Raw genomic sequence first — 57,671 nt, forward strand, 5'->3', positions numbered from 1 at the left:
CGCCCCTGTCATATCTGTCCCAGCAGCTGAGAAGTCCAACGATACAGGCATGAAAGGAGCCGCCCAATTGGGCGGCTCCTTTCATGCCTGTTTTGCAACCCGGGCGGCAGAATCAGAAATGTTCCTCCCGATGGGTCGTCTGGTTATAAACGATGGTTTCCTTCGTTCCGTCGGCATATTCCAGGTCAATGGTATCGATCCGGATGGCGTCGCAGGCGGGCACATAGCCCATCAGCTTGTAAACAAGGATGCTTCTTCCGGGAGAAACGGGTCCCACGTAGCGCACAGAGGCGGTAGCCTTGTGGGTGATCTCATCGTAGGCGGGGTTGCCGATGGGGTCCAGGAAGGTCACATGGACAGTGTAGTAATTGATGGCCTTTCCGGAGTTGTTCCTTCCGTCAAAGGAGAGGGTAATGCCGTTGACGCTGTTGCGGGTAAAAAAGAAGCCTGTGGGCTTGCCGATGGGGGGAACCTTCTGCACGGTGACCACAGAGGTGGCGGTGAGGGAGCCGCACTTGGCGGTGATGGTGGCGGTGCCGGGAGTGACGCCGGTGACGGTGCCGTCAGAGGCCACGGTGGCCACGTTGGTGTTGGAGGAGGACCAGGTCACCGGCAGCGTGGTGTTGGCAGGGGCTACAGTGGCCTTCAGGCTCTGCTTGGCGCCGGCGTCCACCACGAAATTGGGGGCGCTGAGGGTGAGAGAGGTGGGTTTCACCACCGCCTTCAGGGTGAAGGACTTACGCAGGGAGGGGTCCACCATGCTGGACAGAATGACGGCCACCTCCGCCCGGGTGATCTGGTTGAAGGGGGCAAAGGTACCGGTGGAATTGGTGCCGGAGAGAACACCGGCCCGGTAGAGCAGATAGACCGCATCATGGTAGTTGGCGTCGCTGGGTACGTCGGGAATACCATTTTCCTCCACTGTGTTGATGGCGGTCAGAGCCTCGGGCGGAAGGGCATTGGTCAGGATCATGGCGAAGGAGGCCCGGCTGATGACGGCGGTGTAGTCAGGATAGGCCTGGCAGATGCCGTTTGTCAGGGCGTAATCCACATAGGTCTGATACCAGGGCTCGCTGGCCGTGAAGGTGTATCCATTGCCCTGATAGGTGGCGTGGAGACGGGAGGCGATGGCGACGGTCTCGCCAATGGTCAGCTTGCCGTTCACATTGAAGGTGGTGTCGCTGGAGCCCTGCATCAGGCCGTATTCATAGGCGGCCTGGACAGCAGAGGTGTACCAGGTGGAGGAGGCCACATCGGTGAACTGGCCAGGGGTATAGGTTTTGCTCTTGGTAAAGTTGGAGAGCCCGGCGGCTGCCAGTGCAGGGGTGAGGCACAGAGAAAGACAAAGGGACAGGGTGAGCACAAGGGATAGCAAGCGTTTTTTCATCATAGGTACCTCCGTTAAGAATGGTTTTATACAATCCCATTCTAGGCCCGTTAAACGGGGAAAACAATCTGCCAGCTGCATAGTGTATCAGAAGCACTGGACCGGGGTGGAAACAGCGGGTCATCCTCAAAGACGCTGTCAGGATGGACCTTGCCTTTGAAAAGAATCGGTGTTATCCTGAAAGCACAGACAGGAAAAAGCTGTAACAGGGGGGAGCGGGATGTTTCATCTGGAGATCAATCCCTATGTGCGGGATTACGTTTCAAAGGACTATGCAGGCAGCCTGCCGGAGGGGGACATCAAGCTGGATTGCTCCCTGGGGGTCAATGCCGATCTGCTGGGCAACTGTATCTTCCAGCGCCTCCACGCCTTTGAGCAGCGGACGGAGGCCCACGGCGGCAACTTTGCCGAGATCAAATACTATCCCCACGGCGGCACCCTGAAGGAGGCTCTGGCCAACTGGTACCGGGGCAACGGGGTGGGGGAGGGGTGGCTCACTGCCGACCACATCATCCTAGGCAACGGTTCCTACGACATCCTGTGCAATTTGAATCTGCTGTGCCTCACCAGAGGCAAGAAAGTGCTGGGCCACGCCCCACAGTTCACAGCCTATGTGGACCATGTGAATTGCACCGGCTCGGTGTACGAGTGCTGCTACCTGGACCGCTCCGACGGCTACCGCTTCCATGTGGACGACTATCTGGCCAAGATGTCGGCGGAGTACGGGCTGTTCATCGTGGAGAATCCCATCAACCCCACCGGCCTGCCGGTCAGCCTGGAGGACATCGCTTGTATCGCCCGGCGGGCGGAGGAATGGGGGAAGCTGCTGGTGGTGGACGAGGCCTATGCCGAGTACCTGCCCTTTTCCGCCAGCGCCATCAACCTGATCCCCAGCCATCCCAACCTGATTGTGACCCGCAGCTTCTCCAAGGGGTGGGGTATGGCCGGGGTGCGGCTTGGCTACGGGGTCAGCTCCGCCCAGAGCGGCCTGCTGCCTCAGCTGGAGAAGTTGGTGCTGCCCTTCAACAGCAACGGCATCGCCCGGGTGCTGGCCCAGACCGCGCTGGAGACCAAGTTCGAGCGGCCGGAGGACCCCTTTGGCATTCAGCCGGTGATTGTGAGCAAGAGGGAACTGCTGTCAGCTATAGAGAGGTACAACAAGCGGTATGGACGCAATCTCCGGGCGGCGGCCACCTGCGAGAGTACCCCCATCCTCATGCTCTATGTGGAGACAGAGGACCCCACCTTCCATTTGCAGCGCCACCTGATAGGGGAGGGGCTGCTCACAGTTAGCTGCGAGAGTTATGTGGGCCTGGACTGCCGGGCGGTGCGGCTGATGCTGCCCGAGCGGGAACAGATGCCCCTGCTGCTGGAGCTGTTGGAGAAGGCTGTCCGGACGCTGCCGGAACGGTGACCAAAGAAAAAACGGACCGGGAACTCAGTTCCCGGTCCGTTTTGTATGTTTTTTAGGCTTCCTGCTGGAGCAGCCAGACAAAGCCGTAGGGATAGAGCTCCACATGGCCGATCTCGTCATAGTGGCCGCCGTAGATCAGCTCATCAAAGGCGCCGCCCTCGGGGGCACCGGCGGTGACGAAGTCGCCGCTGAAGTTAAACAGTGCCACCAGCTTGCGGCCCTCATACCAGCGGCCCAGACCCAGCACATGGGGATTGCCGGTGTCGAAGGTCCACACGTTGGCCCGGGCGTCAAAAGCGGGCTCTGCCCCGCGCAGCTGCTCCAGGCGGCGCAGACCCTGGAACTGCTTGCCCTGGCGGGTCTCCTGATTGTCACGCATAGCGGCCAGCTCCCACTGGAAGGGGCCGTGCTGGAGGTTGCGGGCGTCATCGGCCCGGGCGGCGTCCTCGTGGTAGCTGTAGTCGTTGAGCTGGCCCACCTCGTCGCCGCAGGTCAGCAGGGGCATACCGCTCTGGGTGAGCAGGAAGGCGTGGAGCAGCAGGTCGCAGGCCACGGCCTGCTCCAGCTTGACGCTGTCCTGCTCATAGTCGGCGGCTTCCACGCCGCACAGGGAGGCGGTGGTGCCGCACACCTTGCCCTCACGGCACAGCTCGCCCCGACTGTTGCTGCCGGGGAACTTGCCGGTGGCCCAGTCGTTGAGGTACTGGCGATGGGCATTCTCGTCGGTGCCGCAGTGCTCTTTCAGCCAGTCGTAGTCCAGGGCCCAGTCCAGACCGCTATCCCCGTGGAGCCGGTTGAGGAACAGACCGGCGGAGGACAGGGAACCCTCCACCTCGTGGCGGAGGAGGGACACGTCGCCGGTGGCCAGGGTGTTCCACAGCAGGGCGCCGTTGTTCCGGCAGAGCAGATGGCACTCGGGCTTGTCCTCGCTGCCAAAGTAGGGGGCCTCGCCGTGGGCGGGGGCCTTGCCCATCAGCAGCACGCCGGGGCACACCAGCTGGCAGATGAGGCGGGCCATCCGCAGCACGCTGTGGGGGAGGCGGGACAGGTCACCCAGGCGGATGGCGTCTGCACCCAGACCGGCCAGGCAGAGCAGCTGCTCGATCCAGGCGTGGAAGGAGGCGGCGTCCTGGGGAGCGTCGGCCTTCAGAGGCAGGGCCAGCAGGATCTCCTGGGCCCGGCAGGCGTCGGCCAGAGCGGCCAGCTCCTCCTGGCTGCCGTTACCGTTGAGGCGCAGGAAGTTGACGCCGCACTCCTTCAGGTAGGGCAGGCGGTCCGCCACCCCGGCCAGGGAACCGGCAAAGCCGGCGGCGTCCACGGCCATGGCCAGCAGATCCCGGCGGCAGTACCAGCCGGCGTCGGCGGTCCGGCGCTGGTCCTGAGCGCACAGCTCCTCCCGGCGGTTCTCCCAGCTCTGGCGCAGCAGAGTGGTCAGACGGTCCCAGGCGGCCAGGTCGCCGTGGAACTGCTCCCGGTACAGCCGGGCCAGCTCGTCCCCATACTGCTCCATGCGCAGGTCAAAGATGCTGGGCACGGGCTCGGCCGCCACAGGGGCGGCCTGGGGTACGGGAGCGGCAGCAGGCTCTGCGGGAGTCTTGGGAACCAACAGGGACTCAGGCATCACGATGGCGGGACGGCGGCCGGGAACCGCGGGGCGCTTGTAGTACAGGTCCTCTTCCTGGGCACGGATCATGCGCCAGGTATGACAGGGAACAGTGCCCTTGTGAGTATTGCGTTCGTTCATGAGGAAAATCTCCTTTATGGTACGCACCGGCAGGGCCGGTGCGGATAGATTGGGGCGGATGGGTGAACGGCAGACCGCCCAGGGTCTGCCCAACAGGTAATACTATAGCACGGCTTGGGCCATTCTTCAACCGGAGCGCTCCTTTTTTGTATGTTATTACCACCAAAAACCAGAAGCCGGAAGGAGAAAGGGATTGTATTTTTGTTTCGGTCGTGGTAGTTTGTTGGGAGAGAAGAAAGAACCAACTGGAAAGGGGGACGGCGGATATGCCCGTATTGGAGGAATACCACAATGCGCTCCGCCTGGGACAAAAGGAGATCAAGGCGGCGGCAGCCCGGGGGGAGGAAACCGGCCTGCAGGTGCTGCCCGGCGATCCGGAGGAACTTGCCATGCGGCGGGAGAGCCTGGGCGTGGTGGAGGTGCCCAGCGAGCTCATCGTGGGTACCTGCAACAAGCTGCGGCGCAACAGCTTTTCCCCCGGCTTTTATCCCGCCCTGGAGGCTGACAGCGAGTTTGCAGGCAAGTGGGCGTCCCTCTGTCAGGCCCACCTGAATGAAGGAATCCGGGACCCCATCAAAGCGGTGGAATACCTCAACCGCTTCTATGTGGTGGAAGGCCACAAGCGGGTGAGCGTGCTGAAATACTTTGGGGCCATCACCATTCCGGCGGTGGTCACCCGGCTTTTGCCCCGGCCCTCCGACGACCCGGAGGTGACCGCCTACTACGAGTTCCTCAACTTCTACCAGATGACAGGGCTGAATTTCCTGGTGTTCCGGCGACCGGGAGAGTACCGGGAGCTGATGGAGGCCATGGGACGGCCCAGCCGGGAAGCGTGGAGCGCGGAGGAGATCCACGATTTCCGCTCCTTTTACTATATGTTCCGGGATGCCTGTCTGCGGGAGAATGCCGATCAGCAGTACATCTCCCTGGCTTTCCTGGTATATGTGAAGCTGTTTGGCTATCAGGCTTCCCAGGGCAAGCTGTCCACCCAGATTGCCCGGGAACTGCCCATGATCCGGCAGGAGGTACGCAACCGGCTGGAAAACGCCGGGGTGACCCTTATGCTGGAGGACACGGTGAAAAAGCCCCTGTTCCCCTTCCATCCCATCGGCGAGCGTTTGTGCGCCGCCTTCATCCACGCCGGCAGCAGCGATACCTCCCGCTGGGTCTATGAGCATGAGTGCGGCCGCTACCTGCTGGAGGATACCATGAATGACCAGCTCTATACCCTCTCCTATGAAAATGCCGTCACTGAGCAGGCGGCGGAGGCGGCCATCAACGATGCGGTGGCCAAGGGGGCGGACTTGATCTTTACTACCGATCCCTCTCTGCTGCTGCCCAGCGTGAAGCAGGCCGTGCGCCATCCGGAGGTGAAATTTTTCAACTGCTCCCTCAACAACTCCTATCCCTCGGTGCGGACCTACTATCCCCGGATGTATGAGGCCAAGTTTATCAAGGGCGCCATTGCCGGCACCCTGTCCCGCAGCGGATGGATCGGCTATGTGGCTGACTACCCCACCTTCGGCACCATTGCCAGCATCAACGCATTTGCCCAGGGGGCCAGAATGGTCAACGCCAATGCCCGGGTGCTGCTGTCCTGGAACAGCCTGAAGGAGGGCGGGGGCATTGACAGCCTTCGGGCCAAGGGCATCGTGTATATCGACTACCTGGACCGGCTGGCCGCTAACGCCGGGCCCCGGTCGAGAGAGTTGCATAATCTGGCCATGATCCACTGCGACTGGGGGCGGTTTTACCAGAGCTTGGTGCGGCGGGTGCTGGACGGCAGCTGGAAGAAGGAGAGCCGGGGCAGTAGCGCCATCAGCTACTGGTGGGGCCTGAACCAGAAGATAGTGGATGTGCTCTGCTCCCGCCGCCTGCCCGCCGGTACCCGGCGGCTGGCCGGCGTGCTGCGGGACGCCATTCGGGCCGAGCGGCTGGATCCCTTCTACGGGGTGCTGATGAACCAGCAGGGCCATGTGGTGTACGGCGACGACGGACCCCTGCCCGCCCAGCAGATCCTGTCCATGAACTGGCTGTCCACCTATGTGGAGGGGTCCATCCCCAGGCCGGAGGAGCTGACCGACCGGGCCAGGGCGTGGATGCGGGTTCAGGGCTTTGAGGAGGCTGGGCTGAAGTGAAGATTCTGGCTGTAGCCGACTACGAGTCCCCCGCCCTCTGGGACTATTTTACGCCGGATAAGCTGGAGGGGGTGGACCTAATCCTCTCCTGCGGGGACCTGAAATCCCATTACCTGTCCTTTTTGGCTACCTTTGCCCACTGCCCGGTGCTCTATGTCCATGGGAACCACGACGGGCACTATGAAAAGGACCCGCCTCTGGGTTGCACCTGTATCGACGGGCAGTACTATGAGTACCAGGGACTGCGTATCGTAGGCCTGGGGGGCTCCATGCGCTATAAGAAGGGCCCCCACCAGTACACCGACAGGGAGATGAATCTGCGGGCCATACGGCTGGCCCCAAAGCTGTATTTTAAAAAGGGGTTTGATATTCTGCTGACCCATGCGCCGGGCAAGGACATGGTGCCCTGCACCGACCTGGCCCATACCGGCTTCCGGGCTTTTAACCGGATGCTGGACAAGTATCAGCCCGCCCTCCATCTCCATGGACACACCCACCTGAATTACGGCCGGAGCATCCAGCGGGAACAGCGCTACGGCAAGACCAGAGTGATCAACGGGTATGAGCGCTATCTGATTGAACTTTAACCGAAAGCAGGCGGCGGAAGGATTACCTTCCGCCGCCTGCTTTTCTTCCAAGATGGAACCTTTTCAGACGGAAAACGTCTGTAAAAAGGAAACGTATACCAAAGAAAGGAGCGGCGGTTTTCGGCGGAGATTTCCTGCGGAAGGGCATACACTGGTGCTGGCGGATGTCCAACCTAAAGTCGACTGGGAAACTTAAGGATTTGTTAAGAATTTGTCATTGCTTTGTCATTGCTTACCTTACCCGGTATGCTAGAATGGCAGTGAACAAGCAAGTACACAAGGAGGAGTTCAATATGACGGATCAACAGACGCCTGTGCTCGAGCGGCCCGCTCCGGGCCAAACGCCGCCGGCTGGGGCGCCTTCCGGCCCCAGAAAGAAAAAGCGCCGCAGTAAGGTCAAGCTGATCGTGGGCCTGCTCATTACCGCGGCGGTAATTGCCGGAATTGTCTTTGCTCTGTGGTACTTTGTGTTCCGGGAGGATCAGACTGGACTGGGTGAAGCCATGACCGATACCGTCCAGCTGGGGTCCATCCAGGTGAAGGTGGAAGGCAGCGGCATGGCCAAGGCCAACAAATCGGCCACGGTTACCCCGGGTACCGGTACCATTCTGGAGCTCTATGTGAAGGAGGGTGACCAGGTCACCGAGGGCCAGCCCCTCTACCGCATGGACGACACCGCGGCCCGGGAGGCCGTCAAGGCCGCCCAGGAGACGGTGGACGACTGCCAGAAGCAGCTCCAGGCGGTCTACGAGAAGATCGGGGAGCTGACCATCAAGGCCCCTCATGCCGGCAACCTGCGGGAGGTGGCCAACCTGAAGGCGGGAGATACGGTGAACGAGGGCGACACCATCGCCACCATCGTCAACGACACCAAGCTACGCATCTCCCTCTATTACAGCTATGCATATGAGGACAGCATCAAGGTGGGGCAGACTGCCCAGATCACCATCCCCTCCATTATGGGAAGCCGCACCGGTACGGTGGAGAAGATCAACAAGGTCCGCTTTGTCTCCCCGGAAGGGGCCACCCACTTTGAGGTGGTCTTTGTGCTGGACAATCCCGGCACCCTCACCGAGGGGATGGAGGCTTCCGCCTCCCTCACCGCCGCCGACGGCACCCCCATCTACCCCTATCAGAACGGCAAGCTGGAGTTCTATGAGACTACCGTGGTGAAGGCCAAGGCCTCCGGTCCGGTAGAGAGCTTCGGACTGCTCAATTACGCCGACGTGAAGGCGGGCCAGGTACTGGTCCAGCTGGGCGCCAAGGACTCCGACGAAGAGATCAGCGCCAAGGAAGAGGCCCTGAAGGCCGCCCAGGAGAAGCTGAAGGAGGCCAATGACGAGCTGAGCAAGTATAACGGCGTAGCCCCCATCGCCGGTACGGTTCTGTCCTGCAGCCTCATGGAGGGTGAGGAGGTACAGAGCGGCCAGGGCATCAGCATTGCCGATACCTCCCAGATGACGGTGGAGATCAGCGTGGACGAGCGCAATGCCCAGTACGTCAAGGTGGGCATGATGGTGGATCTGGATCAGTACGGTACTCCCTATATGGGCGTGGTGCAGAGCGTTTCCCTCACCGCCTCCGGAGAAAACGGCGTGGCCTCCATCCCGGCGGTGGTTGCGGTGGACAACTTTGACGGCTCCATGATCCCCGGTACTTACGTCAGCTATTCCTTCGTGGCCAGCCAGTCGGACAACTGCCTCACCGTGCCTGTTGCCGCTGTGAAGTACGTCAGCTTCAACAATGTGACGCTGCCCGATAATATGGATGCTCCCCCTGCCGAGAACGGCGGAGAGGATGGTATGGACGGCGAAATGGGCGGCAGCGACCTACCTGATGACGGCAGCGTGATTGACGGTGAGATCCTGCCCGACGACGGCGGGACCGTTGACGGCGGAAATGTGATTATCGACGACGGCGGCATGATCATAGACGGCAATATGTCTGTCAGCGGCGGCGCGGTGGCAGTGCCGCAGCGGTATTCCAACAGCGGTGTCTCCGCCCGTAAGCTGGGTGTGGTCGTCATGCCCGGTCCGGGTATCTCCGCGGGCGGCGGCGCCAGCAGCGGTATGGGCGGCGGTTCCTCCGATGAGGAAACCGGCACCATCGTCTTTGTCAAGTCCAAGGAGGCCCCCGCCAACGCCATCCTGGAGCCCGATCCCGCCTGGGAGTGTCCCGAGGGCTTCTGGGCTGTGCCGGTGGAGATCGGCATCAACGACACCAGCCGGGCGGAGGTCAAGCGGGGCCTCAACGAGGGGGACGAGGTCTTTATCGGCTACGCCACCCAGAGCGCCGACAGTTGGGGTGGCTGATATGCTGATCGATGTAAAAAACCTCTTCAAGATCTACCATGAAGGGGAGGAGAGCGAGGTCCGGGCCCTGGACGGGGTGAGCCTCACGGTGGATCGGGGAGAGTTCGTGGCCATCATCGGCCAGTCCGGCTCCGGCAAGTCCACCCTGATGAACATCCTGGGTTGTCTGGATATCCCCACCTACGGGGACTACCATCTGGACGGGGTGGACGTGACCGGACTGACCGATAAGCAGCTGGCCCACATCCGCAACAAGCAGATCGGCTTTATCTTTCAGGGATTCAACTTGATTCCCGCCCTCAACGCCTGGGAGAACGTGGAACTCCCCCTGATCTATCAGGGGGTGCCCGCCTCCAAGCGTTGGGACCGGGTGGAGGCCGCCCTGGAGCGGGTGGGGCTGGCCGACCGGGCGGAGCACAAGCCCACCGAGATGTCGGGCGGTCAGCAGCAGCGGGTGGCCATTGCACGGGCCATTGCCACCCAGCCTCCCATCATCATGGCCGACGAGCCCACCGGCGCCCTGGATTCCCGCACCGGCAAGCACGTGCTGGAGATTCTCCACGGGCTCCATGAGGAGGGCTCCACCATCATCCTCATCACCCACGACAACGGCATTGCCTCCACCGCCCAGCGGGTGGTGCGGATTTCCGACGGACACATCATTTATGACGGGGACAGAGAGGGGGCCTTCGCATGAATCTGACCCAGGCGTTCAAGATCGCGGTCAAATCCATTGCGGCCAAGAAGGCTCGCTCCGTCCTTACCATGCTGGGCGTCATCATCGGCCTGGCCGCCGTCATTATCCTGGTGTCCTATGCCCAGGGCCAGAACCAGCAGATGCGGGCGTTCTATGAGAGCCTGGGCACCAACATCATCAACATCCAGGCCAGCAGCTGGAACAGCGAGAAGGTATCCGATGAGCTGTACGACTACTGTATGGAGCTGGACGAGTATGTACTGGGCGTCACCCCGGTGGTGCAGATGTACAATCAGACCGTCATCAAGTACGGTGCCAAGACCCTGGATAACTACAATACCCCCTGGGAGGAATCTCCCCAGGTGGTGATGGGCAACCAGCAGTTCTCCCTGTGCAACAACTTTACATTGGCCAAGGGCAGAGACATTGCCTACCTGGATGTGAAGAACTACAACCAGGTGTGTGTGCTGGGCTCCAAGATGGCGGATGCCCTCTTCAACTACATGGACCCGGTGGGCCAGACCATCACCATCAACAACATCCCCTTTGAGGTCATTGGAGTCTATCAGGAAAAAGACCCCAACAACATGACCGGTATGGACCGCTACATCGTGCTGCCCTACTCCATGAACCGGGTGCTTAACGGCCAGACCAGTATGGATACCTTTGTGGCCAAAGCCAAGGACTCCGAGTCCACCACCCGGGCCATCACGCTGCTCAAGGGCTTCCTTCAGGGCCTTATCGACCCCAACAGCGGTTATTACAGCGTCACCACCCCCAACCAGATGCAGGAGGAGGGTAAGGAGCAGGATCAGATGCAGCAGCGCTTCCTGGGCGGTATCGCCGCCATTTCTCTGGCGGTAGGCGGTATCGGCATCATGAACATCATGCTGGTCACTGTCACCGAGCGTACCCGGGAGATCGGCATCCGCAAGGCCATCGGTGCTGAGCGCAAGAGCATCATCGCCCAGTTCCTCATTGAGGCCTGTATGATCTGCGGCATCGGCGGTATCTTTGGCATCATCGTGGGTTATATCGGCACATTGATCGTGGGGAAAATATCCTTCCACACCATATTGATACCCAACGCCGGGATAACGGTGGGCGCCTTCTTTATCTCCGTTGCCCTGGGCGTGGCCTTTGGCCTCTATCCTGCCATCAAGGCCTCCGGCCTCCAGCCGGTGGAGGCCCTGCGGGCAGACTAAAGGAGTGAGATCATGAAAAAGAGAACTTGGCTTTCCGCCCTGCTGGCGGTGGCGCTGCTGGTAAGTATGTTGGTAGTGCCCTCCGCCTCTGCGGCCGGCAATTCGGCCTTTACAGACATCACTGATCCCGACCAGGCCAACGCCGCTGAGATGCTGCGTCTGCTGGGCGTGGTGAACGGTACCGGCGGCGGTGCCTTTCGACCCCAGGGTACTCTGACCCGGGGTGAATTCTGCAAGATGACGGTGGAGATTATGGGCCGGGGCGATGAGGAGCCTGCCCAGCGCAGCCGCACCATCTTTACCGACGTCAGTTCTACCCACTGGGCCAGAGGCTATATCAATCTGGCCGCCTCCATCACGGTGGGCGGCTCCGCCGGCGGCGATGGAGAGAGCTCCACGGCGGGTACCCGCCTCATCATGGGCGTGGGAGACGGTTCCTTCCAGCCTGACCGGGTCATTACCTGCGGCGAGGCGGTCACCATCCTCATGCGGGTGCTGGGCTACGGCGACGGCGATGTGGCCGGCGGCCTCAACTGGTACGACGGCTATATGGGACTGGCCAGCTCCGCCGGACTGCTGGATAAACTGAACCTGACCGGAGCCTCCACCATCTCCCGCGGCCAGGCCGCCATTCTGTTCTACAATCTGCTCTTTGCCAAGACCAAGGGCAGCGACAGCCTCTACCTCACCGGCCTGGGCTGCAAGGTGGAGGACGGCGGTATCCTGCTGGATGTGAACGCCACCCTGGCCGGCTCCAACACTGCGGTCAAGACCACCACCGGAACCTACAAGACCGACCGGGCGGGGCTGGACGAGAACCTGGAAGGAATGCAGGGCGACGTGGTGCTGGACAAGAACGACAAGCTGCTGGCCTTCCAGCCCAAGGAGAACATCATCAGCCGGGCGGTCAACGTGGCTGAGTGGGAGGCTACCTGGATCAGACTGCTGGACGGTGAACAGATTCAGATACAGCCAGATACCAGAACCTTTCAGAGTGGTGAGGAGAAAACCTACAAGGATGTATACCAGGACGGTCGTCCGGGCGATTCCATGACTATCTATTATGATATCAACGGAAAGATTGATTATCTCTTCCTGCCTTCCACTTCCTTTACCGGAAAGGCTATGGTTGCCCGAAATCAGCCTTCTGGTAACCCCTTTACGGAGCTGACCAACGGGGACAGCAACTATAAGATCTATAAAAACGGGATGCCTGCCACCGTGGGAGATATCCGCCAGTATGACGTAGCCACCTATGACAGTGCTTCCAAGATCCTGTATATCTCCGACCTGAAGCTGACGGGTATCTATGAAAATGTTTCCCCCAGCCCTAAGGCACCAGTCTCCATTACCGTGCTGGGTCGGGCCTTTGATGTGTTGCCTGAGGCCACCAATGATCTCCAGAATTTCAAGATTGGAGATATGATGACTCTGCTGCTTACTAATGACGGCAAGGTTGCCGGTGTGGTTACCACTGCTGCAGCCAAGGGCAATGCGGTGGGCTATGTGGAGAGTATCACCGAGGACGGTAAGGCTACCGTGCAGCTGCTGGACAGTGTGCTGGGCAAGGTGGAGGGAAAAACCTCCTACCGGAAGGACAGCGCCACCAAGATGATGGGTGAGCTGGTCACAGTTTCCTCCAATAAGCAGGGCCAACTCACTTTGACCCGGCTCACCGGCGGCTCCTCCAGCGGGGTTACCGGCAAGCTGGATGTGGCTGCCCGTACTCTGGGCGGCACACCCCTGGCTGACAACGTAGCGGTGTACGAGAAGGTGGGCAGCAGCAAGCTCCAGCCCGTTAAGTACAGCCAGATTACCGCCGTCAGCGTACCCGCCTCCAAGATCCTGTATGCCAGCAAGGACTATGCCGGCCGGTACAATGTGCTGGTGCTGGACGATGTAACCGGAGATCTGTACACCTATGGCTTCATGAGCAAGGGTACCATGACTACCCCCTCCAGCATGGGAGAGATTGTGAACTCTACCGTAATTGTGACCACCTCGGACAAGAATGGAGAGACCAAGCTGGAACTGGTGGGCGGAGTGGAAGTGCCCCGCAACGCGATAGGCGGTGTGGTCGCCTCTCTGAATACCCTTCAGGATAAAAACAAGATTGCCGGTTATGTGTTCCTGAAGGAACTGGACGGCGTGCACCGCAGCGCCTTTGACATGAAGGCCAAGACGGTGACCACCACCGACATGGTGCTGCCCATTTCGGACAACGTGGTGTGCTACAACAAGACCACCAAGCAGTGGTTTACGGCGGAGGACCCCATGGATGCCCTCAATCAGGCCCGGGCCTTCTCCGACAACATCACCATCTACTACGACCGCACGCCGGAGGACGGCGGCAAGGTCCGTATGGTAGTGGTGCAGTAACCATCAAAAAAGCCGCCCCCGCTTCAAGCGGGGGCGGCTTTTTGCATTTCAAATCAGCCCTTCAGGCGCTCGGCCCAGGCAGCATACTTGGCTACCTTCTCATCGGCCTCCGCCTTGGTGGCGCCGTTGGCCAGGATATACACCTTGACCTTGGGCTCGGTGCCGGAGGGACGGACGATGAGGCTGGTGCCGTCGGCCATCTCGTAGCGCAGCACGTTGGAGCCGGAGAGCTCCATGGTGCTCTTGCTGCCGTCGGCCACGGTGACCACGGAGCCGTCCTTGTAGTCCTTCTGCTGGGTCACCGCCACGCCGGCGATCTCCACCGGGGGGCGCTCCCGCAGGCCGGCCATCAGGTCGGCCATCTTCTTCAGGCCGTCCAGACCGGGCATCACCAGGTTCAGGGTCTTTTCGCCGTAGAAGCCGTACTTCTCATAGCACTTCTGGAGGGCGTCGTACAGGGTCATGCCCTGACCGGCGTACCAGGCGGCCATCTCGGTGAGGGCCAGGGCGGCAGTGACGGCGTCCTTGTCCCGGACGTAGTCGCCCAGCATATAGCCGTAGCTCTCCTCATAGGCGAAGATCACCTTGCCCTCGCCGGCGTTCTCCAGCTTGTCCTTCTTCTCGGCCAGGAACTTGAAGCCGGTAAAGGTGTCATAGCAGGCCAGACCGTTGGTTTCAGCCACCTTGCGGGCCATCTCGGTGGTGACGATGGTCTTGAGGGCCACCGGCTTGTCCGGCATCTTGCCGGTGCGCTGCTTGGCGCCGATCAGGTAGTCCAGCAGGAGCACGCCGGTCTGGTTGCCGGAGATGGTGATATACTCGCCCTGGTCGTTGCGGACCATGATACCCACGCGGTCGGCGTCGGGGTCGGAGCCCAGGATGAAGTCGGCCCCTTCCTTCTTGGCCAGGTCCACAGCCAGATAGAAGCCCTCGGGATTCTCCGGGTTGGGGGAGACCACGGTGGGGAAGTTGCCGTCAATAACCATTTGCTCGGGGACACAGATGACGTGCTTCATACCCAGACGCTTCAGAGCCTCGGGGATCAGCTTATAGCCGGTGCCGTGGAAGGGGGTGTACACCATCTTGAAGGTGTCGGCAACCTTCTCCACAGCAGCCTTGTCGTTGACCTGACCCATCACGTTGGCCAGGAACTTTTCGTCGGTCTCCTCGCCCATGAGGGTGATGAGTCCGGCCTTTACTGCCTCGTCATAGTCCATGCGCTGGATGGAGTCGAACAGGTCCAGCTCCTCCATCTTGGCGGCAATGGCGGAGGCGTGATGGGGGGGCAGCTGAGCGCCGTCCTGCCAGTAAACCTTATAGCCGTTGTACTCCTTGGGGTTGTGGCTGGCGGTCACGTTGACACCGGCGATGCAGTGGTATTCCCGCACGGCAAAGGACACCTCGGGAGTGGGACGCATGGCGTCAAAGAGCCGGACCTTGATGCCGTTGCCCGCCATGACGCAGGCGGTCTCCCGGGCAAACAGCTCGGAATTGTTGCGGCAGTCATAGCACACGGCCACACCCCGCTCCACCGCCTCGGGGCCCTCAGCCTTGATGACCTCGGCAAAGGCCTGGGTGGCGTGGCGGATCACATGAATATTCATCTGGTGCAGGCCCACGCACATGGTGCCCCGCAGACCGGCGGTACCAAACTCCAGAGGAGCAAAAAAGCGGCTCTCGATCTCCTTCTCGTCGCCGGAGATGGAACGCAGTTCCTCCTTCTCCGCCTCGCTGAGAGCGGGACTGTTCAGCCACTTTTCATATACATCACGATAAGCCATGGGAATTACCTCCAATACCTCAATTTCAGCAAAAGCACATCTCTGCGCTTGTGATTATAGCACAAACTGACCGGTATATCTACCCTGTTTTTTGGGAGTTTACGCCGTAAGCTGCAAAAAATTTCCTGCTCTTTACTTGTGGTACCCGGAGCCCTCCACGATCTTGAAGCAGCGGTAGATCTGCTCCAGCAGCATGACCCGGGCCAGGTGGTGAGGGAAGGTCATGGGGGACATGGACAGCCGCAGATCGGCCTTTTCTTTCAGGGAAGGATGCATCCCGTAGGAGGAGCCGATGAGGAAGGTCAGGGTGTTTTTGCCCTGGCCCGTCCACCCCTCCAGACGGGCGGCCAGTTTCTCGCTGGAGAGAAGCTGGCCCTCCACGCACAGGGCCACCAGTGCCCCGCCCTTGGGCAGCTTGGCGGTCACCGCTGCCGCTTCCTTTTCCAGGGCGGCGTCGATCTGGGCCCGGGAGGGGTTCTGGGGCAGCCGCTCCTCGGGCAGTTCGGTGAGCTGGAGCTTGCAGTAGCCCCCCAGCCGCTTGACGTATTCCGCCGCCCCGTCTATGTAGAACTTTTCCTTTAGCTTGCCCACGCAGATGATATGGATGGAACTTCCTTTCATACGGTGTACCTCCGTCCCGGCTCGCTGCGGGGGGCCACCTCCAGCAGCACGTCCTGGCCGGGCACCGCCCCCATGCGGGTGAGGGAAGCTCCCACCACCTGCCGGGCCCGCTCCGGGGTGTTGTTCTCGTGGGACAGGTGGGCCAGCACCACGGTGGAGGTTCCTGCTGATACGGCAGAGCACACCAGGGCCGCCCCAGCCTCGTTGGACAGGTGGCCCCGGTCGCCCAGGATGCGGTCCTTGAGAAAGTAGGGGTAGGGGCCGGAGCGGAGCCATTCCACGTCATGGTTGGCCTCGGCTACCAGCAGATTGGCGCCCCGGATGCCAGCCTCCACCGCCTCTGTTACATGGCCCAGGTCGGTGACCACCGCCGCCTTCCGCCCGCCGGCGGAGAGGGCGTAGCCGGTGCTCTCGGCGGCGTCGTGAGGGGTGGGGAAGGTCTCGATGTCGATGGAGCCGATGGAGAAGCACGCCCCCGGCGTGAAGGGGTGGAGTACCTCTTCCAGAAAGGCGATGCGGTAGCACAGCTGCCGACCGGTGCCCCGGCTGGCGTACACCGGCACTTTCCGCTGTTTGGTCAGGGTGGTGAGACCAGAGATATGGTCGGTGTGCTCATGGGTGATGAGCACGGCGGACAGGCTGGCGGGGTCGACGCCCAGCCCCTTCAGGGCGGTGGTGATCCGGCGGCAGGAGATGCCGGCGTCCACCAGAATATGGGTGGCGCCGTCACTGACCAGCAGACTGTTGCCGCTGGAGCCGCTGGCCAGGGTACACAGTTGAAGCACAAAATCGCTCCTTTCCAGAAAAAACAGGCGGGGGAGTTCCCCCGCCTGCATAAGATTTATGTTGATTATCCAACCTGGGCCTGTTTGTCCTCGTCGGGGGTGACCACCACACGGATGTCGGCGCCCACGCCGGACAGCTTGCGGACGATGTCCTCATAGCCGCGCTCGATGTGGTGGATGTGGCCGATCTCTGTGGTGCCCTGGGCAGCCAGTCCGGCAATGACCATGGCCGCACCTGCCCGCAGGTCACAGGCCTGGATGCGGGCGCCGGTAAACTTCTCCACGCCCTCAATGACGGCAATCTTGCCGTCCACCTGGATCTGAGCTCCCATGCGGCGGAACTCGTCCACATAACGGAACCGGTTGTCCCACACGCCCTCGGTGATGACGCTGGTGCCCTCAGCCAGACAGAGGACAGCGGCGATCTGGGGCTGCATATCGGTGGGGAAGCCGGGGTAAGGCAGGGTCTTGACGTTGGTACGGGTCAGCTTGCCGGTGCGGCGCACCAGCACGGCGTCGTCCCGCTCCTCCACGTCCACGCCCATCTCCAGCAGCTTGGCGGTGATGCACTCCAGGTGCTTGGGGATTACGTTCTTGATGAGCACTTCGCCGCCGGTGGCAGCCACGGCGGTCATATAGGTGCCCGCCTCGATCTGGTCGGGAATGATGGAGTAGGTGCCGCCGGTCAACCGCTCCACGCCCCGGATCTTGATGACGTCGGTGCCGGCGCCCATGATCTCGGCGCCCATGGAGTTGAGGAAGTTGGCCAGGTCCACAATGTGGGGCTCCTTGGCGGCATTTTCAATGATGGTCATGCCGTCAGCCAGCACGGCGGCCAGCATGATATTCATGGTGGCGCCCACGGAGACGATGTCCAGATAGATCTGGGTGCCGTTCATCCGGCCGTTGGAAGCCTTGGCATGGATGTAGCCGCCCCGGACGTCCACGTTGGCCCCCATAGCCACAAAACCCTTGATGTGCTGGTCGATGGGCCGGCCGCCGAAATCGCAGCCGCCCGGAGGGGGAACCTCCGCGGAGCCAAAGCGGCCCAGCAGAGCGCCGATCAGGTAGTAGGAGGCCCGGATCTTGCGGGCCAGCTCCTCAGGTACCCGGGCGTTGCGGATGTGGGAGCAGTCCACGTCCACCGTGGTACGATTGACCGTACGCACGTCGGCGCCCAGTTCCTGCAAAATGTTGAGCAGCAGCGTTACATCGCTGATCTGAGGCAGATTTTCAATGCGGCATACCCCGTCCACCAACAGGGCGGCGGGGATGATGGCAACAGCGGCGTTTTTTGCGCCGCTGATGTCGATCTCTCCAAAAAGCGGTTTCCCGCCGTGAATCACATACTTTGTCAAAATGCAACCCTCTATTCCTTCCGCCGGGGAACACACCCACGCCGGCGGCATCCAAGGCCGGATCAGACCGGCACCATAAAGCATCTGCAAACGCCTGCCTGCGGCAGAGCGCTCCAATACGTATACATTATAACATAACCTGCCATAAAATCAAAGACATTTCTTTAATGCCTCTGTGACAGGGATGTTTTGATCATAATTTACCCTGCTATGCGGGAAATATACCAACGAGTCAGACAAAACGGACATAGAATCCGGGAAAAAGATCCATACTGCCCGGCGCATTGGGTCCGGAATATTATACCCTATGGGACTGCTTCTGTCTTTCTGAAAAATGCACAAAAAAAGCCACGGGAAGCTATGAATTTCGCAGCCTCCCGTGGAAGAATATGGATGACATTCTTTATTTGCTCTGTTTATCCCGTACCAGGATGTGGGTCACGTTGGGCTGGCTGGTGGGACGCACATCCACCTCAAAGCGGGAGAGGGATTTGACCAGCTTGGACAGCTTGGAAAAACCGAAGTTCCGGGGGTCGAAGTCGGGCTGCTTTTTCACCAGCAGATTGCCCAGCTCGCCCAGAGCGGCATAGCCGTCCTCATCGGCAATGGTGTCCACCGACTCGGCAATGAGCTTGACCACCGCCTGGGGGACCTTGTGCTCCGCTTCCGGAGGCTGTGCGGGAGCTTCCTTCTTTTTCTGGGGCTTCTGGGCCTTGGGTTTTTCTTCCTCCGCCCTGGCCTGCTCCGCTGCCGCCCGGATGACCTCAATGTAAACAAATTTATCGCAGGCCACAATAAAGGGATTGGGGGTTTTCCGCTCTCCCATACCGTAGACCTTTTTGCCAGCCTCCCGCAGCCGGACAGCCAGACGGGTGAAATCGCTGTCGCTGCTCACCAGCACGAAGCCGTCCACCTGGCCGGTGTAGAGGATGTCCATGGCATCGATGATCATAGCCGAGTCGGTGGCATTCTTGCCGGTGGTATAGCTGTACTGCTGGATGGGGGTGATGGCGTTCTCCAGCAGAGGGCCCTTCCAGGAGGCCAGGTTGGGGGTGGTCCAGTCTCCGTAGATCCGCTTGATGGTGGGAGTGCCGTATACCGCCACCTCCGCCATGATGTCGCCCAAGGCCGAGCGGGGCGCGTTGTCTGCGTCGATCAGCACTGCCAGGCGCAGGTCGGTCTGTTCTGACATGGCGGTCCTCCTTAAGCCAGTACGAAGTGATAAAAGCGCAGCATCTCGTACCAGTCCTTTGCCGCAAAGGAGACGGTACGGCTGTCTTTCAGGCAAGCGCCGGGGTAGAAGCTGCGGCGGTAGGCCAGTTTGTGGTCGTGGAAGGTAACGGCAGTCTCAAAGTGTTTCGGCATAGGCACCGTACAGTCCTCCGCCCGGCCCACGGCCTCCTCCGCCCCTTTCCGAATGGCTTCCACTGCGGCGCTGGGGTGCATGGAAAGTACACCGCCCCCCACACCCTCATTCACCGGGACGGTGACAATGGCGGGGATGAGCTGCCGGGCGCTGTCGCACAGGTCCTTGTCCCCGGACAGAAAACAGACGGGTACGCCGAAGTAACCTGCAATATAGGCATTGATGAGAAACTCGCTGGCCGGAGTTCCATTGAGCAGCACCTGAGCGCAGTCGGTGGTCATGGTATGGGATAATGGATTACCGCCGCAGGAGCTCCAGGCATGATAGCCGGTAAAAAGTACGCCGCCAAACGTTTCCCGGTTCAGGCCGGCCATCATACACAGGGGATCGCCGGTCCAGCCCCGGAAGATGCGGACCTGACGGGGAAGGGCGGCGGCGTCCAGATTGCGGGCAGAGTCGTGGGCGTCCTTTACCAGCAGACCCTCCGCTCCACCGGTCAGGGCGCCCTGGCAGGCGGCGGCCACCTCGGCGGTCATCTGTTTGCGGAAGGGTTCATAATCAGAAGCGGAGCCCCGCTCGGTCTCTTTCCAATCGGCAATGCCGCAGGTGCCCTCAATGTCGGCGCTGAGATAAAATTGCATAAGACAGGCCTCCCAAGTGTTTTTTTCAGTATATCATAGTTTTTTGCCTTCAGGCAACTTGGCGGAGCTACTATTTTGTGCAACCATTGCAGCAATTTGCCGTCTAAAAGCGTATATAGGGTGAAAGGGGGAGAGAGAATGGACCCCAACCGGTTGGAATCGCTGATTCAGATCCATCAAAATACCCTGTACCGGGCTGCCTTGGCCATTCTTGGGGATGCCCATGAGGCGGAGGACGCGGTGCAGGACGCCTTCCTGCGCCTGCTGGAGAAGGGGCCGGAGTTTGAAAGCCCCGCCCATGAGAAGGCCTGGCTGCTGCGGGTCACCGTCAACGGCTGCAAAAGCCGCCTGCGCTCGCCCTGGCGGCGGCGCACCGCCCCGCTGCTGGACACCTATCCCGCCGCCGCTCCGGAGGAGCAGAATCTGATGGAGACCATCATGACGCTGCCGGCCCGGGATCGGACGGTGCTCCACCTCTACTACTATGAGGGGTACCAGACCGCCGAGATCGCCGAAATGACCGGCTGGCGGGAGGGTACCGTCCGCTCCCGGCTCACCCGGGCCAGGGCAAAGCTGGGAGCGCTGCTGAAAGGAGAAATGCAATGAACCGATATCGTAGTTATATGGACCGCATCTCCGCTCCGGAATCCCTGGCGGACCGGGTGTTGGAGGGAAAGCGATCCCGGCGGGCCCGTCCCGCTTTGGCGGCGGGCGTTCTGGCGGCCTGCTGTCTGGTGGCGGCGGCAGGCGGCTGGCAGCTGTGGCAGGGGAGAAGTCTGGCCGGGCCGGACCCCACGGCGGGGGTGGCGGCCACGCCTGCCGTGACACAGACCATCCCGGAGCGGGGCTATGCCCTGGTGGTGGAGGATGCCTTCGGAGGACAGCCCCACAGCTTCCCCAATGTACCCGGGTATGATTACCATTACCCCGACTGTACCGGCTCGGACGTCGTGATAGGCGACTACGCCTATCCGGAGGGGTGGTTCATGGAGCTGTTGTCCGCCCAGGAGATCATCAACGTCCTGGGGGGTACAGACGCGGTGCCCTGGACGTTGGACTGGACCGGCTTCGGCCTGGATGGCACGGTGATCTACGATGGGGAGGGGAACCCCTGGCGGATTGAGATCATCGGTCAGCGGGGAGAGGATACCCTGCATCTGGAGCTGTGGCCCGGCCGGGAGCCCTTCCGCGACCTGATTTATGACGAGGCCGCTGTTACGGAGGTGGATGGGGTGGACGTTACCAGCTATTCCCTCTATTATGACCGGGACGGGGACGGCACCAAGGAATACACCTACCATGCGGATTATTTTGACGGTGCCATAGGGGTGGATTTCACCTGTACCAGCAAGGACCAGAGCGCCGCCGCCAGGCTGGCCAGTCTGGTGGTGGGCCACAAGGGATTTACCGCCGACGGCCTGACTACCCCCGCCGGCGGGCAGCATATGGACCTGGGTACCGCCCGACTCTACGGCAGCGGGGAGCTGACCCTGGCCCAGGCCTATCAGCAGGAGCTGGCCGCTTATCTGCCCGACCGGTCGGCCCTGCCCGAGGGCTTTGTCTTTGAGAGCGCCCACTGGCATTTCGACGAGGTGGAGGACAGTTTGAGCATCCTGTGGTACCGGGGGTATGACACTGTGAGCGTGAAGGCAGCCCTGCTGCTGGACTCCAACACCGGTGAGCAGCTGGACACGGACGTGCTGCCGGACGAGATCACGCCCCAGGCAATGGAGCAGCGGTTCGGCCGCTATGTGGACGATGACCTGGGGGATACCCCGGGCTGGCGATACGAATCCTTCACTGTTCACTATTTCCGCAACGGGGAGCCCACGGTGGCCGTCACTTATTCCATCAAGGGCCTTACCCCGGAGGAGGCCGCCGCCTTTGTGAACAGCTGCCAGGGAGAATGGAGCCTGGATTAAGATCTGGAGAAAAGAAGCGCCTGCCGCTGCCGCGGCAGGCGCTGTTCTGTTTACGGAAGCACGATGGTGTCCTCCTCCGTGATCCCGGACAGGATCTCCACATAGTCGCTGCCCCAGAGACCGGTCTCCACGGTGACCGTCTCGGCCTTGCCGTTGCGCAGCACCTGGACGGTGTCGCCGTCCACCGCCTTGACGGGCACACGGAGGCAATTCTCCTTCCCCTCGGTGAGAATGGACACCGACACGTTCATGCCGTCCCGCAGGCCGTCGGTGTTGTCCAGGGCGACCTCCACGGTGTAGTCGGTGACGCCGCCGGAGGTGACGCCGGTGTCCTCCACCCGCCGCACCGAGCCGGTGTAGGTGCGCTGCTCCCCGGTGTCGGTGGTGAAGGTGATGGATACGCTCTGGCCGGTACCCACCCGGTCGATGTACTGCTCGTCAATACTGGCGTGGACGCACAGGGCTTCAGGCTGGGCCAGCACCGCCATGGGGCTGCCGGCGGAGGCCAGATCCCCTTCCTTGGAAGTGCGGGAGAGGATGACCCCGTCCGCCGGAGCGGTGATGGTGTAGTCCTCCCGCTGGTCCATGAGCTGGGAGAGGGAGGTCTGGGCGGAGCGGACCTGGAGAGAGGCGTTGGTCACCGCGTTGGTGAGACCGTCGTTTTTCAGGGTGAGAATGGTCTGGCCGGCGGTGACGCTCTCCCCCTCCTGGATGGACAGGGTAAGCACCTGGCCGGACTGGGCAGAGTAGATGGCCTGCTCGGTGGCGTAGGCGATGGTTCCCGCCTCCATGCACTGTACGCCATTGACCGACGCCATGGCGGAGGCGCCGCTGGCCAGGGTGCCGGGATTGCGGAAGGAGAACTCCACGTTGACGCCGGTGCGGCTGCCGCTGAGGGCCACCGGCGTGTCATACACCCGCACCACCGTGCCGGTGAGGGTGTCCGCCATGCCGGGGAAGGAGATCACCGCGGCGCTGCCCGGGGTAAGGGCGGCGGCATCCTCCAGAGAGAAGGGGACGGTGAGCTTCAGATTGAGGCTGTCCACCACCTGGGCCACCGGTGTGCCGGCGGAGATCATATCGCCCACATGGACGTTCACCGCCGTCACCGAGCCGGAGGCGTGGGAGACCACCGTCAGGTCGGCGCAGGCGGCCTGGGCCTGGCTGAGGGATGCCTGGGCGCTGTCCACCGACAGCTGGGCCTGGACGATCTGATCCTCCAGGGCATCGGAGTCAATGGTGTACAGGGTCTGACCTGCCGTTACGGTGTCCCCCTCCTGGAAGGTACACTCCGTCACGGTACCGCTGACAGTGGGGACGATGGTATAGTTGTCGGCATAGGTCACAGTGCCGGTATCCTCCACCCGGTACTCCACCGGGCCGGTATCAGGCTGGACGGTGCGATACTCGTCCTGGCCGGAGCCGGAGCAGCCGCTTAGCAGAAGCAGGCCCAGCACAGACAGAAGAGCCGTGCCCCGCCGCCAATACACAACTTTCATAAGAAACACCCCCGTGTGCTATTCCACGCTTTTCAGTGCGCCCAGCATATCGATCTCCCGCATTTTTCGCCCGATGATCACATTGACGCCCAGGGCGAAGATCATGGTGACCGCGCATGACAGGCCGATGGCCATGGGGGTGATGATCACCTCCAGGGGCATGGCGGTGATGGAGAGGATCAGGAACCGATCCAGGGCAATGCCCAGAGGAATGCCGCACAGGATACCGGCCCCGGCGAAAATCAGGTTTTCGCTCAGCTGCAATTTCTTGATCTCTTTTTCGTAGAAGCCCAGAACCATCAGGGTGGCCAGGCTGCGGATCTGTTCATAGAAGCTCATGATGCCTAAGTTATAGATGACGATGCAGGCCAGCCCGCCGCCAAACAGAATGAGGATGTACACCACCATGGAGGTATTGGTCATCTTCTCCACTGCGGCGGCGGTTACTGCCTCCCGGCTCTGCCAGCCGTCCACAAAGTCGTACCGGTCCAGTTCTGTTTCCAGTGCGGCGGCATCCTGGGTGGTGAGATAGGCGGTGGTGGGCGTATAGGACTTGCCCAGCTCCCGCCACAGACTGCGGCTGATATAGGCGCCGCTGACGCACCGGTTGATCTCTGCGACCCTTAACCTGTAGTAATGGTTGTCGCCGGTAAAACGGAGGGTAATGATATCGCCCTCCTCCACCCCCAGATCGTCAGCCAGCAGCTTTTCCAGCACCACCCCGTCCTCCGGCAGGGTGAGGGACCCGGTGGCGTAGGGATCATACAGGTGAAGGGAGACGGTATCCTCGGTCACCGTCAAAGTGGAGGTGGTCCGCTGATCGTCGGTATACATCCAACAGGCGGTGGTCATCTCCAGTTCTGCCCCGGTGACGCCGGGGGCGTTGGTCAACCGGCTGTACTGGGCCTCGGTGACTGAGCTGTTCAGACTGGCCATAACGTCATACTTGTTTTGATTTTTGGCCAGGGCATCGGAGTAGGCATCCATGGAGTCCTTGATGGCAAAGGCCATGAACACCAGGGCCATACAGAAGGCGATACCCACCACACAGGTGAGCATCCGCACCTTGTTGCGGAAGGTGTTGCGGATGATGTACTTGCTGTTAAAGCCCAGCCGCCGCCACAGAGGACCCACCCGTTCCAACAGAACGGTCTTGGCGTTTTTGGGGGGCTTGGGGCGCATACACTGGGCGGGACTTTCCTTTAACAGGGAGCGGGCCACCAGCCAGGCGCTGCCCAGGCAGCACAGGGCGGTAAGACCTGCCGCCTGGCCCCAGGCGGAGAAATCGTGGACAATGGTGTAGGGGGGCAGGTCGCAGCCGGTGGCAATGGTCCACACGATAAGCTGGGAGATGTATTTGCCCAGCAACGCGCCGATGGGAAACCCTACGATCACCACCAGCAGGGCATGGAGCAGATAGTAGATCAAAATCGTGTGGTCGTTATAGCCCAAAGCCTTGAAGGTGCCGATGTCCATACGGGCATTTTCAATGAGCCGGTTCATGGTGCTCACCATCATCAGCACCGCGCACAGGAAAAACAGGGTGGGGAAGAAGGTGAGGATGGGTACCAGGTTGTCTTTGCCTTCCATCAGGGAATAGGCGGGCTGGTTGTCTTTCAGCGCCAGGATGTTGACCACTTTGTTGCCCAGCGCATCATCGATGGCTTCCCGGATGGCAGAGGCGGGAATGTCATCGGCGGTGGTGATACAGATCTGGGTATATTGATTGGCTCCCATCACCCCGCTGAGGACCTCCTCGTCCACATAGGCGAAGGCGAAACGGGACAAGTCGGGGGAGGGATTGGTGGCGTTGATGTTGTAGAGGCATTCCGGGTCCTTGCCCACACCGCAGATCTGGAGCCGCAGGTGGATTCCAAGGCCGGTGAGGGTGATCTCGTACCAGTCCCCCACCTCCAGACCGTGGGCGGCTGCGTACTGGTCGCTGAGGAAGATTTCCCGGCTGTTTTGGGGCAGGGAGCCTTCCACAATATAAGGAGTATTGATGGAAAAATTGGCCACACCGTAGAGGGTGAGGGTCAGATCGCTGTCATAGCGGTCCTCGGCATCCAGCACCACCCGGGGCTGCACACCGGTAATGCCCGCAATGGACGACAGATCCCGGCAGTCCCCCTGATCCAGGCCGGCACCGGAGATCCAGTAATCGGCCACATTTTGGGTGTCGTAGTAGCCGCCCATCAGCCGGTCTACGTTATAAATGATGCCGTTGAGACCGGTATATACCACCACGGCGATCATGGTGATGATGCTTACCGAGATCAGCCGGGAGGCGGTGCGCCGAAGGTCGCGGAAAAAATTCTTCCAGATCATGCTACCACTCCAGTTCCTGTACGGGCACCGGGTTGGGGTTCTGCTCAAAGGATTCGATCTTACCGCTCTTCATGCGGATCAGTACATCGGCGGTAGGGGCCAGAGCGCCGTTGTGGGTGACCACTACCACCGTCTTTTTGCTCTGCTTGCACAGGTCGTACAGCAGGGCCAGGATGGATTTGCCTGTCACATAATCCAGGGCACCGGTGGGCTCGTCGCACAGCAGCACATCGGGATTTTTGGCCAGGGCACGGGCGATGGCGCCCCGCTGCTGCTCGCCGCCGGAGCACTGGGCGGGGAAATTCCGCCGCCGCTCGTCCAGACCCACCATACGCAGTACCTCCCGAGTGTCCAGAGGGTTGGGGCAGATCTGGCTGGCCAGTTCCACATTTTCCTCCACGGTCAGGTTGGGCATCAGGTTGTAGAACTGGAACACAAAGCCGATGCTCTCCCGGCGGTACTGGGTGAGCTGCTTCTTGTTGAACCCGGAGATCTCTTTCTCGTTGACAAAGACCTTGCCGCCGGTGGGGGAGTCCATGCCGCCCAAAATGTTGAGGACCGTGGATTTACCGGCGCCGCTGGCCCCCAGAATAATGGTGTATTTGCCCTCGGGGATGGTAAAGCTGATGTCGTCCACCGCTTTGATCACCGTTTTGCCCATGATATATTCCCGGGACACGTGCTCCAGCCGAACGCCTGCCATAGGGACGACACCTCCCTGAAATTGGTTAAAAAATACGGATATCGGTGGAATTAGAGAAATTATTTGTGCTATTATGCTATATTATAACACGGCATATTTGCTTTCTCAATCCCTGGGGGAAAGGCTGAATAAAAAATCATCTGCGGTTTCCGAAGTAACCGCAGATGATTTGGTATTATGCAAATTGATAGATGCCGTCGGCGATGGGCGCAAAGCCGGCCTGGAAGAAGGCGGCGCAGGCTTTGGCCATATAGGCCGGGTCCTGACTGCCGGCGGTCTCCACGGCAGAGTGCATGGCCAGCTGGGCCATGCCGATGTCTACCATGGGGATGCTGACGGCCTGGCTGAGCAGATTGCCCAGGGTGGAGCCGCCGGGCTCGTCGGCCCGGTTGGCAAAGATCTGCACCGGCACTCCGGCCTGCTGGCAGACGGCTTTGAACAGACCGGCGGTGAGGCCGGTGGTGGTGTACTTCTGGTTGGCGGACAGTTTGATGACCACGCCGCCGTTGGGGTAGACCTTGTTGGCGGGATCGGCCTTCTCGGTGAAGTTGGGGTGGACGGCGTGGCCATTGTCGGCGCTGAGGAGCATACTGCCGGTCAGAGCCTGCCGCACCTGCTGGTCGTCCAGCTTCAGGACATGGGCAATGCGGGAGAGCACATCGGGCAGGAAGGAGCTGAGGGCTCCCTGCCGGGTGCCGCTGCCTACCTCCTCGTTGTCAAAAAGACAGTAGACCTGACCCAGCTTGTCCTGAGGGGCGGCGGTGAGCAGGCCCTCCAGGGTGGCGTAGGCGCAGCCCAGATCGTCAATGCGGGGGGCCTGGAACAGCTCCCCGGCGGGGCCCAGCACCACTGGCTGCTGTCGGGGGCAGAGGGTGAGATCGTTAGAGAGAATGTCCTCGGGATTCACGTTCAGCTCCTGGGCCACCAGCTGGGTGAGGGAGGGGCTGCCCGCCAGGCCGTACAGGGGCTGCATATCCTTCTGGGCGTTGTAGTCATGGCCCCGGTTCACATCCCGCTGCTGATGGATGGCCAGGCTGGGGATGGTGAGCAGGTCCCGGTCCAGGTAGACCAGACGGCTCTCCACGCCCTGGGCGGTTTTGACAATGGCTCGGCCTGCCACAGTGAGGGGCCGGTCCAGCCAGGAGGCGCAGTTCATGCCGCCATAGCCCTCAGCAGACAGGCGGAGGTAGCGCTTGTCCCCCTCCAGCACGTCGCCCTTGATATAAAAGGTGGGGGAGTCGCTGTGGGCGGCGGTCATCCGCCAGCCGGTGAGAGCGGTTTTAGGCAGCCGGAAGGCGATGAGGCTGCTCTGGTTGCGGGTGGTGTAATAGCCTTTGCCCCACTCCAGGGTCCAGGACGCGCACTCCTCCAGTCGGGTAAAGCCAGCCTCCTCCAGCAGGGCGGCGGCGCTGCCCACGGCGTGGTAGGGGCTGGGACTGCGGGAAATAAAATTCATCAGTTGATGCAGGGTATCCATATTTGGTAACCTCCTGGGTGAAAGATCCAAAGATATGATAAAAAGCCGCGAACGTGGCAACGTCCGCGGCAGTGTGGTGCGGGCATGGGGACTCGAACCCCAACGCCGTGAAGCACGAGAACCTAAATCTCGCATGTCTACCAATTCCATCATGCCCGCCTGTTGTGTCCACTAGTTTAGCATCCGCGAGGGAAAATGTCAATTCCGACAGGGGGTTGCGGCAGGGACAGGAAGGCATTATAATGAAATGGCATATGCAGCCCAAAGGAGGAACCATACCATGGAAATTGCACCCCGGATTGCTGCCATACAGGATATTTCGGGCTTTGGCCGCTGCTCATTGACGGTAGTGCTGCCGGTGCTGTCCGCTATGGGCAGCCAGTGCTGCCCCCTGCTTACCGCCAGCCTCTCTGCCCATACCGCTTTCCCGCCCAGCGATAAAGCCACCTTTCTGGACCTGACCGGCCAGATGGAGGGGACCACGGCCCATTGGGCGGAGCTGGGCGTGACCTTTGACGCCATCTACAGTGGTTTCCTGGGATCGGCAGACCAGATCCGGATCATTGAGAGATTCTATCAGCAGTTCCGGGGAGAACACACCCGGGTGCTGGTGGACCCGGTGATGGGAGACCACGGCAAGCCCTACCGCACCTGTACCCCAGGCCTGTGCGCTAAAATGCGTCAGCTGGCTGACCAGGCCGACTGCATCACCCCCAACTGGACCGAGGCCGCCCTGCTGCTGGACGAGGACTACGCCAACCGTCCCACGGAGGAGACGGGCATCCGGAACTGGTTGGAGCGGCTGAGTCTGGACGGCAAACGTTCGGTGGTGCTCACCGGTGTGAGCCTGACGGAGGGACAGATTGGTGCGGGCTATTTTGACCGCATCACCGGCACCACCGGCTTTGCCATGGCCCACCAGGAGCCCGCCCATTTCCCCGGCACCGGTGACCTTTTTGCCAGCGTGCTGCTGGGCGCCCTGATGCGGGGGGACGAGCTACCCGGATCGGTGCGGCAGGCAGTGGACTTTGTACAGCGCTGCGTGGCCTGCACCCTGGAGGTGGGTACCCAGCCTCTGGAGGGGGTTCAGTTTGAGCCCCTGCTGAAAGAACTGGTGTAAACGCCGCCTAACATCAGAGAGACAAACATAAAAAAGGGACGCTGCTGATGCAGCGTCCCTTTTTTGGATTCAAGTAACTTACTTGTGGTCCACGGAATACATATGAGCAATGAGGTCCAGGACCTTGTTGGAGTAGCCGATCTCGTTGTCGTACCAGGACACGACCTTCACGAAGGTGTCGGTCAGAGCGATACCGGCGCCGGCGTCGAAGATGGAGGTACGGGTGTCGCCCAGGAAGTCGGAGGAAACAACGGCGTCCTCGGTGTAGCCCAGGATGCCCTTCAGCTCGCCCTCGGAAGCAGCCTTCATGGCGGCGCAGATCTCGTCGTACTTGGCGGGCTTGGCCAGGTTGACAGTCAGGTCAACAACGGACACGTCCAGGGTGGGAACACGCATGGACATACCGGTCAGCTTGCCGTTCAGCTCGGGGATAACCTTGCCCACGGCCTTGGCGGCGCCGGTGGAGGAGGGGATGATGTTGCCGGCAGCAGCGCGGCCACCACGCCAGTCCTTCTTGGAGGGGCCGTCGACGGTCTTCTGGGTAGCGGTGGTGGAGTGAACGGTGGTCATCAGGCCATCGGTGATGCCCCAGTTGTCATGCAGCACCTTGGCGATAGGAGCCAGGCAGTTGGTGGTGCAGGAAGCGTTGGACACGAACTTCATGTCGGAAGTGTAGGTGTTGTGGTTGACGCCCATCACGAACATGGGGGTGGAGTCCTTGGAAGGAGCGGACATAACGACCTTCTTGGCACCGGCGTCGATGTGAGCCTGGGCCTTCTCCTGGGTCAGGAACACGCCGGTGGACTCCACGACGTACTCAGCACCCACCTCGCCCCAGGGAATGTCCTTGGGGTCCATGCAGGCAAAGAACTTCACGGTCTTGCCGTTGACAATGATGGCGTCATCGGTGTACTCGATGGTGCCGTCGAACTGACCGTGCATGGTATCGTAACGGAGCATATAAGCCATGTAGTCGGGGGTCATGAAGGGATCGTTGATACCCACGAACTCGATGTCAGAGCGGTTGATGCCGGCGCGGAACACCAGACGGCCGATACGGCCAAAACCGTTAATACCCACTTTAATGCTCATAGTGAATCTCTCCTTTGTTCTAAATAGCCTCTTAATACATCTTTCTTTGGCGCGACTACATTATAGACTAATCTGCCGGGAATGAAAAGAGGAAAAATGCAAAACTTACTGGGGAAACTGTATAAATTTATATGGCGGTTATCGGTAAACGTGGCGGTTTCGATGTAATACGACCGTATTCCTTGAGATTCGACAAAATATTTGCTATACTGACTTTGACTTTACCGTGTTTTGGGAGCTGAGAGGAGGAGGGAGGCCCATGGAGCCTGTTTCCGAGGATCTGGGGCTGCTGCTGGTGGAGCAGTTCCGGGAGCAGATGAACAATCTGGCGGCGGCGGTGCAGCTGCTGACGCCGGTGGTACAGGAGAAGGGAGGGCGCCAATGTGAGCCCTACCTGGCCATCCTCCACCAGAGTATGTACCGCATGATGCGGATGCTGGGCAATCTGGAATATCTCCAGCTGCCGGAGGACGAATTGACAGTGACCCGGACCAGTCTGGACCTTGCCGGGCTGTGCCGCGGCCTTGGAGAGCAGGTGGCTTCCCTGGCGGGACAGGCGGGCCTGGAGTTCTCTTATGAGGAGGAGCGGGGCAGTCTCATCACCACCGGGGACGGCCCCCAGCTGCGGCGGATGCTGCTGGGCCTCATTTCCAATGCCTTTCGGGCGGCCGGAAAAGGGGGGCATACCGGACTGCGCCTGGCGGTGCGCCAGGACCGGGCGGTGCTTACCGTGTGGGACGACGGCCCCGGATTGCTGCCGCCGGAGGAGGAGAAAGAGCAGAAGCTGCTCCACCGGCCCGACGGCCTGGGCCTTGGCCTGCGGGTGGCCCGGCGGATCGCCGCCCTCCACGGCGGGGCTATCGTATTTGAGCAGCGGGAGGACCGGGGCTCCCGGGCGGTGGTGTCCCTGCCCATCCGGCCGCCGGAGGGAGGAACGGTCCTGCGTACCCCGCGGGCGGACTGGGACCGGTCGGGGGGATTCTCCGACCTGATGGTGGAGCTGTCCGCCGTATTGCCCTACGAGGCTTTTTTACCCGCTGACCTGGAGTAAGATACAAATGAAAAAAGAGCGCGGCGCTTGGCGCAGCGCTCTTTTTCTATTCCCAGGAAAGCGGTATGGAACTTGACGTTACCGGTCTTCCGTGGGATAATAATAAGAATCTTGTTTTTTGGTTTGGAGTGAGCGTATATGACGGATTTTCTGATCCGGCATTTTGTACGAGATTATCAGCAGGTACAGGACCCGGCGGTGCGGGAGCGCTACGGTGTACTGTCCGGCGGAGTGGGTATTTTTCTCAACCTGCTGTTGTCGCTGGGCAAGTTTTTTGCCGGCGTGGTCACCGGCTCCATCGCTGTCACTGCCGACGCCTTCAACAACCTGTCCGACGCAGGTTCCTCGGTGGTGACCCTGGTGGGCTTCAAGCTGGCGGGGCAGAAGGCTGACGACGGACACCCCTTTGGGCACGGCCGCATTGAGTATCTGGCGGGACTGCTGGTGTCTCTGCTGATTTTAATGGTGGGCGTGGAGCTGGGCAAGACCTCCATTGAGAAGATCATCCAGCCGGAGGAAGTGGCCTTTTCCATCCTGTCGGTGGGTATCCTGGTCTGCTCCATCCTGATCAAGCTGTGGATGAGTCTTTTCAACCGGAAGCTGGGCAAGCGTATCCACTCGGCGGCCATGCAGGCCACTGCCACCGACTCCCTGTCTGATGTGGTGGCCACCTCCGCCGTGCTGGCGGGCACCCTCATCGGTCACTTTGCCCATGTGAGCATCGACGGCTGGATCGGCGTGGTGGTGGCAGTCTTTATCCTGAGGGCCGGCTGGGGCGCCGCCAAGGATACCCTGAATCCCCTGCTGGGCACCGCCCCCGACCCGGAGCTGGTGAAGGCCATCCAGCAGCTGGTGCTGTCCCACGAGCAGGTGGTGGGGATGCACGATCTGGTGATCCATGACTACGGACCGGGCCGTCGGATGTGCTCCTTCCACGCCGAGGTGCCGGAGGGAGACGACATCATGGAGGCCCACGATGCCATCGATCACATCGAGCGGGAGATCCAGGAGAAATTCGGAATTGAGACCACCGCCCACATGGACCCCATTGCCACCGGAGACAGTGAGGTAGCCCGTCTGCGGGAGCAGATGAGCGAGCTGGTCCGGGAGATCGACCCAGATATGAGCATCCACGACTTCCGCCTGACCCGTGGTCCCCGACACTCCAATCTGATCTTTGATGTGGTGGTCCCCCACCGCTGCCGTCTCAGCGATGAGGAGATTCGCAGACGCATTACCGAGGCGGCAGAGCAGGTGGTGCCCGGCTGCTATGTGGTGCTCCAGCTGGATCGGTCCTATGTGGGGGCAAGATAAGGCGATTTACAAATTGTTCACCTCCACTGTGGGGAAACGTGTATAATAATGTCTGATGAATAAACCGAAAATCGGTTTATTCCCGCGGCTGTAGCCGCGTAATTCCATTGGTGCGTTGAGACGCACCAATGGAAGGTGCAAGGTTTTTGGATAACTTTGTCCAAAAAACCTTGCACCTGAACAAAGCTATTTGGCCTTGAAAGATTTGGCTTTCAAGCCTTCCGGCTCTGTTCATTACGCATTATAATAAGGTTAAGTATGGCACAGACGCCCAGGTATAAACGGACATACCGGAAGAATACCATTTGATTAGTCTGAAAAGGACGGTGTACTATGGCCAAGAAAGTCCTCATCGTGGAAGACGACACCAACATTGCTGAACTGCTCCATCTCTATCTGGAGAAGGAGGGGTTCGAAACAGCGGTAGCCGGCGACGGCGGCAAGGGTGTGGAACTGTTCCGCTCCTTCCGGCCTGACCTGGTTCTGCTGGACATCATGCTGCCCGTTATGGACGGCTGGTCGGTGCTGAAAAAGATCCGGGAGAATGACAAGACCCCCGTGATCATGCTCACCGCCAAGGGCGAGACCCAGGACAAGGTGGCGGGCCTGGAGGGGGGCGCCGACGATTACATTGTCAAGCCCTTTGAGATGAAGGAAGTGCTGGCCCGCATCCACGCGGTGATGCGCCGGTTCGGCGGTGACGAAAACGGAGGGGGAGAGAAGAAACTCTCCTTTGACAAGCTGGTCATCAACCTGGATTCCTATGAGCTGCTGGTGGACGGCAAGCGGGTGGACACGCCCCCCAAGGAGCTGGAGCTTTTGTACCATCTGGCCGCCTCCCCCAACCGGGTGTTTACCCGCAACCAGCTGCTGGATGAGGTGTGGGGCTTCGATTACTTCGGAGACTCCCGCACCGTGGACGTACACATCAAGCGCCTGCGGGAGAAGCTGGAGGGCGTCAGCAGCCAGTGGAGCCTCAAGACCGTGTGGGGCGTAGGATATAAATTCGAGGTTGTGACGGCCTCATGAGAAGCCTGTATAAGCGGCAGTTTATCCTGACAGCCGGTATGATCCTGGTGTCCTTTGCTCTGTTGGGTGTGGCGTTCTTTACCCTGTCCTATCAGTACACCATCCGTCAGACCAAAGAATCCATGGAGCGCAACGCCGATTATGTGGCCAACTTCACGTCCAAGTCCCGGGCTCTGGGGCTGGGTGTGGAGGATGACGTCTACATTACCATGATCGCCACCATCGCCCAGATCTCCGACGCCGTGGTACTCATCACGGAGGCGGATGGCGAGATGGTGGTATCCACCGACGGCGTAACGGTTCAGGGCTACAACACCCTGGGCGGACGCTATCTGCCCCGCACCGTAGTGGAGCAGGTGACCCAGTCTGGGGGATATACCGGTATGAGCACCCTGGGCGGGTTCTTCTCTGAAAAGCGCTATGTGGCCGGTACGCCCATTGTGGTGGAGACACTGGACCGCAGCAGCGGCCAGGTGGTCAAGACCATGGTGGGTGTGGCCTATGTGGCGGCGGAGGCCTCCAGCCTCACCGAACTGTGGCGGGCCTTTACCACCATCTTCTTCTTTACCGCGGTGGTGGTGCTGTGCATTGCCTTCCTGACCAGCTCTGTGACCTCTCTCAAGCAGACCAAACCGTTGAAGGAGATCGCCGAGATCGCCAGAAAGTTTGGCCACGGCGAGTATGAGCTGCGGGTCAAGGGCTATGAGGACCGGCGGGACGAGGTGGGAGAGCTGGCCGAGGCCTTTAATGCCATGGCCGACTCCATCTCCAAGAGTGAGGAGCGGCGGTCCGAGTTTGTGGCCAACATCTCCCATGAGTTAAAGACTCCCATGACTACCATCGCCGGCTTTTCCGACGGCATTCTGGATGGCACCATCCCGCCGGAGCGGGAGCGGGCTGCCCTCCAGACCATCTCCTCCGAGACCCGGCGGCTGTCCCGGCTGGTGCGGCGGATGCTGGACCTGTCCCGGCTCCAGTCGGCGGAAAATGTCACTGCCCAGGAGCAGTTTGACGTCTCCGAGATCATGCTGCGGGTGCTGGTGAGCCTGGAGACCAAGATCAATGCCCGGCATCTGGATGTGGACACCCAGCTGCCCGACGGGGCGGTGATGGTGTGGGGCGATCCGGACGCCATCACTCAGGTGTGCTATAACCTGCTGGATAACGCCATCAAGTTCTCCAATGAAGGGAGCACCATGGGCATCTCCATCACCACCAAAGGCGGAAAGGCCCATGTGGCGGTACGCAACACCGGGCAGACCATCCCGCCGGATGAGTTGGCCATGATTTTCGACCGGTTCCACAAGAGTGACAAATCCCGCAGTGTGGACCGGGAAGGCGTGGGCCTGGGCTTGTATATCGTCAAGACCATTCTGAACAACCACAAGGAAAATATTACAGTGACCAGCCAGGACGGTGTGACCGAGTTCAACTTTACGTTGACCCTGGCATAAGGACAGGAGGGAGCCATGCACGGCTACTATTACGACCAGAACCGGGTCTATCCGCCGGAGGACCAGGGCCGCCGGCGGCGTCCGGGCCGGAGAGGGCCGGGGAAGGCTGTGGTGCTCTTCTGCTGCGTCCTGGCTCTGCTGATGGTCGCGGCGGTAGTGCTGCGCTGGGTGGGTGATTCCCTGTCCCCCCGGGAGGATTTATTCCACTCTGGTGATAAATCCCCCGAAAACACCCCCTATGACTGGGGCGATACCTGGGATTGGGAGGACGAGGAGGCCGGAGAGACCACCGTGGAGCGGGCCCCCTTGGGGGACGATGTGACCCTGACGCTGACGCCCCAGCCTCAGACAGAGGCCCATACGCTCCAGACCATCTACCAGGAAAACATCCAGTCCATCGTGTCCATCTGGGGCGACGCGGGGACGTCCTACTCCTTCGGCACCGGTGTGGTGCTGTCCGCCGACGGCTATATCATTACCAATACCCATGTCATTGAGGGCTGCAGTTCCGTGGAGGTGGTTCTCCAGGATGACAGCAGCTATGAGGCTCTGCTGGTGGGGATGGATGTGCCCACCGATCTGGCCGTGCTCAAGATCGACGCGCAGAACCTGCATCCCGCTGTGTTCGGCAATTCCGACGAGCTGCAGGTGGGGGATACGGTGGTTGCCATCGGCAATCCCCTGGGCCAGGAGCTGCGGGGCACCATGACCGACGGCATCATCTCCGCCATCAACCGGGATGTGGATGTGGACGGGTACAGTATGGTGCTCATCCAGACCACCGCCGCCCTCAACTCGGGCAATTCGGGAGGCGCCCTCATCAATGAATACGGCCAGGTGGTGGGGATCACCAATATGAAGATGTCCGCCTATGACGATACGGTGGAGGGTCTGGGCTTTGCCATCCCCACCACTACCGTCAAGACGGTGGTGGACGATCTGATCCGCCAGGGCTACGTCAGCGGGGAGCCTTCCATCGGTATCACCTGCTACACAGTTACCGAAGAGATGGCGGAGGAATATGACCTGCCGCTGGGGGTCTATGTGAAAAGTGTACAGCAGGACTCCGACGCCAAAAAGCAGGGTGTTTTTCCCGGCGACGTGATCGTGGAGGCCAATGGACAGAGCATCACCACCATTGAGGAGCTGCTGGCATTGAAGGAAGGCATGGAAGCGGGCGATGTGATCCACTTCCGCCTGTGGCGGAGCGGCGGATACCTGGAGCGGGATGTGACCCTGATGGAACAGTATGTTCCCTGAACAAAGACAGAAAAAACGGGCGTCTCCGTTAGGAGACGCCCAATATTGCACAGAAGAATGGATTGAATGGTGACGTGGATCGCACTTGTCCTTCCTGTGAGCTGTGAATACAATATACTATAAATTACCAAAAATGTCAAACAAAAGATTTGACGAAAGGGGTCGGAAAGAAGATGATGATTGTCAACGGGGTGGTCCACCCCATGGATGGACCGGTGATCCAGCGGGGTTATGTGGCCTTTGAGGATGGAAAGATCACGGCGGTGGGACCCATGGAGGAGCTGACCGCCGTCGCAGAGGGGGCGATGGATGCCCGGGGAGGGCACATCCTGCCCGGCTTTATTGACGCCCACTGCCACCTGGGCCTGTTTGGAGACTCCCTGGGGTTTGAAGCGGACGACGGCAACGAGTCCACCGACCCCTGCACCCCCCAACTGCGGGCCATCGACGGGGTGAATCCTCTGGACCGGTGCTTTCAGGAGGCACGGGAGGGGGGCGTCACCACGGTGCTCACCGGCCCCGGTTCCGCCAACCCCATCGCTGGGCAGTTCCTGGCTCTGAAAACCGACGGCCGTTGGGTGGATGAGATGGTGGTGAAAGCCCCGGCGGCTATGAAATTTGCTCTGGGGGAGAACCCGAAGTCGGTATACAACGACCGGAAGGAGACCCCGGTAACCCGCATGGCCACAGCCGCCCTGATTCGGGAGGAGCTGTCCAAGGCCATGGAATATCAGGACAAGCAGGACAAAGCCTCGGAGGACCCGGATACCGATATGCCTGACTATGACGCCAAGCTGGAGGCTCTGCTGCCGGTGCTGAAGGGGGAGGTGCCCGCCCACTTCCACGCCCACCGTGCGGATGATATCGCCACGGCGGTACGGCTCAGCCGGGAGTTCGGCCTGAAGTACGTCATTGTCCACGGTACCGAGGGCTACAAGATCTCCGACCTGCTGGCCGCTGAGGGGGCTGCGGTGATTACCGGCCCCTGCCTCACCGACCGCTCCAAGCCGGAACTGGTAGGCCAGACCCTGGCCAACCCGGCCCTGCTGGCCAAAGCTGGGGTACGGGTGGCCATCTGTACCGACCACCCGGAGACCCCCATCCAGTACCTGCCCCTGTGCGCCGCCATGGCGGTGCGGGGCGGCATGGAGGAGGAGGAGGCCCTGGCGGCCATCACCCGCAACCCGGCTGAAATTGCCGGCATCGGCCATCGGGTGGGTACCCTGACCCCCGGCAAGGACGCCGATATTGTGGTCACTCAGGGCCATCCCTTTGACTGGAACGGTAAGGTCCAGGCCGTGTTCCTGGAGGGAAAACAGGTTAAATAAGCAGCAAAAAGGCGCGCCTTACGGCGCGCCTTTTTTGCGGAAATCGTCAGGGCTCCAGCTTGTCCACCCGGCGCTGGTGGCGGCCGCCCTCAAACTCAGTATTGAGGAAGGCATCCAAAATCTTGTCGGCCATGTTGTTGCCAATAAGACCGCCGCCCATAGCCAGCATATTGGCGTTGTTGTGCCGGCGGGTCATCTCGGCGGACAGAGGCTCGCTGCACAGGGCGCAGCGAATGCCCTTCACCTTGTTGGCGGCGATGGAGATGCCGATACCGGTGGTGCAGATGACGATGCCCCGGTCACATTCGCCGGAGGCCACCGCCTCAGCCGCCGCCCGGCCGAAGTCGGGATAGTCGCAGCTGTCGGATGTGTAGCAGCCGTAATCCTTGTAGGCCAGCTGGTGCTGGTCCAGATAGTCCATGACGTGGCGCTTGAGGGCCAGTCCTCCGTGGTCAGAACCCAGTGCGATCATAATAACATCCTCCTTACAGTGTGTGGAACACAGGTTTGCGCTTCTCGTAGGTGGCTAGATAACGGAACCCTGCTTCTTCCAGCAGCTGGCAGGCCTGCTCACAGCCCTTGCCCACCCCGTCAGTGGTGTGTGCGTCAGAGCCGATGGTGACAATCTCGCCGCCGCAGGCCTTGAACTGCTTGAGCACCGGCAGCCACTCCTTCAGAGTGCGGCCCCGCCAGGTGTTGATCTCAATGCCCCGGCCCCGTTCCGCCGCCGCACGGAAGATACTGTCCAGCACATCGTGGTAGCGGTCCAGGGAGATGGGGTGATCCATGTAGCGCAGGGGGTAGATGATGTGGCTGAGCACGTCGTAGAAATCGGTGACTGCCAGCTTTGCCATGGAAGAGAAGTAGTCATCCAGGGCGGCGTAGCAGGCAGCGGGATCGGGGTAGTCCACATAGTAGAAATCGGTGCCACCCTTTTCAGGGCAGAGATTATGGATGGAACCCAGTACGAAATCCAACTCGGGACGGTCCAGAATGGCGCGGCTGACTTCCGGATTCAAGTGGGCCATGCCGAACTCCAGGCCCAGGCGGATGGTCAGCTTACCGGCGTAACGGGGAGCTACGGCGGCGTATTGCTCCAGAGCGGGGGGCCAGTCGTAGTGGTCTACCGGCTCTCCGTAGAGCTCCAGCAGGTCGCAGTGATCAGTGATACACAGCTCATTCAGTCCCGCAGCCACAGCGGCATCGGCCATATCGGCCAGGGGAACGCTGCCGTCGGGGGAGAGAATGGTGTGGGTGTGATAGTCGGTGAGAAACATGGTAACCTCCTCAAAATGGCCAGGCGGGGAACCACTTCAGAATGCAGGTTCCGTACCAGCTGGGATAGGTAATACCCACCAGCACCGGATAGAACAGGGCATACAGGGCCGCAGCTCCGCCGGTGACGGCATACATGGCCGGCTTCCAGGGGACCATCTCTTCCTTTTTGGACAGGGTGTAGAACACATAGCACAGGGCCAGGATGAGGAAGAGCACCGAGGGGAAGTAGTGGTAGGCGAAGGTAATACGGCCGATGAAGAACCAGGGCACCAGCTGGGCCAGATAGCCGATGAGAATAAACAATGCAATGGGAGAGGATTGCCGGAAGGTGCGGCTGACAAACCAGCCCAGGACCAGATAGAGGGCCAGCAGGGCCACGATGAGCACCAGGCAGAGCAGTCGGGTCTGGGTATCGGTCTCCGGGTCAAAAACGCCGGTGACCCAGGCAGCGGAGGCTGCTCCGCCCAGTCCGGAGAGACCAAAGAAGGTCAGCTTGGCCCACAGGGGGCGGAAAGCCTGGGCGGCGCACACCAGCATGGCCACCAGGCTGCCCCAACAGACCACAGGATTGAGGAAGGCGGCAAAGCGGGTAGTGACTCCGGCCACGGAGTTGTCCATGTAGTACAGGATGGGCCGGGCGTTGACCAGCCACTCGTACCACCGGGAGGAGTAGGGGTGGGAGGAGGTGACGCCGTTGTGGTAGGAGAGCATATATTTCTGGTTCTCCCACATCTCGCTGAGCAGGTTCCCCAGGGACAGGTCCCCGGAGGCCGCGGCGTAGGGCAGGTAGGACAGAACATAGATGATGGCGGGAATGACCGCAAAGACCAACACCGAGAAGGCCAGAATCTTTACCGTCCAGCCTGCCCGCTGGTGGCGCTCTTCCTCCGGCCAGCGGCGCAGCTTGACCACCAGACCGATAAAGTAGAGGGCCACCAGTCCGGTGCAGCCGTAGATCACCGTCCACTTGGAGGCCGCGCCGATGCCCCAGAACAGCCCCGACAGGAAGAGGGGCAGGGCGCACTGCTTGAAAGAGGCACCGTCAGGCAGGGTCAGATACCGGTACATAAAGTAGTACATCAAAAGGATGAAGAAAAAAGCGTAGGTATCGATGGTAGCCAGCCTGGTCTGAGTCAGGTGCATGAAGTCCACTGCCAGCAAAATGGTGCCGCAGGTGGCGATAGAGGTGCGGCCGAAGAGGTTTTTCAAAAACAGATAGAGCAGAGGAAGCATGGCTACCCCGAAGAGGGTACCCATAAACCGCCAACCGAAGGGGGTCATGCCGAACAGGGCGATGCCCACGCTCATAATAAGCTTGCCCAGGGGTGGGTGGGAAATCTCATAGGGTTCCACACCCCGCAGATGCTCATAGGCGGTGCGGGGATGATAGATCTCATCAAAGTAGGCGGAGTTCTCAAAGGAGATGGTCTCCGGCACCGTGTCCGCCTCGTCAAAAAGGGGGTTGGTGCTGTCGCTGAGCCAGATGCGGTCGCCGTTTTCGTCAAACAGGGCCAGCTCGTTCAGCTCCAGCAGGCCCTTGTTGGCCTGACCGGTAATCCGGATATAGCGGATATACTGGGGGTTGTCAAAGGTGATTTCGTTCCACTTGAACAGCTGGTTGTAGTTCTGGGTCATGGCATAGCTGGCGCCGTAGCCGGTGCCGTCAGCCCAGTAGTACCCGGTGACTTTCTCTGAGTCGTCGGGGTCGTCCTTCCGCTGCCACAGGGACAGCCAGTTTACTCCGTCGGCGGAGATCTCCACCTGATACTTGCCGGTACCCAGGCCGCAGAAATACCACAGCTTGGAGGCCAGGTATTCCTCCGAAAATGCGAAGGTGGCGGATTTTTCATCGCCGAAGTCCCAGGGGTTTTGAGGGGCGGTGGTGGAGCCCAGGTTAAAGAAGGCGGTGACGGCATAGGCAATGGTGATCAGTACCATGGGGATGGCGTCCTTTTTCACCAGGGGATGCCGCCGGCCTGCAAAGGTAAAGGGCCTCTTTTCCGGGAGCGGGGCCAGTTGCTGGGCCAGGGGGGCCCGCATGGTCTGGGCATACCACAGGAAGAAGCCCAGCAGCGCCGCAATGGTCAGGATGGGGAAGAGATAGACGATGTATCGAATGGGTCCCATAGGAGCACCTCACAGATAAAATAAGAGGACGAGTATGGTATACTCGTCCTCTTATTTTATTTCTTCTTCTTGCGTTTGTCAAAGAAAGATTTCACGCCGTCCGCCGGACTGGGTGGAATCTCGCCCATGGCTTCGCCATAGGCACGCAACGCCTCCTTCTGCTCACGGGTCAGATCGGTGGGGACCTGCACATTGACAGTGACGTACTGATCGCCCCGGCCCCGTCCGTTGACGGAGGGAATGCCCTTGCCCCGCAGGCGGAAAGTGGTGCCGGGCTGGGTACCGGCGGGCAGGTTCCACTTCACCTTGCCATCGATGGTGGGGATCTCCAGCTCGGCGCCCAGAGTGGCCTGAAGGAAGGTGACCGGGTGCTCCAGGAATACCGATGTACCGTCCCGCTTGAAGAACTCGTGGGGACGGACGGTGACGCTGATGAGCAGGTCGCCGGCGGGACCGCCGTTGCGGCCCGCACCGCCCTGGCCCCGGAGGGAGACGGCCTGGCCGTTGTCGATACCGGCAGGGATGCTGACGGTGATCTTGCGCTGCTTACGCACATTGCCGGTGCCGCCGCAATCCTTACAGGGCTGGTGGATGATCTTGCCCTTGCCGCCGCACTTGGGGCAGGTGGTGGTGGTGGCGAAGGTAAAGGCGCCGCCGCCCCGCTGGATGCGGATGGTGCCGCTGCCGTGGCAGTCGGGACAGACCTCCGCCGTGGTGCCGGGGGCGCAGCCGGTGCCCTTGCAGGAATCACAGCTCTCGGTGCGGTTAAGGGTGATCTCCTTCTCGCAGCCGAAGGCGGCCTCTTCAAAGCTGATGGTTACCGAGGCCCGCAGGGTCTCGCCCTTCATGGGCCCGTTGCTCCGGCGGCTTCCACCGCCGCCAAAGCCGCCGCCGAAGAAGGAACCGAAAATGTCGCCCAGGTCGATATCGCCCATATCGAAGCCGCCGAACCCGCCGCCGCCAAATCCGCCGGCGCCGAAGTTGGGATCCACGCCGGCGTGGCCAAACTGGTCGTACTTGGCCCGCTTCTCCTTGTCGGAGAGGACCTCATAGGCCTCATTGACCTCCTTGAACTTGGCCTCGGCGTCCTTGTCGCCGGGGTTCAGGTCGGGGTGGTATTTCTTGGCCAGCTTGCGGTAGGCCTTTTTCAGCTCGTCCTCGCTGGCGGTTTTGGCTACGCCCAGGACTTCGTAATAATCTCGTTTCTGTTCAGGCATTGGTGTTCACCTCTGTTTCAGAGTGGAGCGTGGAAAGTGAAGTGTAAAAGCAGCTCTCCACGATCCACCGTTTGGGAGAAAACGGAACGCCACACAGGCGGGGGACAAGCCCCCGCCCGCGGTGTTTTCCTGTTTAATTACTTCTGATCGTCGTCCACGACCTGATAGTCGGCGTCCACCACGTTGGGGTCGGTGTTGGTGCCGCCGGCCTGGCCGCCGAAGTTGGCGCCGCCCATGTCGGGGCCGGCCTGACCGCCCTGGGGATTGGCCTGCTGATACATCTTCTCAGCGATGGGGTAGAAGGCCTTGGAAGCTTCCTCGGTGGCAGCCTTGATGGCCTCGATGTCGGTGCCCTTCATGGCGTCCTTCAGCTTGTTCAGGGCGGCCTCCACGGTGGCCTTGTCGCCCGCGTCGATCTTGTCCTTGGCATCCTCCAGAGCCTTCTCGGTCTGGTAGATCACCTGGTCGGCCTGGTTGCGCACATCAACCTCTTCCTTGCGCTTGGCATCCTCGGCGGCAAACTGCTCGGCCTCCTTGACTGCCTTGTCGATGTCCTCCTTGGACATATTGGTGGAGGAGGTGATGGTGATGTGCTGCTCCTTGCCGGTGCCCAGATCCTTGGCGGACACGTTCACGATGCCGTTGGCGTCGATGTCGAAGGTAACCTCGATCTGAGGCACGCCGCGGCGGGCGGGAGCAATACCGTCCAGGTTGAAGCGGCCCAGGGTCTTGTTGTACTGAGCCATCTCACGCTCGCCCTGCAGCACGTGGACCTCAACGGAGGTCTGGTTGTCGGCGGCAGTGGTGAACACCTGGCTCTTCTTGGCGGGGATGGTGGTGTTGCGCTCGATGAGCTTGGTCATGACGCCGCCCATGGTCTCAATGCCCAGGGACAGAGGAGTCACGTCCAGCAGCAGCAGGCCCTTCACGTCGCCCACCAGCACGCCGCCCTGGAGGGCAGCGCCGATAGCCACGCACTCGTCGGGGTTAATGCCCTTGAAGCCTTCCTTGCCGGTCAGCTTCTTGACCATGTCCTGCACGGCGGGGATACGGCTGGAGCCGCCCACCAGCAGCACCTTGGAGATGTCGCCGGAGCTCAGGCCGGCGTCGCTCATGGCCTGACGCACGGGGCCGGCAGTGGCCTCAACCAGGTGAGCGGTCAGCTGATCAAACTTGGCCCGGGTCAGAGTCAGATCCAGGTGCTTGGGGCCGGTGGCGTCAGCGGTGATATAGGGCAGGTTGATGTTGGTGGAGGTGACGCCGGACAGCTCGATCTTGGCCTTCTCGGCAGCCTCCTTCAGGCGCTGCATGGCGACCTTATCGCCGGTCAGGTCGATACCGGAGTCCTTCTTGAACTCAGCGGCCATCCAGTCCATGACGGCCTTATCGAAGTCATCGCCGCCCAGACGGTTGTTACCGGCGGTAGCCAGCACCTCGATGACGCCGTCGCCGACCTCCAGCACGGACACATCGAAGGTGCCGCCGCCCAGGTCGTAGACCATGATCTTCTGATCGGTCTCCTTATCCACGCCGTAGGCCAGAGCGGCGGCAGTGGGCTCGTTGATGATACGCTTCACGTCCAGACCGGCGATGCGGCCGGCGTCCTTGGTGGCCTGACGCTGGGCGTCGGTGAAGTAAGCGGGTACGGTGATGACAGCCTCGGTGACAGGCTGGCCCAGATAAGCCTCGGCGTCCGCCTTCAGCTTCTGCAGGATCATGGCGGAGATCTCCTGGGGAGTGTAGGCCTTGCCGTCGATGTTCACCTTGTAGTTGGAGCCCATCTCACGCTTGATGGAAGAGATGGTGCGGTCGGGGTTGGTGATAGCCTGGCGCTTGGCCACCTGGCCCACCATACGCTCGCCGTCCTTGGAGAAGGCCACGACAGAGGGGGTGGTGCGGTTGCCTTCGGCGTTGGCGATGACGACGGCCTCGCCGCCCTCCATAACAGCAACACAAGAGTTGGTCGTACCGAGGTCGATACCGATAATCTTAGACATAATCAATTCCTCCAATATATCGTAAATTGTTTTTTAACTTTGGAATGTCAGCGCACATTGTGTGCCTGAACAGTCAGTTGGCAACCTTGACCATGGCGAAGCGGATCACTTTGTCTCCGCTGCGGAAGCCGGACTGGAATACCTCGACAATGGTGTTCTCACCGGCGTTCTCATCCTCCACGTGCATCACTGCGTTGTGGAGGTTGGGGTCAAAGGTCTGACCCAGGGCGGGGATCTCTTCGATGCCCAGCTTGGAGAGGACCTCCTTCAGCTGGGTCATGGTCATCTCCACGCCCTTCTTATAGGCCTCATCGGCGGTCTCCTGCTTGAGGGCCCGCTCCAGGTTATCGTACACCGGCAGGAAGGCGGCGGCGGTCTCCGCCTTGGAATCGGCCCAGGCCGACTCCTTTTCCTTCTGGCTGCGGCGGCGGTAGTTGTCGTACTCGGCGGCCAGGCGAAGGAACTTGTCCTCCTGGTCGGTGAGGTTCTGCTTCAGAGCCTCCAGCTCCTCCAGCAGGGGATTGGGGGCTTCCTCCGCAGCCTCGGGGGCGGCGGCCTGTGCAGTCTGCTCCTCAGGGGTGACCTCTTCGGGCTGTTTCTCTTTCTTACTCATGGGATGCACTCATCTCCTATTTATGATCGTCGCTGCCGCCCGGCAGCTCGCCCTGCCCGAACAGCCGGGTCAGTCCCTCGGCCAGATAGGAAAGGCGGGCGGTGATTTTGGCATAATCCATACGGGTGGGTCCCACCACACCGATGACACCCCGCATTCCGTCGCCAATATCGTAGCTGGCCACCACCACGCTGGTATCCTTCAATGCGTCGGCCACATTTTCCGGGCCGATGAGGATCTTCATGGCGGCGTCCTTGGGAACGGGGAAGCGGGCGGGATCGGCGTCCTCGGAGAGGTAGCTCAGCAGAGGCTGGGCCCGCTCCAAAGAGCGGTACTCAGGCAGCTCCAGCAGATGGGCGATGCCCGAGGTGTGGACGGTGCGCTGCTCCAGGCTCTCCAGCACTTCCATCGCGAAGGAGACAACCAGGGAGATGAGCCCATAGGCCTCTCCGGCGGCGTGCTGGGCCACCCGCATCAGCTCCGGCGTGATCTCATCCAGAGGCAGGCCGGTAAAGGTGGCGTTGAGCAGGGTGTTGAGCATCTGCAGCTGAGCCTCCGTCAAATCGGAGGGCAGCCGGATCAGCCGGTTGCGCACCACATTGGTGTCGGTCATTACCACGATGATAAAGGCGTTGTGCTCCACCATCAGAAGGTCAAACCGGCGGATCGTCACCCGGCTCATGCCGGAGGACAGAGCAAAGGCGGGGTAGTTGGTCAACTGAGACACCACCCGGCCGGCCTGGTCCAGCACCCGGTCCAGCTCCTGCATCTTCATCCGCAGGGCCTGGTTGATGCGCTCGGTCTCCTGAAGGGAGAGCTTGTGCTCCTCCATCAGTTCGTTGACGTAGAACCGGTAGCCCTTGGGAGAGGGGATGCGTCCGGCGGAGGTATGGGGCTTTTCCAGCAGTCCCAGAGATTCCAGATCCGCCATCTCGTTTCGGATGGTGGCGGAAGAGATCTCCATGCCGATGGAAGAGGCAATGGCCTTGGAACCCACCGGCTCCGCCGACTGGATGTAACTTTCGATGATGGCGCGCAGGATTCGTTTTTTGCGTTCGGTTAAATCCATAGCGGCCACCTCACTTTTGATTTAGCACTCATACTATCTGAGTGCTAAAGATAATGTAGCACCGTCCGCCGGAAAAGTCAATAGGCAGGGTTGTAAATTAAATGTGAACGAAGAAAAGATAGCAGACAGCCCTTCAGAATGCGAATCAGAGCGGTTGACGCGGCGGCGGTTCAATGGTATTCTATCCAATAAGGAACAATATTTGCAAACAGGAGGGGTGTCTCTGTGGACGGAACGGTGCCCGTGGAGATCATTGACTACGAGGAGCGCTACAAACAGGATCTGGAGGACATCTCTCTGCCCTGGCTGCTGGAGTATGACCTGCTGGAGCCGGTAGACCTGGAGATGCTGGCCGATCCGCACCGCTTTATCGCCGGGGGCGGCCGTGTGCTGCTGGCCCGCTGTGGCCGGGAGATTGTGGGCATGGTCATGCTGGAGCTTCAGGGCGACGGTGTGTGCGAGGCACTGAAGTTCGGCGTCAAAGAGGAGTACCGGGAGCGGGGCATTGGCACCGCCCTGATGGAGGCGGTGATCCAGGCCGCCCGGGACGCGGGACAAAAGACCATCGTGATCACCTCCAACCACAAGCTGAAGGCTGCCCTGCGGATCTATGAGAAGCTGGGATTTGAATACGTCACGTATTCTGACAAGTGGTTTCAACTGTCCGATATTAGAATGGAACGGGAATTATAAGAAAAGGACGCGCCGCAGGCGCGTCCTTTTTGATTCAGTCGGCAAATTCATACACCGCTCCGGCGGTGAGGTGGTGAAGCCTGTCGCCCAGTTCCTCCTCCAGCAGGGCGTAGGCGGGATCTCCGGTGCAGTGGCCGGTATAGATGTCCTGTACCTTTAAATCATCCCGCAGGGCGGCGGCGATGGATCGTACCTTCTCCGGGGTAGGGCACAGGGTGGTAACACCCTCCTTGCCCATCAGGTGGAAGCCGCCCAATACCGCACGGATGGGGGTGCCGGGGAACTGTTCGGAGAGCTGGGTGAGAATCTTCACCACTCCAGCGTGGCAGCAGGAGTTGAGGACCACCAGACCTTCGGAGGTCTCAGCCACCAGGGACTGCTCATGCTTCACCCGGTCGGGGATCAGGTGGAGGCCCTCCGCCAGATCCCGGGGGCCCTCCGCCAGGTCAAAGCGCTTCTCGTGCCGGCAGAACATCCCCATGTTGACGCCGATGTACTCCTTTTCCGCCCAGATCTCCGGGTCGGTGATCCGGGGCCGGGCGTAGACGGAGGCGGAGGGATTGACGGCAAAGAAAGCGTTGAAGCCGTCGGCGTGGTCATAGTGCCCGTGGGACAGAGCGGCCTTGCCCACTTTGGACAGATCCACCCCCAGCTTGGCGGCGTTGTACACCACTGCGCCGCACTCTCCGGCATCCAGCAGGTAGCGGCCGCCCCGGTATTCCACATAAAAGGACAGGCCATGCTCGGGAATCAGTCCATCCTGGGCGGAGTTTTCCATCAGAACGGTGATCTTCATTGGGAGACCTCCTCTTTCTTCACATATTGGGTCACGTCATTGATCCAGGCCTTGGAGCGGAACCGGGGCACACCCACAATAAATTTGGTGATCTGCTCCATGATAACGCCCACATACACCCAGAAGATACCCCACTTCAGTACCAGGCCGAAGAGGGCGGACAGGGGAAGGGCCACCAACCACAGGGGAAACACGTCGATGAGGGAGGCCGCCCGCACGTCGCCGCCGCCCCGGAGCACGCCCACGGTGTTTACCGAGTTGAAGGCCCGCAGGGGAAGACAGACGCCGATCATGGTGAGCATCATGGTGGCGATCTCTCCCGCCATGGGGGACAGATGGAAGAAGGGATAGACCAGGGTGGGGAAGAAGGTATGGGTGAAGGTGACCAGCAGCCCGCCGATCACCAGGCCGCAGATCATGGCCAGAGTGTTCAAAGTGGCCCCGATCTCATAGAGGTGTTCCCGGCGCCCGGCGCCGATCTCACGGCCGATAATGATGGCGGTGGTGCCGCCCACGGCGAAAATAGCCACGGTGCACAGATCCTCCAGATTGCCCGCCAGAGCCCGGGCTGCCAGGATCTCGGTGGAGTTTTCCATATGGCCCATGACCACCTTGTGCATGGAGGTGCCCAGGCCCCACAGGGTCTCGTTGAGGACCACCGGGCCGGAATAGCGGAAAAACTTCTGGATCAGGGGGCGTCCTGGCCGGAACATGAGGGTGGGCTTGAGCTGGAACCGCTTGTTGGTGAGGGCGTAGGTCATGGTGATGCCGAACTCCAGGATGCGGGAGAGCAGGGTGGCGAAGGCCGCGCCCTCCACCCCCAGAGCGGGGGCCCCCAGGTTGCCGAAGATGAACACCCAGTTCAGGAAAGTGTTGGTGGCCATGGAGGTGGCAAAGACGATCATGCCCAGTTTGGGGTTCTCCATGGAGCGGTGGGCGCCCACATACACACCGGTGAGGCTGTTAAAGAGGTAGGAAGGGCCTACGATGCGGGCGTAGCTGGCAGCCAGAGGGATCAGCTCTTCATTATCGGTGAGCAGGCCCATAAGCTGGGTGGGGAAAAAGCACATGATGATGGCGAACAGAGCGGCGATGGCGCCCGCCACATAGCAGCCGGTGCCGATGACCCGGTTGATGGTATCGGTGTCCTTCTTGCCCCAGAACTGGCTGATGAGCACCGAGGAGCCGCTTTGCAGTCCAAAAATCACCAGCTGAATGACAAACACCGGCAGATTGGCCTGGGCCACAGCGGCCAGAGGGGCCTCTCCCAGGCTGCCTACCATAAACGTATCCACCAAACCCAGCAGGGTGGTGCACAGATTTTGCAGCAGGATGGGCAGGGCCAGTGATACCACATTGCGGTAAAAAGCCCGTCCCCGGTTCATGTAGGAAAACAAATCCTCACCTCATTGCGATCCGAGTCTGTGTGATCTCCGTGAGGGCGGCGGCCAGAGCGTCGGCATCCTCACAGGTGCTGTCGGGGGAGAAGGAGATGCGCAGTACACCCATCAGGGTGCGTTTGGGCAGGCCCAGAGCGGCAAAGACGTGGCTGGGCTTGCCCTTGTGGCAGGCCGAGCCGGAGGAGACGTAGATCCCCCGGTCGGACAGATCCCGCACCAGCATTTCGCTGGGATAGCCAGGCAGAGAAATGGCACAGATGTGGGGAGCGTCGCCGGGGCTGACCACCTCCAGGCCGGGAACAGAGGAGAGAACCTCCAGGGCGTGGGCCTTTACAGCTGCGATGCGAGCGGGCGCGTCGGTGTCCCAGGCCTCACAGGCAGCGGCCAGGGCGGCCAGCTGAGCAGTAGGCTCGGTGCCGGAACGCAGGCCGTTTTCCTGTCCGCCTCCCAGCAGCAGGGGCTTCAGGTCCAGACCCTTGCGGATGTACTGGGCGCCGATACCCTTGGGCGCCCGGATCTTGTGGCCGCTGATGGTGAGCAGATCCACCCCCAGCTCTTTGGGGGTGAAGGGGACCTTTAAAAAGGCCTGCACCGCGTCGCAGTGGAGCAGGGCGGGGCAGTGGGCGGCCTTGATGGCCTGAGCGGCCTCCGCCACTGGCAAGAGAGTACCCAGCTCATTGTTTACCAGCATCATGGACACCAGTACCGTGTCGGGCCGCAGGGTGGCCTTCAGATCGTCGATGGAGACGTGGCCGGACTTGTCCGGCTTTAAGTAGGTGACCTCATAGCCCTGGGCGGCCAGAGCACGGATGGGCTCCAGCACGGCGGAGTGCTCGATGGCGGTGGTGATGATATGTTTCCCGCTCCGCTTCCCATGCTCCACGGCGGCCCGGATGGCCCAGTTGTCTCCCTCGGTACCGCAGGAGGTAAAGGTCAACTCCTCCGGCAGGCAGCCCAGCCTGCCTGCCACCACGGCACGGTACTCCTTTACTTTGGCGGCGGCGGCCTGGCCGATGGCATAGCCGGAGGAGGGGTTGCCGTAGCCCTCCGTCATGGCCTCATAGGCCGCTTTGGCCGCCTGGGGACAAACCGGCGTGGTGGCGGCGTTATCGAGATAGATGGACATGAACAGTCACCTCAGACAAAAAAAGTGCGGTTTCGCAATTCTTCATTGTAGCCTTATACAGAAGGAAAGTCAAGGCGGCAGAATTGTGGAAAACAGACGTGACAGTTTATCCCATAGCGCTTGACAAGCGGAAGAGAGGATAATATACTGTGACCTGCTAGGAAATAATTTTTGACAATAAGAAAGGAAGGAACCACCATGAGCGCCATCAAGCTGCGTGAAAATCTCTGGTCTGTGGGCGTCCTCAACCCGGCCCTGCGGGTCTTTGACATCGTAATGGAATCCAAATATGGTACCTCCTACAATGCCTACCTGCTGACGGGAGAGAAGAACGTCCTGATTGAGACGGTACATACCGACTATTTTGATGAATATCTGGACAACATCCGCCAGGTCATTCCTGTGGAGGATGTGGATTACCTGATTATGAACCACAACGAGCCCGACCACTCTGGCAGCGTGGCCAAGCTGATGGCGGTCTGCCCCAAGCTGGAGATCATCGCCACCAAGGCGGGCAAGAAGCACCTGCAGGACATCACCAACCTGGACCTGCCCTGCCGCACCGTGGCCGCCGGCGATACTCTGGATCTGGGCGACCGGGTGCTGGAGTTCATCCCCTCCCCCATGCTCCACTGGGCCGACTCCATGTTTACCTGGGACAAGGAGGGCAAGACCCTCTTCACCTGCGACTTCCTGGGCGCTCATTTCTGCGAGCCCACCATGCTGGACAAGAACATCCACGCCAAGGAGGCCTATGACGGCGAGTTTGCCTACTACTATGCCGGTATCTTCGGGCCCTTCAAGCCCAGCGTACTGGTGGGCCTGGACCGGATTCCCTCCGAGGTGGAGCTGGTGTGCCCCAGCCACGGCCCCTGCCTGACCGAGACCATCGGCAAGGCCATGGAGCTCTACCGTACCTGGAGTACCCCCGCTCCCAAGACCCAGCGCTCCGCCTTCGTGGTGTACGCCTCCGCCTACGGCTGCACCCGCACTCTGGCGGAAGCTGCCGCCAAGGCTCTGGAGGGTGAGGGTTACGCCGTCACCACCGCCGACGTCACCGTGGTGCCCTATGCCGAGTGCGTGAAGCTGGCCCATGAGGCCGACGTGCTGTTGGTGGGTTCCCCCACCATTAACCGTGCTGCCCCCAAGGCTGTGTGGGATGTGCTCACCTCCATCGATCCCATCAACCTGAAGGGCAAGGCCGCCGGCGCCTTTGGTGCTTACGGCTGGAGCGGCGAAGCTGCCCCCATGCTCCACACCTTCCTGAAGGGCCTGCGCTATGCTGCCCCTGAGGCCCCCTTCCGGGTGCTCTTCACTCCCACCCAGGCCGACCTGGATGCCATGGCCGAGTATGCCAAGTCTGTGGCCGCCCTGTGCACCGTGCCGGTGGACGCCCCCAAGACCGAGGGCGGCAAGTGGGTGTGCGCCCTGTGCGGCTACATCTATGATCCCGCTGAGGGCGACCCCGCCCACGGCGTGGCCCCCGGTACCCCCTGGGAGCAGGTGCCCTCCTCCTGGTCCTGCCCCCTGTGCGGCGTGGATAAGGAGATCTTCAAGAAGGCCGAGTAAATCATATAAACAAAAAAACGCAGGCTGCGCATAGTGCGCAGCCTGCGTTTTTTGTTTGAGATTACGCGGGGACAAGAGCAGTAAGCGAAGTGATCAGGTCCTTTACCATGCCGGTGGGGATGATGTAATAGGCATAGCTTTTGGTGCTGTGGCCGGAGTAGCCGTCATAGAAGGCGGCCTTGCCGTTCGACCAGAGGGAAAGTTCATAGAGCTCCCCGAAGTGCATGACCAGCTCTGCATTTTCGGTTTGAAATGCGGAGGTGGAGGTCCACTGGTCGGTATGGAGCAGTTCGCTGAGGCCGGAGTGAGCCGGTACCTGGTACGCGGTATCCTGCCAGTAGACGGTGGCCCCGGCGTCCAGCTGAGACTGGGCGCTCTGGGGGGAGAGGGAAGGATTATCCTTCCGCATGAACTCCGGGGGACCGAACAGTTTGCACCACATCCAGAACATAGCGGCCCCCAGCAGGACCAGAGAAATCAAAGTTGCAACCAGGGCGACCAGCGTCCTGCGTTTGAGCGTACGGGCGTAATCTTCCGTCATGGTACATCCCTCCTTTGGCTCCAGTATAGCAGAGGGATTGGCGGGATGGGTAACAGGGGGGTTACATCTTTCTGACGATTTTCTGTCAAAAAGGGTGCTTGATTTACTCCCATTCCTCCGGCCCCATATAAGCCAAACCGTCGTTGAAGTACCGCCGGTAGGGCACCTCGTCCTGGTATTTGGGATCAATGGCGGGGACGTAGGCAATGCCAGCCCCGGTAAAGGGGGAGGTATCCACCCCGTCAAACATCTGGTGGGCAGCCACCTCATCCCAGTAATCCTGTGTGTAGAGGATGCGGTATACGGGCTGGAAGTAGGGTTGCCCCACACTGATATCATACTCCAGGGAAATAAGGATGATCTGGGCACTCTCAGGATAGTAGGTATAGCAGCTGCCCCAGTAGTCCCAGGAGCGGAAGCAGGCCAGAGCCTCGTCTGGGGAGCGGAGGGGGAAGGTGCCAACGCTCTTACCGGGCTGGAGGTAGAGGGTCAGAGAATTATTCCGCACTTCCATGCGCTGAAAACTGTAGGAGTAGATCTGCTCCTCCAGGGTGGCGTCCGGGTCCAGCAGGAAGGTGGCCTGGGTGGGCATGGATTCTCCGGTATAGGCATAGTCCTCCAGGGTCTCCTGGCTGGTCTGGGGGGGTATGTTGGAGGAGGAAAGCATCTCCTCCGGCGTCATGGCGCTGTAGATGAGATAGGCCTGAGCAGTTTCGGCCACGGCGGCCAGGTCGGGAGAATCATAAATTTGCAGGCTGTACACGCCCCTTAGCCGCAGCTGAGTGCCGTCGGTACATTCTGCCTCCAGGATGGGCTCCCGGCCCATGGTTTCCTCACCGTCGCTGGGGGACCAATCGGTCTCGGCAATGGTACAGCCCAGTTCCTCCGCCAGATGATTCAGCAGAACGCGCTGCTGATCCTCCGTGGGGATGGGATTCTCATAGACGGGCAGCTCGGTCAGCTCCTCCAGCCGCCCGGCGGTGGGATTGTTGCCCATGAGCTGTCTGGGGTCGGTCACAATGGAAAAGGTTTCAAAATAGATCCATTCGGGATTAATGGTAGGGGTAGGCGTGACCACCGGCTCCGGTGTGCGGGCGGTGCCGGGTCCGTCGGGGTCCACTTCGGTCCGACCGGACAACCATACGCCCCCGGTGACTGCTACAGCCAGGACTGCCGCCGTGGCGGCGATGGCCAGAGGCTTACGGGAGGGGCGCTTTTTTCCCTGAGCCTGCTCCATGGCAGCCAGCGTGCGCTCCCGCCAGGCGGGGGAGGGGGTCACGCCGCCCAGAGTGCTGCGGTAATCGTTGCTGTTCATGCCCATTCCTCCTTCAGCGCGTCTTTCAGCTTGTCTCTGGCCCGGCTCAGCCGGGAGAGCACCGTGTTCCGGGGACAGCCCAGCAGTTGGGCGATCTCGGCAGCGGTATAGCCCTCGATGTAGTGGAGGTATACCGGCCAGCGGTATTTGGGAGGTAAGGCCGCCACCGCCTCCCAGGTGCCGCCTGTCTCCGGCGGCGGGGCGGCCTGCCGGGCCTCCTCCAGAGGAACGGTGCGCCTGTGCCAGGGGGAGCGCCCCCAGCTTTTGCAGCGGTTGGCGGTGGCCCGTATGAGCCAGGCTTTCAGGTGGGTCTCATCGGCAAAGCGGGGGTCGCACTGGATGAGGCTCACAAAGACCTCCTGGGCCACGTCCTCCCCGTCGGCCACGCTGCCGGTACCCTGGATGGCCATGCGGTAGACCAGCGGGGCGTAGCGGTCCAGGATCTCCTCACAGGAGAGAGAATTGCCATTGAGGGTGGGCATTGCGTTCACTCCCTTCTTGTCCTTCTGCCTAGAAAGCGCGGCGGCGGGCCAAATGATTGCATCCGGATAAAAAAAGCGGGCGGCCTTTTGGCCGCCCGCGGAATCGCAGGTGATTTACTTGATCTCCCGGACGGGAACGTTCCAGATATCCTTGGCGTAGTCCCGGATGGAACGGTCGGCGGCAAAGATGCCGGAGCGGGCGATGTTCATGAGAGACATCTTGTTCCAACGCTTGGGGTCCTGATAGGCCTGACCGGCCCGGGCATGGGCGTCCCGGTAGCTCTCGAAGTCGGCCAGCAGCAGGTACTCGTCGGCGGGGCCGCCGTCGCCGAACAGCAGCCGGCGGGCGATGTCGTCGTAGTTAATGCCGTCGCCAAAGCCCAGGTTGAGCTGCTCCACCACAGACCGCAGGTCGTTGTTGTGGATATAGTACTCATAGGACTTGTAGCCGTTGTGCTTGAGCTCGGCAACCTCGTGGGCCTTCAGGCCGAAGAGGAAGATGTTCTCGTCGCCCAGCACCTGGTGCATCTCCACGTTGGCGCCGTCCAAGGTGCCGATGGTCACAGCGCCGTTGATCATGAACTTCATATTGCCGGTGCCGCTGGCCTCCTTGCCGGCGGTGGAGATCTGCTCGGAGAGCTCGGAGGCGGGCATCAGCTTCTCCGCCAGGCTCACCCGGTAGTTCTCCAGGAACACCACCTGGAGCCGGTCCTTGCAGATGGGGTCCTTGGAGATCATGTCGGCCACGGAGTTGATGAGACGGATGATCCGCTTGGCCACGGCGTAGCCGGGAGCCGCCTTGGCGCCGAACAGGTAGGTGCGGGGGGTGAAGTCGAAGTGGGAATCGTTCTTCATCCGCTGGTACAGGTAGATGATGTGCAGCACGTTGAGCAGCTGACGCTTGTACTCGTGGAGTCGCTTCACCTGTACGTCGAACATGGCGTCGGTGTTGAGGAAGATGCCGTGCTCACGGGCCACCCAGGTGGCGAAGTCCTTCTTGTTGGCGGTCTTGATCTCACCCAGGCGGGAGAGCACGCCGGCGTCGTCCTGGAACTTCTCCAGCTCCTTCAGAGCGTCAGGCTGGAGCAGGTACTTGTCGCTGCCGCAGCAGTCCCGGATCAGCTCATCCAGGCGGGGGTTGCACTCGCCCAGCCAGCGGCGGTGATCGATGCCGTTGGTCACGTTGGTGAACTTGTCGGGGGTACGCTGATAGGCGTCGTGGAAGACGTCCTTCTTCAGAATCTCAGAGTGGAGGGCGGACACGCCGTTGATCTTGAAGCAGGCGCACACGCACAGGTTGGCCATGCGCACCTCGCCCCCCCAGATGATGGCCATGGGAGCCACCTTGGACAGGTCGCCGTGGAAGTAGTCGGTGAGCACCTTCTGGTACCGGTTGGAGATCTCGATGAGGATCTGCCAGATCCGGGGCAGCAGGTTCTCAATGAGCTGCTGGGGCCAGCGCTCCAGAGCCTCGGCCAGCACGGTGTGGTTGGTGTAGGCGATGGTGTGGGTGACGATATACCAGGCCTCATCCCAGCCGTAGCCCTCCTCATCCAGCAGGATGCGCATCAGCTCGGGGATGGCCAGAGTGGGGTGGGTGTCGTTGATCTGGATGACGTGCTTCTGGTGGAAGTTGCGCAGGGTGCCGTATTCGGCCCGGTGCTTGCGCACGATGGACTGAATGGTGGCGGACACGAAGAAATACTGCTGCTTCAGACGCAGGGACTTGCCCTCGTAGTGGTTGTCCTCAGGGTAGAGCACCTTGGAGATGGACTCAGCCATGGCCCGCTGCTCCACCGCCTTCAGGTACTGGCCGGAGGAGAACAGGTGCATATCCACCGGCGTGGGGCTCTTGGCGTCCCACAGGCGGAGGATGTTGGCGTGCTCGGTGCTGTAGCCGGAGATCTCCATGTCCTTGGGCACGGCCAGAACCACGTCGTAGCCGGTGTGCTTGATGCGGTGGTGACCCAGTTCATCCCACTCGTCCTCCACCTTGCCGCCGAAGCGGACCTCCTCCACCTCATCCATCTTGGAGATGAGCCAGGCGTCGCCCAGACCCAGCCAGTTGTCGGGCAGCTCCACCTGCTGGCCGTCCACGATCTTCTGCTTGAAGATACCCAGCTCGTAGCAGATGGAGTAGCCGGTGGCGGGGATATCCAGGGTGGTCATGGAGTCCAGATAGCAGGCAGCCAGACGGCCCAGGCCGCCATTGCCCAGACCGGCGTCGGGCTCGGTCTCAAACAGGTCGGGAGCCGAGAAGCCCAGCCCCTCGATGGCCTCCTTCAGAGGCTCCAGCACGCCCAGGTTGTAGGCGTTCTTCATCAGGGAGCGGCCCATGAGGAACTCCAGGGACAGATAGTGGACCTGGCGCTGATGCTCCGCGATCACCTTGTCCTCGGACTTCATCTGCCGCTCGGAAATGATATCCCGCAGCACCATGGCGCAGGCCTTGAACATATGAAGGCTGGTGGCCTCCTCCACGTCACGGCCAAAATTGCGGCGCAATTTGCCGGTAATGAGGGTCATCAGCTCTTTTTTTGTGTATTTATGCAATGCAGACATCTCCTATACAGTTAGGATAGCAACAAAATAGGCGCTCCGCAGGGAAAATCCCCCTGCGGAGCGGAATTTTATCACAACAGGATTCCATTTGTCAAGAGAAGGAAAACCTTCCCATTACTTCCCGGTGACCCAGCTGTAGATCTCCCGGTAGGCAGCGGCGGAGCGGGTCCAGGAGAAATCGGCGGACATGGCGTTCTTCTGGAGGCCCTTCCAGGCACTCTGGTCGTTGTGGTAGAGGTTTACCGCGTCGGCCAGCACGCCGGTCATCTCGTGAGCGTTGATGTTGGCAAAGGAGAAGCCGGTGCCCTCGCCGGTAAATTTATTGTAAGGAATCACGGAGTCCCGCAGACCGCCGGTTTCCCGCACCACGGGGATGGTGCCGTAGCGCATGGCGATCATCTGGCTCAGGCCGCAGGGCTCGGAAATGGAGGGCATGAGGAAGATGTCGGCGCCGCCGTAGATGGCGGTGGACAGATTGGGGGAGTACATGATATGGGCGGCGAAGCGGCCGGGATACTGGTTCTGAGCCTGACGGAAGGCCTCCTCAAAGTTCCAGTCGCCGGTGCCCAGTACGATCATCTGCACGTCCATGCCCATAATATCGTGGATGGCGGCGGTGACCAGGTCGAAGCCCTTGTGCTTCACCAGGCGGGAGACGCAGGCAATAATAGGAGTGTCGGGATTTTCCCGCAGGCCGGACATCTGCTGGAGAGCGGCCTTGCAGTTTTTCTTGCCGCCCATCTGCTTGACGGAGAAGGGTTTGGTCAGGCCCTTGTCGTGCCAGGGATCGTATACCTCGGTGTCGATGCCGTTGAGGATGCCCCGCAGCTTGTGGCGGTTGTCGGCAATGACACCCTCCAGGCCGTGGGCGTAGAAGCTGTACTGCAGCTCATC

Annotated in this window: 47 protein-coding genes and 1 tRNA gene (1 of these 48 running past the window's edge); 19 read left to right on the forward strand and 29 right to left on the reverse strand. The window is 60.8% G+C overall.

Annotation, left to right across the window (positions count from 1 at the left end; translation table 11 throughout):
• Positions 1–112 precede the first annotated feature (112 nt).
• Complete coding sequence (locus B5G42_RS09800; protein ID WP_162611073.1) at positions 113–1,390, reverse strand: S-layer homology domain-containing protein; 1,278 nt, start codon at positions 1,388–1,390, stop codon at positions 113–115.
• Between the two features lie 217 nt (positions 1,391–1,607).
• Here B5G42_RS09800 and B5G42_RS09805 point away from each other — a divergent pair, with 217 nt between their 5' ends.
• Positions 1,608–2,801 (forward strand): aminotransferase class I/II-fold pyridoxal phosphate-dependent enzyme, encoded by a 1,194-nt coding sequence (locus B5G42_RS09805; RefSeq protein WP_087269666.1) that lies wholly within the window; start codon positions 1,608–1,610, stop codon positions 2,799–2,801.
• A 52-nt stretch (positions 2,802–2,853) separates the two neighbouring features.
• Here B5G42_RS09805 and B5G42_RS09810 read toward each other — a convergent pair whose 3' ends face one another.
• The gene (locus tag B5G42_RS09810) at positions 2,854–4,545 is read right to left on the reverse strand and encodes a hypothetical protein (protein WP_087269669.1); all 1,692 of its coding nucleotides are present in this window, start codon (positions 4,543–4,545) and stop codon (positions 2,854–2,856) included.
• A 266-nt stretch (positions 4,546–4,811) separates the two neighbouring features.
• On the opposite strand from B5G42_RS09810, the gene B5G42_RS09815 reads away from it, so the two are divergent.
• The 7 genes from B5G42_RS09815 to B5G42_RS09840 all read left to right on the forward strand — a co-directional run bounded on the left by B5G42_RS09815 (position 4,812) and on the right by B5G42_RS09840 (position 13,863).
• Positions 4,812–6,683, forward strand: a complete 1,872-nt coding sequence (locus B5G42_RS09815; protein ID WP_087269671.1) for a BMP family ABC transporter substrate-binding protein — start codon at positions 4,812–4,814, stop codon at positions 6,681–6,683.
• Complete coding sequence (locus B5G42_RS09820) at positions 6,680–7,270, forward strand: metallophosphoesterase family protein (protein WP_087269674.1); 591 nt, start codon at positions 6,680–6,682, stop codon at positions 7,268–7,270. Before B5G42_RS09815 ends, B5G42_RS09820 begins: the two co-directional genes overlap by 4 nt.
• Positions 7,260–7,466, forward strand: coding sequence for a hypothetical protein (locus B5G42_RS17890; RefSeq protein WP_140399834.1), 207 nt, complete (start codon positions 7,260–7,262; stop codon positions 7,464–7,466). Before B5G42_RS09820 ends, B5G42_RS17890 begins: the two co-directional genes overlap by 11 nt.
• 97 nt (positions 7,467–7,563) lie before the next feature.
• Positions 7,564–9,582 carry an efflux RND transporter periplasmic adaptor subunit gene (locus B5G42_RS09825; protein WP_087269677.1) on the forward strand — a complete coding sequence of 673 codons (2,019 nt, stop codon included), beginning with the start codon at positions 7,564–7,566 and terminating at the stop codon, positions 9,580–9,582.
• 1 nt (position 9,583) lies between these two features.
• Complete coding sequence (locus tag B5G42_RS09830; RefSeq protein WP_087269680.1) at positions 9,584–10,279, forward strand: ABC transporter ATP-binding protein; 696 nt, start codon at positions 9,584–9,586, stop codon at positions 10,277–10,279.
• A complete protein-coding gene (locus tag B5G42_RS09835) occupies positions 10,276–11,484 on the forward strand; it encodes an ABC transporter permease (protein WP_087269683.1) in 1,209 nt (402 codons plus the stop codon). The genes B5G42_RS09830 and B5G42_RS09835 overlap by 4 nt, the downstream gene beginning before the upstream one ends.
• A 12-nt stretch (positions 11,485–11,496) precedes the next feature.
• Complete coding sequence (locus tag B5G42_RS09840; RefSeq protein ID WP_087269686.1) at positions 11,497–13,863, forward strand: S-layer homology domain-containing protein; 2,367 nt, start codon at positions 11,497–11,499, stop codon at positions 13,861–13,863.
• 53 nt (positions 13,864–13,916) lie between these two features.
• Here B5G42_RS09840 and B5G42_RS09845 read toward each other — a convergent pair whose 3' ends face one another.
• The 6 genes from B5G42_RS09845 to B5G42_RS09870 form a co-directional block, all read right to left on the reverse strand.
• Positions 13,917–15,644: a phospho-sugar mutase gene (locus tag B5G42_RS09845; protein WP_087269690.1), complete on the reverse strand. Its 1,728-nt coding sequence runs from the start codon at positions 15,642–15,644 to the stop codon at positions 13,917–13,919.
• A 132-nt stretch (positions 15,645–15,776) separates the two neighbouring features.
• The gene (gene rlmH / locus B5G42_RS09850) at positions 15,777–16,265 is read right to left on the reverse strand and encodes a 23S rRNA (pseudouridine(1915)-N(3))-methyltransferase RlmH (protein ID WP_087269693.1); all 489 of its coding nucleotides are present in this window, start codon (positions 16,263–16,265) and stop codon (positions 15,777–15,779) included.
• A complete protein-coding gene (locus B5G42_RS09855; protein ID WP_087269817.1) occupies positions 16,262–17,050 on the reverse strand; it encodes an MBL fold metallo-hydrolase in 789 nt (262 codons plus the stop codon). Before B5G42_RS09855 ends, rlmH begins: the two co-directional genes overlap by 4 nt.
• A gap of 65 nt (positions 17,051–17,115) precedes the next feature.
• Positions 17,116–18,408 (reverse strand): UDP-N-acetylglucosamine 1-carboxyvinyltransferase, encoded by a 1,293-nt coding sequence (locus tag B5G42_RS09860; protein WP_087269695.1) that lies wholly within the window; start codon positions 18,406–18,408, stop codon positions 17,116–17,118.
• A gap of 403 nt (positions 18,409–18,811) precedes the next feature.
• Complete coding sequence (locus tag B5G42_RS09865) at positions 18,812–19,600, reverse strand: NYN domain-containing protein (RefSeq protein ID WP_087188840.1); 789 nt, start codon at positions 19,598–19,600, stop codon at positions 18,812–18,814.
• Between the two features lie 11 nt (positions 19,601–19,611).
• Positions 19,612–20,415 carry a M55 family metallopeptidase gene (locus B5G42_RS09870; RefSeq protein WP_087269698.1) on the reverse strand — a complete coding sequence of 268 codons (804 nt, stop codon included), beginning with the start codon at positions 20,413–20,415 and terminating at the stop codon, positions 19,612–19,614.
• 138 nt (positions 20,416–20,553) lie between these two features.
• Between B5G42_RS09870 and B5G42_RS09875 the strand changes: the two genes are divergently transcribed.
• Complete coding sequence (locus B5G42_RS09875; RefSeq protein WP_087269701.1) at positions 20,554–21,021, forward strand: RNA polymerase sigma factor; 468 nt, start codon at positions 20,554–20,556, stop codon at positions 21,019–21,021.
• Positions 21,018–22,337, forward strand: a complete 1,320-nt coding sequence (locus B5G42_RS09880; RefSeq protein ID WP_140399835.1) for a hypothetical protein — start codon at positions 21,018–21,020, stop codon at positions 22,335–22,337. The genes B5G42_RS09875 and B5G42_RS09880 overlap by 4 nt, the downstream gene beginning before the upstream one ends.
• Before the next feature lie 50 nt (positions 22,338–22,387).
• Here the strand turns inward: B5G42_RS09880 and B5G42_RS09885 are convergent, their stop codons facing one another.
• From B5G42_RS09885 to B5G42_RS09905, 5 genes are all read right to left on the reverse strand, one after another.
• On the reverse strand, positions 22,388–23,836 hold the full coding sequence (locus B5G42_RS09885) for an HlyD family efflux transporter periplasmic adaptor subunit (RefSeq protein ID WP_087269707.1): 1,449 nt from the start codon (positions 23,834–23,836) through the stop codon (positions 22,388–22,390).
• Between the two features lie 18 nt (positions 23,837–23,854).
• Positions 23,855–26,164 carry an ABC transporter permease gene (locus tag B5G42_RS09890; RefSeq protein ID WP_087269710.1) on the reverse strand — a complete coding sequence of 770 codons (2,310 nt, stop codon included), beginning with the start codon at positions 26,162–26,164 and terminating at the stop codon, positions 23,855–23,857.
• A 1-nt stretch (position 26,165) separates the two neighbouring features.
• Complete coding sequence (locus tag B5G42_RS09895) at positions 26,166–26,867, reverse strand: ABC transporter ATP-binding protein (protein WP_087269713.1); 702 nt, start codon at positions 26,865–26,867, stop codon at positions 26,166–26,168.
• Between the two features lie 175 nt (positions 26,868–27,042).
• Positions 27,043–28,344, reverse strand: a complete 1,302-nt coding sequence (locus B5G42_RS09900) for a M18 family aminopeptidase (RefSeq protein ID WP_087269716.1) — start codon at positions 28,342–28,344, stop codon at positions 27,043–27,045.
• Positions 28,345–28,418: 74 nt separating this feature from the next.
• Positions 28,419–28,503 (reverse strand) — tRNA-Leu (locus tag B5G42_RS09905).
• A 121-nt stretch (positions 28,504–28,624) separates the two neighbouring features.
• On the opposite strand from B5G42_RS09905, the gene B5G42_RS09910 reads away from it, so the two are divergent.
• Entirely contained in the window at positions 28,625–29,464 is an 840-nt protein-coding gene (locus B5G42_RS09910; protein ID WP_087269719.1) for a pyridoxamine kinase, read from the forward strand.
• Between the two features lie 78 nt (positions 29,465–29,542).
• On the opposite strand, the gene gap is transcribed toward B5G42_RS09910, so the two are convergent.
• Positions 29,543–30,556, reverse strand: a complete 1,014-nt coding sequence (gap, locus tag B5G42_RS09915) for a type I glyceraldehyde-3-phosphate dehydrogenase (RefSeq protein ID WP_087188848.1) — start codon at positions 30,554–30,556, stop codon at positions 29,543–29,545.
• 259 nt (positions 30,557–30,815) lie between these two features.
• On the opposite strand from gap, the gene B5G42_RS09920 reads away from it, so the two are divergent.
• From B5G42_RS09920 to B5G42_RS09945, 6 genes are all read left to right on the forward strand, one after another.
• Complete coding sequence (locus tag B5G42_RS09920; RefSeq protein WP_087269722.1) at positions 30,816–31,607, forward strand: sensor histidine kinase; 792 nt, start codon at positions 30,816–30,818, stop codon at positions 31,605–31,607.
• A 138-nt stretch (positions 31,608–31,745) separates the two neighbouring features.
• Complete coding sequence (locus B5G42_RS09925; protein ID WP_087269725.1) at positions 31,746–32,921, forward strand: cation diffusion facilitator family transporter; 1,176 nt, start codon at positions 31,746–31,748, stop codon at positions 32,919–32,921.
• Positions 32,922–33,254: 333 nt separating this feature from the next.
• On the forward strand, positions 33,255–33,950 hold the full coding sequence (locus B5G42_RS09930; RefSeq protein WP_087269728.1) for a response regulator transcription factor: 696 nt from the start codon (positions 33,255–33,257) through the stop codon (positions 33,948–33,950).
• Entirely contained in the window at positions 33,947–35,404 is a 1,458-nt protein-coding gene (locus B5G42_RS09935; RefSeq protein WP_087269729.1) for a sensor histidine kinase, read from the forward strand. Before B5G42_RS09930 ends, B5G42_RS09935 begins: the two co-directional genes overlap by 4 nt.
• A 15-nt stretch (positions 35,405–35,419) precedes the next feature.
• Entirely contained in the window at positions 35,420–36,664 is a 1,245-nt protein-coding gene (locus tag B5G42_RS09940; RefSeq protein ID WP_087269731.1) for a S1C family serine protease, read from the forward strand.
• 173 nt (positions 36,665–36,837) lie between these two features.
• Positions 36,838–37,992 carry an amidohydrolase gene (locus B5G42_RS09945; RefSeq protein ID WP_087269734.1) on the forward strand — a complete coding sequence of 385 codons (1,155 nt, stop codon included), beginning with the start codon at positions 36,838–36,840 and terminating at the stop codon, positions 37,990–37,992.
• Positions 37,993–38,038: 46 nt separating this feature from the next.
• Here B5G42_RS09945 and rpiB read toward each other — a convergent pair whose 3' ends face one another.
• The 7 genes from rpiB to hrcA all read right to left on the reverse strand — a co-directional run bounded on the left by rpiB (position 38,039) and on the right by hrcA (position 46,293).
• Positions 38,039–38,464 carry a ribose 5-phosphate isomerase B gene (rpiB, locus tag B5G42_RS09950; protein WP_087188855.1) on the reverse strand — a complete coding sequence of 142 codons (426 nt, stop codon included), beginning with the start codon at positions 38,462–38,464 and terminating at the stop codon, positions 38,039–38,041.
• Between the two features lie 13 nt (positions 38,465–38,477).
• Complete coding sequence (locus tag B5G42_RS09955; protein WP_087269737.1) at positions 38,478–39,269, reverse strand: histidinol-phosphatase HisJ family protein; 792 nt, start codon at positions 39,267–39,269, stop codon at positions 38,478–38,480.
• Positions 39,270–39,279: 10 nt separating this feature from the next.
• Complete coding sequence (locus tag B5G42_RS09960; RefSeq protein ID WP_087269740.1) at positions 39,280–41,397, reverse strand: glycosyltransferase family 39 protein; 2,118 nt, start codon at positions 41,395–41,397, stop codon at positions 39,280–39,282.
• Between the two features lie 56 nt (positions 41,398–41,453).
• Positions 41,454–42,614 carry a molecular chaperone DnaJ gene (gene dnaJ, locus B5G42_RS09965; protein ID WP_087269743.1) on the reverse strand — a complete coding sequence of 387 codons (1,161 nt, stop codon included), beginning with the start codon at positions 42,612–42,614 and terminating at the stop codon, positions 41,454–41,456.
• Positions 42,615–42,751: 137 nt separating this feature from the next.
• Entirely contained in the window at positions 42,752–44,611 is a 1,860-nt protein-coding gene (dnaK, locus tag B5G42_RS09970) for a molecular chaperone DnaK (protein ID WP_087269746.1), read from the reverse strand.
• Between the two features lie 73 nt (positions 44,612–44,684).
• Complete coding sequence (gene grpE / locus B5G42_RS09975) at positions 44,685–45,224, reverse strand: nucleotide exchange factor GrpE (RefSeq protein ID WP_206406177.1); 540 nt, start codon at positions 45,222–45,224, stop codon at positions 44,685–44,687.
• Positions 45,225–45,240: 16 nt separating this feature from the next.
• A complete protein-coding gene (gene hrcA, locus B5G42_RS09980; RefSeq protein WP_087269752.1) occupies positions 45,241–46,293 on the reverse strand; it encodes a heat-inducible transcriptional repressor HrcA in 1,053 nt (350 codons plus the stop codon).
• 225 nt (positions 46,294–46,518) lie between these two features.
• Between hrcA and B5G42_RS09985 the strand changes: the two genes are divergently transcribed.
• On the forward strand, positions 46,519–46,986 hold the full coding sequence (locus B5G42_RS09985; protein WP_087188862.1) for a GNAT family N-acetyltransferase: 468 nt from the start codon (positions 46,519–46,521) through the stop codon (positions 46,984–46,986).
• A gap of 34 nt (positions 46,987–47,020) precedes the next feature.
• Here the strand turns inward: B5G42_RS09985 and B5G42_RS09990 are convergent, their stop codons facing one another.
• Genes B5G42_RS09990 through B5G42_RS10000 form a run of 3 tightly spaced genes read right to left on the reverse strand, consistent with a single transcriptional unit; the run spans position 47,021 to position 50,308 of the window.
• Complete coding sequence (locus B5G42_RS09990; protein WP_087269755.1) at positions 47,021–47,782, reverse strand: MBL fold metallo-hydrolase; 762 nt, start codon at positions 47,780–47,782, stop codon at positions 47,021–47,023.
• The gene (locus tag B5G42_RS09995; RefSeq protein ID WP_242961191.1) at positions 47,779–49,179 is read right to left on the reverse strand and encodes an MATE family efflux transporter; all 1,401 of its coding nucleotides are present in this window, start codon (positions 49,177–49,179) and stop codon (positions 47,779–47,781) included. Before B5G42_RS09995 ends, B5G42_RS09990 begins: the two co-directional genes overlap by 4 nt.
• A 4-nt stretch (positions 49,180–49,183) precedes the next feature.
• Positions 49,184–50,308 carry a cysteine desulfurase family protein gene (locus tag B5G42_RS10000; protein WP_087269758.1) on the reverse strand — a complete coding sequence of 375 codons (1,125 nt, stop codon included), beginning with the start codon at positions 50,306–50,308 and terminating at the stop codon, positions 49,184–49,186.
• A gap of 198 nt (positions 50,309–50,506) precedes the next feature.
• Here B5G42_RS10000 and B5G42_RS10005 point away from each other — a divergent pair, with 198 nt between their 5' ends.
• Positions 50,507–51,877 carry a rubredoxin gene (locus B5G42_RS10005; RefSeq protein WP_162611074.1) on the forward strand — a complete coding sequence of 457 codons (1,371 nt, stop codon included), beginning with the start codon at positions 50,507–50,509 and terminating at the stop codon, positions 51,875–51,877.
• 61 nt (positions 51,878–51,938) lie between these two features.
• Here the strand turns inward: B5G42_RS10005 and B5G42_RS10010 are convergent, their stop codons facing one another.
• From B5G42_RS10010 to glgA, 5 genes are all read right to left on the reverse strand, one after another.
• A complete protein-coding gene (locus tag B5G42_RS10010) occupies positions 51,939–52,418 on the reverse strand; it encodes a hypothetical protein (protein ID WP_087269764.1) in 480 nt (159 codons plus the stop codon).
• 103 nt (positions 52,419–52,521) lie between these two features.
• Entirely contained in the window at positions 52,522–53,733 is a 1,212-nt protein-coding gene (locus B5G42_RS10015) for a hypothetical protein (protein ID WP_087269767.1), read from the reverse strand.
• Positions 53,730–54,215 carry an RNA polymerase sigma factor gene (locus B5G42_RS10020; RefSeq protein WP_087269770.1) on the reverse strand — a complete coding sequence of 162 codons (486 nt, stop codon included), beginning with the start codon at positions 54,213–54,215 and terminating at the stop codon, positions 53,730–53,732. Before B5G42_RS10020 ends, B5G42_RS10015 begins: the two co-directional genes overlap by 4 nt.
• Positions 54,216–54,329: 114 nt before the next feature.
• Complete coding sequence (locus tag B5G42_RS10025; protein ID WP_087269773.1) at positions 54,330–56,777, reverse strand: glycogen/starch/alpha-glucan phosphorylase; 2,448 nt, start codon at positions 56,775–56,777, stop codon at positions 54,330–54,332.
• A gap of 114 nt (positions 56,778–56,891) precedes the next feature.
• Positions 56,892–57,671, reverse strand: partial view of a glycogen synthase GlgA gene (gene glgA / locus B5G42_RS10030; RefSeq protein ID WP_087269776.1) — the 3' portion only. Its footprint extends 660 nt past the window's final position; only the last 780 of its 1,440 coding nucleotides appear in the window; its start codon lies beyond the right edge, outside the window; the stop codon is at positions 56,892–56,894.

Origin of the sequence: Flavonifractor sp. An91 (assembly GCF_002159225.1) — a bacterium.
Classification (GTDB): domain Bacteria; phylum Bacillota; class Clostridia; order Oscillospirales; family Oscillospiraceae; genus Flavonifractor; species Flavonifractor avicola.

Excerpts from the sequence above, each read along its gene's own strand:
- B5G42_RS09895 (WP_087269713.1), bottom strand. The coding sequence starts at position 26,867 with ATGGCAGGCGTTCGGCTGGAGCACGTGTCCCGGGAATATATCATGGGC.
- gap (WP_087188848.1), bottom strand. The coding sequence starts at position 30,556 with ATGAGCATTAAAGTGGGTATTAACGGTTTTGGCCGTATCGGCCGTCTG.
- B5G42_RS10010 (WP_087269764.1), bottom strand. The coding sequence starts at position 52,418 with ATGACGGAAGATTACGCCCGTACGCTCAAACGCAGGACGCTGGTCGCC.
- dnaJ (WP_087269743.1), bottom strand. The coding sequence starts at position 42,614 with ATGCCTGAACAGAAACGAGATTATTACGAAGTCCTGGGCGTAGCCAAA.
- B5G42_RS09940 (WP_087269731.1), top strand. The coding sequence starts at position 35,420 with ATGCACGGCTACTATTACGACCAGAACCGGGTCTATCCGCCGGAGGAC.
- B5G42_RS09935 (WP_087269729.1), top strand. The coding sequence starts at position 33,947 with ATGAGAAGCCTGTATAAGCGGCAGTTTATCCTGACAGCCGGTATGATC.
- B5G42_RS09810 (WP_087269669.1), bottom strand. The coding sequence starts at position 4,545 with ATGAACGAACGCAATACTCACAAGGGCACTGTTCCCTGTCATACCTGG.
- B5G42_RS10005 (WP_162611074.1), top strand. The coding sequence starts at position 50,507 with ATGAGCGCCATCAAGCTGCGTGAAAATCTCTGGTCTGTGGGCGTCCTC.
- B5G42_RS09925 (WP_087269725.1), top strand. The coding sequence starts at position 31,746 with ATGACGGATTTTCTGATCCGGCATTTTGTACGAGATTATCAGCAGGTA.
- B5G42_RS09835 (WP_087269683.1), top strand. The coding sequence starts at position 10,276 with ATGAATCTGACCCAGGCGTTCAAGATCGCGGTCAAATCCATTGCGGCC.
- B5G42_RS09830 (WP_087269680.1), top strand. The coding sequence starts at position 9,584 with ATGCTGATCGATGTAAAAAACCTCTTCAAGATCTACCATGAAGGGGAG.
- B5G42_RS10020 (WP_087269770.1), bottom strand. The coding sequence starts at position 54,215 with ATGCCCACCCTCAATGGCAATTCTCTCTCCTGTGAGGAGATCCTGGAC.
- B5G42_RS09890 (WP_087269710.1), bottom strand. The coding sequence starts at position 26,164 with ATGATCTGGAAGAATTTTTTCCGCGACCTTCGGCGCACCGCCTCCCGG.
- hrcA (WP_087269752.1), bottom strand. The coding sequence starts at position 46,293 with ATGGATTTAACCGAACGCAAAAAACGAATCCTGCGCGCCATCATCGAA.
- B5G42_RS09815 (WP_087269671.1), top strand. The coding sequence starts at position 4,812 with ATGCCCGTATTGGAGGAATACCACAATGCGCTCCGCCTGGGACAAAAG.
- B5G42_RS09805 (WP_087269666.1), top strand. The coding sequence starts at position 1,608 with ATGTTTCATCTGGAGATCAATCCCTATGTGCGGGATTACGTTTCAAAG.
- B5G42_RS09900 (WP_087269716.1), bottom strand. The coding sequence starts at position 28,344 with ATGGATACCCTGCATCAACTGATGAATTTTATTTCCCGCAGTCCCAGC.
- B5G42_RS09800 (WP_162611073.1), bottom strand. The coding sequence starts at position 1,390 with ATGATGAAAAAACGCTTGCTATCCCTTGTGCTCACCCTGTCCCTTTGT.
- B5G42_RS09920 (WP_087269722.1), top strand. The coding sequence starts at position 30,816 with ATGGAGCCTGTTTCCGAGGATCTGGGGCTGCTGCTGGTGGAGCAGTTC.
- B5G42_RS09955 (WP_087269737.1), bottom strand. The coding sequence starts at position 39,269 with ATGTTTCTCACCGACTATCACACCCACACCATTCTCTCCCCCGACGGC.
- rpiB (WP_087188855.1), bottom strand. The coding sequence starts at position 38,464 with ATGATCGCACTGGGTTCTGACCACGGAGGACTGGCCCTCAAGCGCCAC.
- B5G42_RS09875 (WP_087269701.1), top strand. The coding sequence starts at position 20,554 with ATGGACCCCAACCGGTTGGAATCGCTGATTCAGATCCATCAAAATACC.
- B5G42_RS10015 (WP_087269767.1), bottom strand. The coding sequence starts at position 53,733 with ATGAACAGCAACGATTACCGCAGCACTCTGGGCGGCGTGACCCCCTCC.
- B5G42_RS09960 (WP_087269740.1), bottom strand. The coding sequence starts at position 41,397 with ATGGGACCCATTCGATACATCGTCTATCTCTTCCCCATCCTGACCATT.
- B5G42_RS09865 (WP_087188840.1), bottom strand. The coding sequence starts at position 19,600 with ATGTCAGAACAGACCGACCTGCGCCTGGCAGTGCTGATCGACGCAGAC.
- B5G42_RS09825 (WP_087269677.1), top strand. The coding sequence starts at position 7,564 with ATGACGGATCAACAGACGCCTGTGCTCGAGCGGCCCGCTCCGGGCCAA.
- dnaK (WP_087269746.1), bottom strand. The coding sequence starts at position 44,611 with ATGTCTAAGATTATCGGTATCGACCTCGGTACGACCAACTCTTGTGTT.
- B5G42_RS09845 (WP_087269690.1), bottom strand. The coding sequence starts at position 15,644 with ATGGCTTATCGTGATGTATATGAAAAGTGGCTGAACAGTCCCGCTCTC.
- B5G42_RS09885 (WP_087269707.1), bottom strand. The coding sequence starts at position 23,836 with ATGAAAGTTGTGTATTGGCGGCGGGGCACGGCTCTTCTGTCTGTGCTG.
- B5G42_RS09945 (WP_087269734.1), top strand. The coding sequence starts at position 36,838 with ATGATGATTGTCAACGGGGTGGTCCACCCCATGGATGGACCGGTGATC.
- B5G42_RS09870 (WP_087269698.1), bottom strand. The coding sequence starts at position 20,415 with ATGCAATTTTATCTCAGCGCCGACATTGAGGGCACCTGCGGCATTGCC.
- rlmH (WP_087269693.1), bottom strand. The coding sequence starts at position 16,265 with ATGAAAGGAAGTTCCATCCATATCATCTGCGTGGGCAAGCTAAAGGAA.
- B5G42_RS09840 (WP_087269686.1), top strand. The coding sequence starts at position 11,497 with ATGAAAAAGAGAACTTGGCTTTCCGCCCTGCTGGCGGTGGCGCTGCTG.
- B5G42_RS09930 (WP_087269728.1), top strand. The coding sequence starts at position 33,255 with ATGGCCAAGAAAGTCCTCATCGTGGAAGACGACACCAACATTGCTGAA.
- B5G42_RS10000 (WP_087269758.1), bottom strand. The coding sequence starts at position 50,308 with ATGTCCATCTATCTCGATAACGCCGCCACCACGCCGGTTTGTCCCCAG.
- B5G42_RS09910 (WP_087269719.1), top strand. The coding sequence starts at position 28,625 with ATGGAAATTGCACCCCGGATTGCTGCCATACAGGATATTTCGGGCTTT.
- B5G42_RS10025 (WP_087269773.1), bottom strand. The coding sequence starts at position 56,777 with ATGTCTGCATTGCATAAATACACAAAAAAAGAGCTGATGACCCTCATT.
- grpE (WP_206406177.1), bottom strand. The coding sequence starts at position 45,224 with ATGAGTAAGAAAGAGAAACAGCCCGAAGAGGTCACCCCTGAGGAGCAG.
- B5G42_RS09880 (WP_140399835.1), top strand. The coding sequence starts at position 21,018 with ATGAACCGATATCGTAGTTATATGGACCGCATCTCCGCTCCGGAATCC.
- B5G42_RS09990 (WP_087269755.1), bottom strand. The coding sequence starts at position 47,782 with ATGAAGATCACCGTTCTGATGGAAAACTCCGCCCAGGATGGACTGATT.